Origin of the sequence: Proteiniphilum sp. UBA5463, assembly GCF_002427225.1 — a bacterium.
Classification (GTDB): domain Bacteria; phylum Bacteroidota; class Bacteroidia; order Bacteroidales; family Dysgonomonadaceae; genus Proteiniphilum; species Proteiniphilum propionicum.
In genome coordinates this window covers 1-54,137 of the sequence record NZ_DIQL01000013.1, presented here as the reverse complement: position 1 = coordinate 54,137, position 54,137 = coordinate 1, and the positions used below count along the sequence as shown (strand labels likewise).

57 protein-coding genes and 1 pseudogene are annotated in these 54,137 nt (G+C 42.0%); 3 read left to right on the top strand and 55 right to left on the bottom strand.

From position 1 onward, the window contains the following. Window positions 1-99: 99 nt before the first annotated feature. The 4 genes from B3B27_RS02910 to B3B27_RS02895 form a co-directional block, all read right to left on the bottom strand. Window positions 100-1,233 carry a glycan-binding surface protein gene (locus B3B27_RS02910; RefSeq protein WP_238867312.1) on the bottom strand — a complete coding sequence of 378 codons (1,134 nt, stop codon included), beginning with the start codon at window positions 1,231-1,233 and terminating at the stop codon, window positions 100-102. Between the two features lie 31 nt (window positions 1,234-1,264). Beyond that, window positions 1,265-2,971, bottom strand: coding sequence for a RagB/SusD family nutrient uptake outer membrane protein (locus B3B27_RS02905; RefSeq protein ID WP_238867313.1), 1,707 nt, complete (start codon window positions 2,969-2,971; stop codon window positions 1,265-1,267). Between the two features lie 11 nt (window positions 2,972-2,982). Next, window positions 2,983-6,225 carry a SusC/RagA family TonB-linked outer membrane protein gene (locus tag B3B27_RS02900; protein WP_286846797.1) on the bottom strand — a complete coding sequence of 1,081 codons (3,243 nt, stop codon included), beginning with the start codon at window positions 6,223-6,225 and terminating at the stop codon, window positions 2,983-2,985. A 109-nt stretch (window positions 6,226-6,334) separates the two neighbouring features. Continuing rightward, the gene (locus B3B27_RS02895; protein WP_238867315.1) at window positions 6,335-8,527 is read right to left on the bottom strand and encodes a DUF4434 domain-containing protein; all 2,193 of its coding nucleotides are present in this window, start codon (window positions 8,525-8,527) and stop codon (window positions 6,335-6,337) included. Window positions 8,528-9,309: 782 nt separating this feature from the next. Between B3B27_RS02895 and B3B27_RS02890 the strand changes: the two genes are divergently transcribed. Beyond that, a complete protein-coding gene (locus B3B27_RS02890; RefSeq protein ID WP_286846795.1) occupies window positions 9,310-10,329 on the top strand; it encodes a LacI family DNA-binding transcriptional regulator in 1,020 nt (339 codons plus the stop codon). 212 nt (window positions 10,330-10,541) lie between these two features. Here B3B27_RS02890 and ilvC read toward each other — a convergent pair whose 3' ends face one another. The 17 genes from ilvC to B3B27_RS02805 all read right to left on the bottom strand — a co-directional run bounded on the left by ilvC (window position 10,542) and on the right by B3B27_RS02805 (window position 31,777). Beyond that, window positions 10,542-11,588 (bottom strand): ketol-acid reductoisomerase, encoded by a 1,047-nt coding sequence (gene ilvC, locus B3B27_RS02885; RefSeq protein WP_238867320.1) that lies wholly within the window; start codon window positions 11,586-11,588, stop codon window positions 10,542-10,544. A gap of 269 nt (window positions 11,589-11,857) precedes the next feature. Then, on the bottom strand, window positions 11,858-12,424 hold the full coding sequence (ilvN, locus tag B3B27_RS02880) for an acetolactate synthase small subunit (RefSeq protein WP_238867322.1): 567 nt from the start codon (window positions 12,422-12,424) through the stop codon (window positions 11,858-11,860). Between the two features lie 33 nt (window positions 12,425-12,457). Next, the gene (ilvB, locus tag B3B27_RS02875) at window positions 12,458-14,209 is read right to left on the bottom strand and encodes a biosynthetic-type acetolactate synthase large subunit (protein WP_407681771.1); all 1,752 of its coding nucleotides are present in this window, start codon (window positions 14,207-14,209) and stop codon (window positions 12,458-12,460) included. 113 nt (window positions 14,210-14,322) lie between these two features. After that, the gene (gene ilvD / locus B3B27_RS02870) at window positions 14,323-16,161 is read right to left on the bottom strand and encodes a dihydroxy-acid dehydratase (RefSeq protein WP_238869497.1); all 1,839 of its coding nucleotides are present in this window, start codon (window positions 16,159-16,161) and stop codon (window positions 14,323-14,325) included. Window positions 16,162-16,193: 32 nt separating this feature from the next. Then, the gene (gene leuB / locus B3B27_RS02865) at window positions 16,194-17,267 is read right to left on the bottom strand and encodes a 3-isopropylmalate dehydrogenase (protein WP_286845939.1); all 1,074 of its coding nucleotides are present in this window, start codon (window positions 17,265-17,267) and stop codon (window positions 16,194-16,196) included. Window positions 17,268-17,342: 75 nt separating this feature from the next. After that, on the bottom strand, window positions 17,343-18,875 hold the full coding sequence (locus tag B3B27_RS02860) for an alpha-isopropylmalate synthase regulatory domain-containing protein (protein WP_238869498.1): 1,533 nt from the start codon (window positions 18,873-18,875) through the stop codon (window positions 17,343-17,345). Between the two features lie 114 nt (window positions 18,876-18,989). Beyond that, entirely contained in the window at window positions 18,990-19,586 is a 597-nt protein-coding gene (gene leuD, locus B3B27_RS02855) for a 3-isopropylmalate dehydratase small subunit (protein WP_238867327.1), read from the bottom strand. Window positions 19,587-19,648: 62 nt separating this feature from the next. Next, window positions 19,649-21,031 (bottom strand): 3-isopropylmalate dehydratase large subunit, encoded by a 1,383-nt coding sequence (gene leuC, locus B3B27_RS02850; protein WP_238867329.1) that lies wholly within the window; start codon window positions 21,029-21,031, stop codon window positions 19,649-19,651. 373 nt (window positions 21,032-21,404) lie between these two features. After that, window positions 21,405-22,892, bottom strand: a complete 1,488-nt coding sequence (locus tag B3B27_RS02845) for a 2-isopropylmalate synthase (RefSeq protein ID WP_238867331.1) — start codon at window positions 22,890-22,892, stop codon at window positions 21,405-21,407. 663 nt (window positions 22,893-23,555) lie between these two features. Beyond that, a complete protein-coding gene (gene nqrF, locus B3B27_RS02840; protein WP_238867333.1) occupies window positions 23,556-24,830 on the bottom strand; it encodes an NADH:ubiquinone reductase (Na(+)-transporting) subunit F in 1,275 nt (424 codons plus the stop codon). Window positions 24,831-24,878: 48 nt separating this feature from the next. Further along, window positions 24,879-25,493 (bottom strand): NADH:ubiquinone reductase (Na(+)-transporting) subunit E, encoded by a 615-nt coding sequence (gene nqrE / locus B3B27_RS02835; protein WP_238867334.1) that lies wholly within the window; start codon window positions 25,491-25,493, stop codon window positions 24,879-24,881. Between the two features lie 31 nt (window positions 25,494-25,524). Then, window positions 25,525-26,157, bottom strand: coding sequence for an NADH:ubiquinone reductase (Na(+)-transporting) subunit D (gene nqrD, locus B3B27_RS02830; RefSeq protein WP_238867336.1), 633 nt, complete (start codon window positions 26,155-26,157; stop codon window positions 25,525-25,527). Between the two features lie 27 nt (window positions 26,158-26,184). Beyond that, window positions 26,185-26,895: an NADH:ubiquinone reductase (Na(+)-transporting) subunit C gene (gene nqrC / locus B3B27_RS02825; protein ID WP_286833367.1), complete on the bottom strand. Its 711-nt coding sequence runs from the start codon at window positions 26,893-26,895 to the stop codon at window positions 26,185-26,187. A 15-nt stretch (window positions 26,896-26,910) separates the two neighbouring features. Beyond that, window positions 26,911-28,134: an NADH:ubiquinone reductase (Na(+)-transporting) subunit B gene (locus B3B27_RS02820; RefSeq protein WP_238867340.1), complete on the bottom strand. Its 1,224-nt coding sequence runs from the start codon at window positions 28,132-28,134 to the stop codon at window positions 26,911-26,913. Window positions 28,135-28,178: 44 nt separating this feature from the next. Beyond that, window positions 28,179-29,525 carry a Na(+)-translocating NADH-quinone reductase subunit A gene (locus B3B27_RS02815; RefSeq protein WP_238867342.1) on the bottom strand — a complete coding sequence of 449 codons (1,347 nt, stop codon included), beginning with the start codon at window positions 29,523-29,525 and terminating at the stop codon, window positions 28,179-28,181. A 228-nt stretch (window positions 29,526-29,753) separates the two neighbouring features. After that, entirely contained in the window at window positions 29,754-30,521 is a 768-nt protein-coding gene (locus tag B3B27_RS02810) for a zinc ribbon domain-containing protein (protein WP_238867344.1), read from the bottom strand. Window positions 30,522-30,682: 161 nt separating this feature from the next. Then, entirely contained in the window at window positions 30,683-31,777 is a 1,095-nt protein-coding gene (locus B3B27_RS02805; RefSeq protein WP_238867347.1) for a Nif3-like dinuclear metal center hexameric protein, read from the bottom strand. A 95-nt stretch (window positions 31,778-31,872) separates the two neighbouring features. On the opposite strand from B3B27_RS02805, the gene B3B27_RS02800 reads away from it, so the two are divergent. Next, window positions 31,873-33,099, top strand: a complete 1,227-nt coding sequence (locus B3B27_RS02800; RefSeq protein ID WP_238867349.1) for a PNGase F N-terminal domain-containing protein — start codon at window positions 31,873-31,875, stop codon at window positions 33,097-33,099. A 78-nt stretch (window positions 33,100-33,177) separates the two neighbouring features. Here B3B27_RS02800 and B3B27_RS02795 read toward each other — a convergent pair whose 3' ends face one another. The 34 genes and pseudogenes from B3B27_RS02795 to rpsL form a co-directional block, all read right to left on the bottom strand. Further along, complete coding sequence (locus tag B3B27_RS02795) at window positions 33,178-34,416, bottom strand: NAD(P)/FAD-dependent oxidoreductase (protein ID WP_238867351.1); 1,239 nt, start codon at window positions 34,414-34,416, stop codon at window positions 33,178-33,180. A gap of 503 nt (window positions 34,417-34,919) precedes the next feature. Further along, window positions 34,920-35,393 (bottom strand): annotated as a pseudogene (rplQ, locus tag B3B27_RS11790) (50S ribosomal protein L17); the annotation flags it as partial. Window positions 35,394-35,401: 8 nt separating this feature from the next. After that, window positions 35,402-36,403 (bottom strand): DNA-directed RNA polymerase subunit alpha, encoded by a 1,002-nt coding sequence (locus B3B27_RS02785; RefSeq protein ID WP_238867355.1) that lies wholly within the window; start codon window positions 36,401-36,403, stop codon window positions 35,402-35,404. A gap of 4 nt (window positions 36,404-36,407) precedes the next feature. Next, window positions 36,408-37,016 (bottom strand): 30S ribosomal protein S4, encoded by a 609-nt coding sequence (rpsD, locus tag B3B27_RS02780; protein ID WP_238867357.1) that lies wholly within the window; start codon window positions 37,014-37,016, stop codon window positions 36,408-36,410. Between the two features lie 119 nt (window positions 37,017-37,135). Then, window positions 37,136-37,525 (bottom strand): 30S ribosomal protein S11, encoded by a 390-nt coding sequence (gene rpsK, locus B3B27_RS02775; protein ID WP_238867359.1) that lies wholly within the window; start codon window positions 37,523-37,525, stop codon window positions 37,136-37,138. Between the two features lie 12 nt (window positions 37,526-37,537). Then, window positions 37,538-37,918 carry a 30S ribosomal protein S13 gene (gene rpsM, locus B3B27_RS02770; protein WP_238867361.1) on the bottom strand — a complete coding sequence of 127 codons (381 nt, stop codon included), beginning with the start codon at window positions 37,916-37,918 and terminating at the stop codon, window positions 37,538-37,540. A gap of 39 nt (window positions 37,919-37,957) precedes the next feature. Further along, complete coding sequence (gene ykgO / locus B3B27_RS02765) at window positions 37,958-38,074, bottom strand: type B 50S ribosomal protein L36 (RefSeq protein WP_076929107.1); 117 nt, start codon at window positions 38,072-38,074, stop codon at window positions 37,958-37,960. 68 nt (window positions 38,075-38,142) lie between these two features. Then, entirely contained in the window at window positions 38,143-38,361 is a 219-nt protein-coding gene (gene infA / locus B3B27_RS02760) for a translation initiation factor IF-1 (RefSeq protein WP_019541318.1), read from the bottom strand. Window positions 38,362-38,471: 110 nt separating this feature from the next. Then, on the bottom strand, window positions 38,472-39,227 hold the full coding sequence (gene map, locus B3B27_RS02755) for a type I methionyl aminopeptidase (protein WP_238869499.1): 756 nt from the start codon (window positions 39,225-39,227) through the stop codon (window positions 38,472-38,474). A 27-nt stretch (window positions 39,228-39,254) separates the two neighbouring features. Continuing rightward, the gene (gene secY, locus B3B27_RS02750) at window positions 39,255-40,577 is read right to left on the bottom strand and encodes a preprotein translocase subunit SecY (RefSeq protein ID WP_238867362.1); all 1,323 of its coding nucleotides are present in this window, start codon (window positions 40,575-40,577) and stop codon (window positions 39,255-39,257) included. A 4-nt stretch (window positions 40,578-40,581) separates the two neighbouring features. After that, on the bottom strand, window positions 40,582-41,028 hold the full coding sequence (rplO, locus tag B3B27_RS02745; protein WP_238867364.1) for a 50S ribosomal protein L15: 447 nt from the start codon (window positions 41,026-41,028) through the stop codon (window positions 40,582-40,584). A 33-nt stretch (window positions 41,029-41,061) separates the two neighbouring features. Beyond that, window positions 41,062-41,238 (bottom strand): 50S ribosomal protein L30, encoded by a 177-nt coding sequence (gene rpmD / locus B3B27_RS02740; RefSeq protein WP_238867366.1) that lies wholly within the window; start codon window positions 41,236-41,238, stop codon window positions 41,062-41,064. A gap of 17 nt (window positions 41,239-41,255) precedes the next feature. Further along, on the bottom strand, window positions 41,256-41,774 hold the full coding sequence (gene rpsE / locus B3B27_RS02735; RefSeq protein ID WP_238867368.1) for a 30S ribosomal protein S5: 519 nt from the start codon (window positions 41,772-41,774) through the stop codon (window positions 41,256-41,258). A 5-nt stretch (window positions 41,775-41,779) separates the two neighbouring features. Then, complete coding sequence (gene rplR / locus B3B27_RS02730; RefSeq protein ID WP_286846791.1) at window positions 41,780-42,124, bottom strand: 50S ribosomal protein L18; 345 nt, start codon at window positions 42,122-42,124, stop codon at window positions 41,780-41,782. Between the two features lie 21 nt (window positions 42,125-42,145). Beyond that, a complete protein-coding gene (gene rplF / locus B3B27_RS02725) occupies window positions 42,146-42,700 on the bottom strand; it encodes a 50S ribosomal protein L6 (protein ID WP_238867373.1) in 555 nt (184 codons plus the stop codon). An 18-nt stretch (window positions 42,701-42,718) separates the two neighbouring features. Then, a complete protein-coding gene (rpsH, locus tag B3B27_RS02720) occupies window positions 42,719-43,114 on the bottom strand; it encodes a 30S ribosomal protein S8 (protein WP_238867375.1) in 396 nt (131 codons plus the stop codon). Between the two features lie 124 nt (window positions 43,115-43,238). After that, entirely contained in the window at window positions 43,239-43,508 is a 270-nt protein-coding gene (rpsN, locus tag B3B27_RS02715; protein ID WP_238867377.1) for a 30S ribosomal protein S14, read from the bottom strand. Between the two features lie 166 nt (window positions 43,509-43,674). Then, window positions 43,675-44,241 (bottom strand): 50S ribosomal protein L5, encoded by a 567-nt coding sequence (rplE, locus tag B3B27_RS02710; protein ID WP_238867379.1) that lies wholly within the window; start codon window positions 44,239-44,241, stop codon window positions 43,675-43,677. Further along, on the bottom strand, window positions 44,241-44,558 hold the full coding sequence (gene rplX / locus B3B27_RS02705) for a 50S ribosomal protein L24 (RefSeq protein ID WP_238867382.1): 318 nt from the start codon (window positions 44,556-44,558) through the stop codon (window positions 44,241-44,243). The genes rplE and rplX overlap by 1 nt, the downstream gene beginning before the upstream one ends. A 21-nt stretch (window positions 44,559-44,579) precedes the next feature. Then, complete coding sequence (gene rplN / locus B3B27_RS02700) at window positions 44,580-44,945, bottom strand: 50S ribosomal protein L14 (protein ID WP_238869501.1); 366 nt, start codon at window positions 44,943-44,945, stop codon at window positions 44,580-44,582. Between the two features lies 1 nt (window position 44,946). After that, a complete protein-coding gene (gene rpsQ / locus B3B27_RS02695) occupies window positions 44,947-45,204 on the bottom strand; it encodes a 30S ribosomal protein S17 (RefSeq protein ID WP_238867384.1) in 258 nt (85 codons plus the stop codon). A 7-nt stretch (window positions 45,205-45,211) separates the two neighbouring features. Further along, a complete protein-coding gene (rpmC, locus tag B3B27_RS02690; protein ID WP_238867386.1) occupies window positions 45,212-45,415 on the bottom strand; it encodes a 50S ribosomal protein L29 in 204 nt (67 codons plus the stop codon). A gap of 6 nt (window positions 45,416-45,421) precedes the next feature. Further along, the gene (gene rplP / locus B3B27_RS02685) at window positions 45,422-45,853 is read right to left on the bottom strand and encodes a 50S ribosomal protein L16 (RefSeq protein ID WP_238867388.1); all 432 of its coding nucleotides are present in this window, start codon (window positions 45,851-45,853) and stop codon (window positions 45,422-45,424) included. Between the two features lie 11 nt (window positions 45,854-45,864). After that, the gene (rpsC, locus tag B3B27_RS02680; RefSeq protein ID WP_238867390.1) at window positions 45,865-46,617 is read right to left on the bottom strand and encodes a 30S ribosomal protein S3; all 753 of its coding nucleotides are present in this window, start codon (window positions 46,615-46,617) and stop codon (window positions 45,865-45,867) included. Between the two features lie 4 nt (window positions 46,618-46,621). Further along, window positions 46,622-47,035, bottom strand: a complete 414-nt coding sequence (gene rplV / locus B3B27_RS02675; RefSeq protein WP_238867392.1) for a 50S ribosomal protein L22 — start codon at window positions 47,033-47,035, stop codon at window positions 46,622-46,624. Between the two features lie 40 nt (window positions 47,036-47,075). Beyond that, entirely contained in the window at window positions 47,076-47,345 is a 270-nt protein-coding gene (rpsS, locus tag B3B27_RS02670) for a 30S ribosomal protein S19 (protein ID WP_238867394.1), read from the bottom strand. 21 nt (window positions 47,346-47,366) lie between these two features. Beyond that, window positions 47,367-48,194 carry a 50S ribosomal protein L2 gene (gene rplB / locus B3B27_RS02665; protein ID WP_238867395.1) on the bottom strand — a complete coding sequence of 276 codons (828 nt, stop codon included), beginning with the start codon at window positions 48,192-48,194 and terminating at the stop codon, window positions 47,367-47,369. 5 nt (window positions 48,195-48,199) lie between these two features. Continuing rightward, on the bottom strand, window positions 48,200-48,493 hold the full coding sequence (gene rplW, locus B3B27_RS02660; RefSeq protein WP_238867397.1) for a 50S ribosomal protein L23: 294 nt from the start codon (window positions 48,491-48,493) through the stop codon (window positions 48,200-48,202). Window positions 48,494-48,506: 13 nt separating this feature from the next. Next, window positions 48,507-49,136, bottom strand: a complete 630-nt coding sequence (gene rplD / locus B3B27_RS02655; protein ID WP_238867399.1) for a 50S ribosomal protein L4 — start codon at window positions 49,134-49,136, stop codon at window positions 48,507-48,509. A gap of 1 nt (window position 49,137) precedes the next feature. After that, window positions 49,138-49,755: a 50S ribosomal protein L3 gene (rplC, locus tag B3B27_RS02650; protein WP_238867401.1), complete on the bottom strand. Its 618-nt coding sequence runs from the start codon at window positions 49,753-49,755 to the stop codon at window positions 49,138-49,140. 18 nt (window positions 49,756-49,773) lie between these two features. Then, window positions 49,774-50,079 (bottom strand): 30S ribosomal protein S10, encoded by a 306-nt coding sequence (gene rpsJ / locus B3B27_RS02645; RefSeq protein WP_019541341.1) that lies wholly within the window; start codon window positions 50,077-50,079, stop codon window positions 49,774-49,776. A gap of 10 nt (window positions 50,080-50,089) precedes the next feature. Further along, window positions 50,090-52,219, bottom strand: coding sequence for an elongation factor G (fusA, locus tag B3B27_RS02640; protein ID WP_238867403.1), 2,130 nt, complete (start codon window positions 52,217-52,219; stop codon window positions 50,090-50,092). A gap of 21 nt (window positions 52,220-52,240) precedes the next feature. Next, window positions 52,241-52,717, bottom strand: a complete 477-nt coding sequence (rpsG, locus tag B3B27_RS02635; RefSeq protein ID WP_238867404.1) for a 30S ribosomal protein S7 — start codon at window positions 52,715-52,717, stop codon at window positions 52,241-52,243. 157 nt (window positions 52,718-52,874) lie between these two features. Beyond that, a complete protein-coding gene (gene rpsL / locus B3B27_RS02630) occupies window positions 52,875-53,279 on the bottom strand; it encodes a 30S ribosomal protein S12 (RefSeq protein ID WP_238867405.1) in 405 nt (134 codons plus the stop codon). Between the two features lie 441 nt (window positions 53,280-53,720). On the opposite strand from rpsL, the gene B3B27_RS02625 reads away from it, so the two are divergent. Next, on the top strand, window positions 53,721-54,137 hold a 417-nt coding region (locus B3B27_RS02625), incomplete at its 3' end, for an RNA polymerase sigma factor (RefSeq protein ID WP_286846789.1).

The window sequence follows — 54,137 nt, the reverse complement described above, 5'->3', positions numbered from 1 at the left end:
CGTGAATAGATTGTCATAGGATATCTGTTAATTATTTAACTTTCAAATGTATTGTAATAACAACTAAATCTTGAGACCACAAACAAATTAAGAATAAAATTAATCACCCTTTTTAAATACGCGAATATTATCAAAAGAAAAATTACGAGCAATATTCGGATCAATCTCTAGACGCATATTAAAAGAATGGTAGTAATAGTTGTCCTTGTATGTACTCGACCGGTTTACAACAAAAGGTAAGGTAATGGTTTCCCATCTATTGAAGTTTTGAATAGTGAAATCTGTAGGCTTCCATTCCATTGGAGCTGCGTCCCAGAACAGATAGCTGAGAATTCTGATTCTACCTTCAATAAACTGGTTAGCTGTTCTGAATTCACATTTTATCACATAATTCTGATAATTGTCAAGCATATCATCAGTGTAAGGTACACCACCCTTCTCTGCAATATACCACCAGCCCGAGTATGCTGAAGTATGGTCAATGCGCAGAAAATTTCCACTCAAACGTTGTTTATCTGCCGGATCAGTAACAACATTAACTGGATTGCTTGGCATTAATTCATCAAAATCCATTATCATACACTCCCTGTCATAATAACGTCCCGGGCAAACAGCCTCAACATTATACTTCAGACCTTTAACTTTTACTTTAATGTTCTTATCCACATCTTTAGGTACCTGAGCTGTTAAATAATTATTGGCTGAAGAAATTACCTTACTTGTTTTTCCATTAAAATCCACAACAGCGTTTATTGAATTAATCTCATACAAAGAGAAGAAATCACCGTAAATCATAATTGTATCACCAGGCTTTGTATATTCATTGAACATACGGTCTAGTTTAAGATCAGGCGCAAGTGCCTGAAACGGAATCTCCTGAATACCCAACTTATTGTAGACATAGATTTTATTTGTTTCAATTACAGGAAGTTTTACCGGAATTTTCATATAAAGTATGTCATTTTCAGTATATACTTCCAGCATATCTACTCTCACGTCATTAATCAAAATTGAATCAATGTTATCTATGTCAAGGCCTGTACCATGAATCGCAATAAAATCGCCTAATGCAGCCTTTGTGATAGTAGTACTTAAATCTTTTATCGTGGTTATCTTTGATAATGAAATTAAATCTACTTTTTCGCTATCAACTGAGCAAGAGGCAATTGTTAAAACAGATAATAATGCTCCAATTAACCATGATAAACTCTTGGCGTAAATATTTTTTTTCATAACTATTCGCTTTTGTCGTTAATAAATATAATCACCATCCCGGATTATTGGTTTCGATATAAGGATTTGCGTTTACCTCATTTGGTGGTAACGGAATCAACAGATGTTTCTGTTCACGCCTCTTGATAACTCCATTTTCGTCGGTTGTTCCAATAGCATTCATAACCTGCAAGTAGATACCCCAACGTATAAGGTCTGTTCTGCGATGGCCTTCGGCAGCTAACTCCTTTGCCCGTTCTTCCAGTATATAGGAACGAAAAGATTCCAGAGTAAATGGTTGTTTTTTATTCCTGTCGATAACTGTTGAACTATTATTACGTGTGTTTAATTGACTTATTATATTCAAAGCCTCTGCAGAAGGACCGTTATTTACTTCATTATCTGCTTCGGCAAAGATTAGCAATGTTTCAGCGTAACGCATATATGGCCAGTTGAAATCTGTTCTATTACCATCGATAGGGGTAGTTACAGCCGTAAACTTCCTCAGTTTTGATCCATACAGATGTGCATCGTACCGCACAATATCGGTAGGGCTATATCCTTTTTCACCTTTTTTTACGTACACGCTATCTCGCTCAGGATAAAAGCAATATGTCATTTTCCCGGTCTCCTGGTTATATGAAAGAGGGACACGGTGCATGATTCCCCAGTTTATACGGTCATCATCCCAGTCATCAAAAGTTTGCAACCAATGATCTCTCTGAATATAATATCCACTACTCCAAACATTATTTTCATTTGCTCTCGGGTATCCCCAATAATCTGATGTTATGTAATTATAATAGAGTGTCCCTTCTTTAATAGTTTGCAGACAGAATTGAAATTCAGGGCCATTTTTATATTCAGGACTCCATAATTGACTTTGTGAAACTGCCAGCTGGAACTCATTATCGTTAATAACTTCCAATGCTTTCTCTCTCGCCAAACGATAATACTCTTTTGAGTCAAAAACTTCATATCCTGAAACCAGGTCTTTCTTGTGTGTAATAGCTTGTGGCATAAGACGAGACTTAGTTCCATCAGGATTGGTTACTGAACCAGGCCCTCCTTTCACAATAATATTACCGCTTTTCATTGAAGCAGAACCTATGGTTGCATAAACTTTGGCTAATAATGCTTTAGCTGTACCGCGACACACATGTCCTTTTTTATATTCAGAATCAGTGCGAGGGATCAAAAGAGTCTCAGCCTCTTTTAAAGTTTCGATAATGTGTTCATAAACCTCTTTAACCGAAGACCTGGGTAGTTCAGGTACATTACCTTCTCCAATAGATGTTTTAAACAGTGGTATTGGCCCATAAAACTGAACCAGTTGAAATTGTGACCATGCCTTTAAAAAACGGAGCTCACCCAAAGCATTGTTTTTTGTTTTTTCAGGAATGCCATTTATAAGGCTTACCAAATAATAATGATAATTAGCTCGGTGAATAGATTGACTGTAGTATTTGAAAAAATTATTGGCAGAGCCTGAATCATAAAAGTTCCCGGCACCAATCTCACCAAATGCCCAAGTAGGGCCTGTTTGGTAATCACAATCAAAGTTAACCAAATTATGGTAATTACCCCATTCGAAAGGAAAGTCCAAAGTGAGGTAAGCTCCCGCAACCAATTGATCATAGCTACGTGCAGCTGCAACATCTTCACCTGAAACAAAAGTAAAGGTCTTTTCATCTAAGGAACACGCCCCTAATATAAATAAACTTATAGCATATACAGCTAATAATTTTGAGAGTTTCATATTTTTACTTTTTAAAATGCTAATTGAATACCAAAATTAAATGTGCGTGCACTTGGGTAGGATGCCAGGTCCACTCCTCTGCGTGACGCATCACTGCCGAAAGTGTTAACATCAGGATCATACCAATCATATGAACTGATAGTAAACAAATTTGTTACACTGGAAACAAAGTTAATGGATTCAATATATTTGAAGGGAGGCGTCCACCTGTAACTTAGGCTGACATTCTTACACCTCAAGTAAGAACCGTCTACCACATAGCGGTCAGAAGGCTTCATTGATCGCGTATAGGTTCCGTCTGAACGTGGCCACAAAGCATTTGCTCTGTTATCTGCTGTCCAGCGATTATCCCAAACAAACTTCGGCATATTATTACTGCCTGCCATCTCAAAACTCTTTAAATTAACATTAAGGATATCATTCCCATGTGTCCCTTGTAAAAAGAAGCTAAAAGTAAAATCTTTATAAATTAAAGTATTGGTTATACCGTATTGGTAGTCAGGATTGGTGTTTCCAATAATTGTCTTATCACGATCATCGATAACGGGATCATCATCCATGTTTTTGTATTTGACCTGTCCAACCATACTTTTAACTTTCGATGCACTTTCATTAGTATAATATCTGTCGGCTCTCACTTCTGCTTCATTATCATAGAAGCCATCTTCAACATAACCATACAGTGTTCCAATAGGATATCCATTCCTTCTTAAAAACATGCTTTCAATACCCCAGGCAACATCAGAGAACTGATCTGCATTTAATCCCTCTACCCTATTTTTGTTAAAAGAGATATTTGCATCAAATCTCCAAATAAAATCTTTTGTTTTTACCGGAATGAAATTTCCGCTTATTTCCAACCCTTTATTAATTACTGAACCGTAGTTGGAAGCAATTTCCGCGAATCCTGAACTCATTGGGATCAACTTGTACTGTAACAGATCCGAAGTCTTTTTGTAATAAACATCAAAGACCAGATTTACACGGTTATTAAAAAAAGCAGCGTCTAAACCTAAATCATACTGTATTGTCGTCTCCCACTTCAAATCGGGTGCAGCAGGGCCTCCCCAGCGATCTTCAGCCATGCCGCTTGTAAAAGTGCCATCAAATGGATAGTTAGAGGATACGAATCGAGAACGGGTTGCATATGCGTTTACGCCCTGATTACCGGTCTGTCCCGCACTAAACCGTAATTTCAAGTTATCAAAAAAGTTCAGTGATTTAATGAGCTCTTCGTCCGACAAACGCCATGCAATGGCCCCAGAATAGAAGTTGTTCCAGCGATTTAGTGAAGAAAGTCGGCTGGAGCCGTCACGACGCATTGAAAATGTCAACAAATACCGATCCATGAGATTATAATTTGTACGGAACAGATAAGACATCAACTGAGATTGTCCTTTTCCACTACTGATCTCTTTTGCTCCGATAGCTGCATTAATGTCGTTATCTTCAGTATCATCAGAAGGAAAGTTCTTAGCATTCATAGATTTATTTTTCCACATAACTTTTTCATAAGTCAAACCTAAAACAGCATTTACAGCATGAATACCAAATTTTTTGTCGTAATTAAGTAAAGATTCGGTCGTTAAACTTTCGTATGCATTATCTGATTTAACTCCATAGCCGTTTGTTGGATATTGTCCCGAACCTGTCCAGCGATTATAGTACTGATTACGTTCATTAAAGCTATAACTATAACCAAAATTTTGACGGAACTTCAACCAATCAGTAAATGTAAGCTCACCAAATCCTGAAGTAAAAGCAGAAACAGATTCCAGTAAGTTCTTTTCGGTATGGACAGTAAGGTACGGATTAGCCAATCCCGACGAGAAATCTTCAGAAAATCCGGAGTCCTTGCTTGGGTCAAATACCGGACGTGTTGGATTGAAAGATATTGCAGAAGCAATTACACCATAATTCTCACTGTTTGTTCGTGCCAACCTGTTATCGGAACTTGTGAAACTAATGTTAGCTCCAATTTCCAGTAAATCGTTGACCTTACGAGTATTATTTGCACGTACTGAATAACGCTTGTAATATGAATTTACAATAACGCCCTGATTGTCCAAGTATCCACCTGAATACATGTAAGAGCCGTTTTTGTCACCTCCGGATACAGTAAGATTGTACTCTTTACTTATAGCTGTATGGAATATTTCATCTTGCCAGTTGGTCCCGTAAAACATCTGATCGTTAAGCAGAAAACCTGTTCTGAAATCATCAGGACTTGGTAAATATTCTCTTTTAACAACCACTTCTTCTCCCGTTACGGGATCTTTCTCTATTGTTTCACTCCAGCGGCCAGGAAGAGGATAAGGCAACTGAGAGGGATCCACGTACTCTTTTCCATCATACATATATCCATTAGTTACCAGCTCATTACGAAACTCAGCATATTCTGCCGCACTTAAAACGTCAATTGTTTTAACCGGATTAGATATACTTAAGTTTGAACTGAACTGTACTCTTGCTTTCCCCTCTTTCCCTGATTTGGTAGTAATAATAACTACTCCATTTGCTGCACGTGAACCATAAATGGCTGTGGCTGATGCATCTTTTAAGACCTCAATAGATTGTATATCCTGTGGGCTGATCATGCTTAAAGGGTTGTTTTTCTGTTTCGTACCATAGTCAGTTGCCGGTGCTTCCCCAACAGAGAATGGCATTCCGTCAATAATATACAACGGCTCCGTGCTTGTTGTAAATGAGTTAGCTCCGCGAATTTGAATATTGATCCCTGCTCCCGGTGCTCCATCAGCCTGAGAAACATTGACACCGGCCAGCTTTCCCTGTAAACCCTGATTAACACTTACCGGATTGGTTTTTAACAGGGCATCACCTGCCAGAGAAGATACAGCACCAGTCAAGTCCCTCTTTCTAACACTGCCATATCCAATTACGACCATCTCCTCAAGCAATTGAGTGTCTTCCTGCATAATAACATTAATAATGCTTCTATTTCTTACTAAAATCTCTTGAGTTCTGTAACCAACAAAAGAAAAAACCAAAGTAGCGTTCTCATTCGCGTTAATTGAGTAATGCCCCTTGACATCTGTAACAGTACCCAAATTCATGTTTTTCACACGTACTGTTACACCGGTCATAGGCTCGCCCAATTCATCCATTACAATTCCTTCGATTCTGCCAGACTGAAACTGCTCCATATTTTCAGCCAGCAAATTATTAGGAATAGTCATTGATACTATTAGCAGTATCATTACGACTCCTGACAAATAATTACACAATCTTTTCATAAATTAATTTTTCAATAGATATATTTAAATATTTTACTCGCAAAAACAGATCCCTATCAATGCCGTAACAGTCAGAAATCTTTTCCAGACTGCACTTTACTCCGATTTTTTACTTCAACTCTGCTTTCGTTTTCTCAGACTCCTCACCCATAACGTTGTAAGCTGAAATTTCATACACATTATTTACACTACCGTCCTTATCTGAAAAATTTGTTTGAAATTTACCATTACGCAACTGAAGCTTATATATAAGTATTCCATCTTTATATATATTATATCCGTCTGTTGCAGCAAAACCCTGAGGTGCCCATTTAATTTCAGTTCCAGTCGGGGATTTGGTGATGCTTGCATTTATAACCTTTTTAGGAAGAGGTATCTTAGGTAACTCTCCTGTTTTACAGTACTGCAAATAGAGATCATGATATTCTTTATTTACTACAAAAGGACTATTATAATGACTATACGCAAAACAGATAATATTGCCTACATATCCGTTTACAATCTCCAATTGTTTTTGGACACGAGCCATAGGAGCGCTTGTCCAAAAACGCTGATCAAACGTTTCAACATTTCCCCAGAATTTTAATCCAGGTTTGCTGTTGACAGCCTGTTTCAACTTTGAAAACCATTCTCGTAAATTATCCAAAGTAAGCCCTCCTGCACCAATACAATCTTGAGGAGCAAAAATATCTCCTATTCTGAAATGAGTTTGGGCAAAAACATTCTCCCACATTACGGCATATTCCTGAGCATTTCCCCCGACCCGATAATTCATGAACGGAGACATCATAAATGGCATGTCAGGAGTAATTTCAGTTAGGTGATCAAGGTTAATATTCAATGCCTTGGCAAGAGCATCCTGACATTCGGATGTCATACAGTTCAGGTTATCAACCTCCCAAACCCAATACCAGCCATACATGGTTCTGTTATATTTCTCTTTGTACAAAGCAACTAATTCATCTGCAACTTTATTGCCGGCCTCCATCTGATTAAACAGCCATTCAGAGTCATAATCGGTTTTCCACCATCTTTCATTAAAATTAATCCCGATGAATACTTTTATACCATACTTTTGAGCACTACGTAAACATCTCTCAATCCTGTCTTTTTGCGCATTTTTCTTTACTAAAGGAGAAGGATAGTAAGCGGTTGCTCTTCCTTTCTCGTTTGTCAAAAGAGCTGGTGCATATATTAAATATGTGATGCCCGCTTCATTCAGCATTGCCATTTCCTGATCCCAACGTTCGTCATTCCACCCGGCAACTAAGAACTCTTGAATAAAAGTCCCGTTGAAACGAGGCGTATTGGAACCTTTATTCTTCTGTTCAAACTTATAATGGAAATAAGTTCCATTTAAATCTCTTGTATAGGTGTCAAAACCAGCCTCATCTTCATATAAATTAATTATACGCACACCTCTGTCAAGTGTTTCGTTGTAGGCGGAAGGATATCCCGTTTTACGACCGTAAGCAAGGGCTATATTGCCATCCAGATCAATCATGTAATCGTTATTATGATCATGCCCTGCAAAAACACCTATAACATCTCTTTTTTCAATGAACGATGAAAAAAGGCCCGTATTCAACCCGGGAGCGCAAACTCCTTCCTGCCTCTCACCGAATTCACGGCACACCCATCTTGCCGTTTCATATTCGGGCAAAGGAATATGAAAGAATGCCAGCGAAGGTAATTTTCGTTTATTATGAGCAGTAAAATAATCACTGCTATTCCTGTACCAATCAATTTGATCATGTTTAATCCAATCGTAATAACCAAAAGAGCGATCGTCAGTTATATTATGAGAGTCAAATAAATACAAAATCCATTTTTCTGTTGTCCCGTCTGAGGATAAAACAGGGAGAGTACAGTTTCCAACACCTGGCAGGGTGCCTTTCCGGGCATCATAAGTAAGGTTATACGGGTTAGTTCGCAAATATTCCAGAATTTCGGTTTTACTAACATCTGTCTCCCCATCATGGTTACCAAAAGCAACAGCAAATGGCGTTTTTTCTTCAGAGAACAGCCCAGACAGTTTTTCCCACCCAGAAAGGGCTGGAATTCCAACTACAATATCACCTGTAAGTACAACCAGGTCGGGATGCTCTATATGAATCATTTCACGAATCAAATTATAAGTACTATCATTCGCTGATTTATAGCGCTCACCCTCTATCCAATGGGTATCGGTTATTTGCAAAATTTTAAACTCACCACCACTGAATCTTAAATTTTCCACCTGTGATAAAGAGCATAAAGAGACAATCAAACAGAATAAAAGTATTAAGAAGTATCTTTTCATGTGATTATTTTTTTGAACATATTTGAAAAAGTCATTTTCCTACGAAACAGCTATTGATATGAGTATATTAAGCATCCAAAAACTCTGATTTCAGACATTTTTAAATGGGATTCATGAATTTAAATTTAAATTATAGTCAATAACCCAAAAATCCCATTCAACTTTTTAACAGCTGGTGAAAATTATTCTTATTCAACTTCAATAATTTAAAAAACCTTCGCTATATTGCACCTTGCTGTTAACATTCGTTTCCGGCAGTTCCAACATATTTGGCCAATAGAAAAAATAATCTTTTGTTGAGATTTTGTTTCCATCAACATATTTATAAATATTATTCATTAATACAATTATTAAATATGTTTTACATCAATAAACTGTAAATGTAGATAAACACTACAAAAGCACAATCGTTTGCGCGTTTTATTATTGTTAAACTTTGTTACTTTTTTAAAATTGGTTTCTTTTAAGTCTCGTTTGTAATAGCTTTGTTTTAACTTTATATTGAACTTATGTATGTATCAATTCGATTCGTATAAACTAAATATAAGATGCTTCGATGTTTCACGGGGTAACTGTTGCAAGCGAAGGGCGTTAAAAGAAAGGGACATGTTTAAACTTTTGCATTAAACAATGGCATTGTAAATTATTTTGCTATGCCGGCTGGAGGAAAAACATTTTGCTTTTACAAATGCAATAATTCTTTTAGCTTTGCTGTTTATGACCGGTAATTCTAATTGCTAACATAGGAAATAGTTTCATTGAAAAAAAATAGCTTATATAGTATGATACAAAAGATTAATATTGCCGATATTGCAAGAATAACAGGCTACTCAACCTCAACCGTTTCCAGAGTATTAAACGGAAAAGCAGATAACTATAGAATTTCAAAAGCTACACAAGAGAAAATTAAATCAACTGCCGATGAATATAACTACACGCCAAATGAATTTGCAAGAAATCTCAGAAAAGGATCAGGTCGGACAATTGCCTTAATCGTACCCTCATTAAAAAATCCTTTTTTCGCGGAAATGGCGAGCGCTATAAACTTAGAAGCAAGCAAGGCAAATTATATAACACTTATTGGCGACAGCGATGATAATATTACAATAGAACTGGAAACTGTTAAACAATTGACATCAAGGAGTATAGACGGAATGATTATTGTGCCTTGCAGTAATGTTTCAGACCATCTGTTGCAATTAAAAAAAAGGGGGATGCCACTCATTTGTATCGACAGGTATTTTGAAAATCAGGATTTGAGTTTTGTAACCTCCGATAATTATAACGGCGCATATTTGGCCGCAAAATATCTAATTGAACTCGGTCACACCAACATAGCCTGTATTCAAGGCGTAAAAGACTCTACACCAAATACACAGCGTGTAAAAGGTTTTAAAGATGCCATGTCGGACCATGGCATTAATACATACTCGGTAACCGGTGATTCTTTCAGTGAACAAAACGGATATCTGGAAACCAAACTGTTGCTCCAAACAGAAAACAGGCCTACTGCAATATTTGCCTTCAGCAATACAATAGCAATGGGTTCTTTGAAAGCTATAAGAGAAGAAGAATTAAAAATACCAGATGAGATTTCCCTTATTACATTTGACAATAATCCATATCTTGATTATATTGATCCACCTTTAACATGTGTTTCACAACCAATTGAAGAGATTTGCAAGATGGCTATAAGAATTTTATTTACAAAAATAAACGATAAAGAGAATACAACGAAACGTGTTTTTCTAAAAACCAGATTAATGATTAAAGAATCAGCGAAAAGTATCATACAAAAATAAGACATTGTTAATACACGGCGATTAAAATTCAGTATGTAATAATTGAGCTGGAATTTTCACCTGGTTAATTGCATTGCACAGCGCATCAAAAAAGAGACTCGGGTTTTTAAGCCTGTGTCTCTTTTATAAATGTAAATGCTGTATCGGTTTTTTATTTGATCTTTCAGTCAATGAAAAACATTGTTTACAAACAACAAACCAATTAAAAGAGTTCAATTGTTCTCAGGACGCAGTTTCCTGACTACTGCTCCGGCCTGCCACATCTCGCTTTCACGAAGGGCTTTAAGTTCAACCTCCAGCTTTTGGCGATAATCGGGTTGCGAGTTACTGTCAATAGAGCGCTGTGCTTCGTTGCCGCTTGCCACCTCCTTATATAGTTTTTCGAAAACAGGTTTGGTAGCATCATGGAACGGCCCCATCCAGTCCAAAGCGCCACGTTGAGCTGTAGTGGAGCAGTTAGCATACATCCAGTCCATCCCGTTTTCCGCAAATAAAGGCATAAGCGACTGGGTAAGCTCTTCCACTGTTTCGTTAAATGCTTCAGAAGGGGTATGCCCGTTCTCGCGCAACACTTCATATTGAGCCAGCAACAGTCCCTGGATAGCACCCATAAGCGTACCACGCTCGCCTGTAAGGTCGGAATATACCTCACGCTTGAAGTCGGTTTCAAACAGGTATCCTGATCCCACGCCAATACCGAGAGCTACCACGCGCTCATAAGCTTTTCCAGTGGCATCCTGAAAGATAGCATAGCTTGAGTTCAGTCCCCTGCCTTCAAGAAACATTTTTCGAAGGCTTGTACCCGAGCCTTTAGGTGCTACCAGTATTACATCAACATCGGGAGGAGGGACAATGCCAGTACGCTCTTTATAGGTAATGCCAAAACCATGTGAAAAATAGAGTGCTTTACCGGGTGTAAGATGCTTTTTTACTGTGCTCCAAAGCGTAATCTGTGCCGCATCTGACAAGAGGTACTGGATAATTGTGCCGCGTTTGCATGCCTCCTCTATCTCAAAAAGGGTTTCTCCCGGAACCCATCCGTCGGCCACAGCCTTATCCCAGGTCTTGCTGTTCTTCCGTTGACCCACAATCACGTTAAACCCGTTATCACGCAGGTTGAGAGACTGTCCCGGCCCTTGTACTCCGTAACCGATTACTGCTATTGTTTCATTCTTCAACACTTCCTGAGCTTTGCTCAATGGAAACTCGTCGCGGGTAACTACATTTTCCTCTACCCTACCAAAATTCATTTTTGCCATATTTTTTTGACTATTTGAGTCAAGAGTCACAACTTAAACATTATATATGAGCAGTCTTTCAGATATCAAAAATCTTGATCACTGAGCTTTGTGACTGATTAAAATGTGAGGTGTGTACTCATCGACCATTATTATAATATAATTAATTTATCCTTTTATAAATCTCCTGCTAAAATTCTCTTTTACTGCAGAGGGACCAAAATACATAGTGATATTCAATGTATTAAAATAATCATTTTTGATATTCATGGTTCCCGGAGCAGTCTCATTTATTCATTCTCAACAATCCCGTTGAGTACTTGTTCATGCTTTGCCAGCATATCGCTCAGCCGCTCCAATTTAGATTTCGTGATTGCAATCCTGCCGGAACGGACAAACTGCAAAACACCTATAGTTGAGGCCAGCTCATCAAAAAGCCCCTGTGTCTCGGCATAATGACCTGCTTTAAGAAACACAACACAATCTTTGGACACCTCCAGTATGCGGATGTTGTACTTCCTCACCAGATACTCTATGGAACCGTGTTCCAGCACCTTCTCGGTTGAGAGTTTGTAAAGCGCCAGCTCCTGGTGCACAAGATCTTCGTTGGTATTATAATAAGCCTTCAGAATATCCACACGTTTATCAATAAGCCGCACCAACTTCTTCATCACCTCCTCATCATCGGAAAAGGTGGTTATGGTAAACTTGTGAATCCCTTTTATTGCCGATGGCGAAACAGACAGTGTTTCTATATTCAACTGCCGACGGGTGAAAATAGTAGTGATCTGATTGAGTACGCCTACAGTATTTTCTGAAAATACTGTGATGGTATATAATGTTTTATTCTCATTCATAGTTCAGTTTTTATTAATTGTTTTCACTCACTTTTAAAGCTTGTGCCCGTTTCCGAGTAAAATGTCGGTAACGGTACCACCGGCGGGCACCATGGGATAAACCATCCCCTTTGTTTCCACTTTCACCTCCAGCAGATATGCCCCGTTATGCTCCAGCATCTCATTAATGGCTTCATCCAGCTCTTCACGCTTTGTCACCTTACGTCCTTTGATGTTGTAGGCATCAGCAATCTTGACGAAGTCCGGGTTTTTCAAGTGTGTTTCGGAATATCGCTCATCAAAAAACAATTCCTGCCATTGGCGCACCATCCCCAGATAACTATTGTTCAGAAGAATGATCTTTACATTCAAATTATATTCCATAATGGTTCCAAACTCCTGAATGGTCATCTGCAACCCTCCATCGCCCACAAAGATACAAACTGTTCTGTCAGGTGCACCGTATTTGGCACCAATTCCGGCAGGCAACCCGAAACCCATCGTCCCCAGCCCGCCTGATGTGACTATGCTACGGGTTTTATTAAATCTGAAATAACGCGTTGCCATCATCTGATGTTGTCCCACATCGGTCACACATATAGCATTATTATGTGTCGCCTCGGTGATTTTGTTAACCACCTCGCCCATTTTTATTTCTCCATTTTCTGGATACAGTTCATTTCTGATAATGCAATCATACTCTTTCTGTTCATAGGGTTGAAACTCAGCCAGCCACTTTGTATGCGATCGATTTTCCAGCAGGGCGGTAACTAAAGGAAGTGTTTTTTTTGCATCACCACGAACTTTGGCAGATGTCTTTACATTCTTATCTAGTTCAGCGGGATCGATATCGAAATGTATTACCTTTGCCTGTCTGGCATATGTCTTCAGATTTCCCGTCACACGATCGTCGAACCTCATCCCTATAGCGATCAACACATCACAACTGTTGGTCATCATGTTAGGCGCCACATTCCCATGCATCCCCAGCATTCCATGATTCAAATGGTGACCGGAGGGCATGGCTGACAATCCCAGTATGGTGGAACCGAACGGAATATCTCCTTTTTCCAGGAATGCACGCAACTCCTCCTCCGCATTTCCCAGAATAACACCCTGCCCTACCAGCGCAAAAGGTTTTTGGGCACTGTTTATAATGGCTGCCGCCTTCCGTATCTGATCAGTATCAGGCTCAGGAAAGGGTATATAACTCCGTAGGAAGGTAGTCTTCTGATAGAAATATTCGCATCTGTTTGTCTGCGCATCTTTGGCTATATCAAGCACTACAGGTCCGGGACGACCGCTAGATGCAATGTAAAATGCCCTGGAAACGGCCCATGCAATATCTTCCGTTCGCCTTATCTGGTAAGCCCATTTAGTTATGGGCTGTGTTACTCCAATTACATCGGCTTCCTGAAAAGCATCCGAGCCCAGCAAACCTGAAGCTACCTGTCCTGAGATGACTACCAGGGGAGTGCTATCCATCATTGCATCAGTGATACCGGTGATGGTGTTAGTTGCTCCGGGGCCCGACGTAACAAGTGCTACACCCACTTTTTCAGATACACGTGCATAACCCTGCGCAGCATGTACAGCACCCTGTTCGTGGCGCACCAGAATATGTTTTATCTTATCTTTATGATCGTACAAAGCATCGAACACGGGCATAATAGCTCCACCCGGGTACCCGAACATAGTATCCACTCCTTCCGCGATAAGCGAACGGATAAGGATCTCACTGCCCTGAATAGTCCCGGCTTCTTCCGAAGGGGACATCACTGTTTGGGTCTGTTTCTCTCTATTCATAATATTCATTGTTGATTGTTATAAAAAAGTACCGTTACGGGTAACTTTACACAATTAATTATGGACCTTATAACCCTAATCTATAAAACTTAAGTGCTGAATTTAAAAAATATCTAAATGATTCTCACTGCACCCAGATCGGCAGAACTGACAAAAGCAGCATAAGCCCTCAAAGCTTTGGACACTTTCCTTTCCCGTATGGGACGGAAAGCCTCTTCTCCCCTGGCCTCCTCCGTCCGTCTTCTTTCGGCAAGCTCTTCGTCACTGACTTTCAAATTAATGGATCGCCCGGGAATATCTATCTCAATAATATCTCCGTCACGTACCAGCCCTATATTACCACCGGCAGCAGCTTCAGGTGAGATGTGCCCTATGGAGAGTCCCGAGGTACCACCGGAGAAACGCCCGTCAGTAATAAGGGCACACTCTTTTCCCAGATGTTTTGCTTTGATGTAGGATGTGGGATATAGCATCTCCTGCATTCCCGGTCCCCCTTTAGGGCCTTCATAGATAATAACAACCACATCTCCTGCCCTGACATCTCCATTAAGGATAGCGCTACAAGCGTCTTCCTGTGAGTGATACACTTTAGCTTTTCCATTAAACTTCCAGACACCCTCGTCCACGCCCGCTGTCTTCACCACACAGCCGTTGCGGGCAATATTACCCTTCAGGATAGCCAGTCCCCCATCTTTTGTATAAGCATGCTCCACACTACGGATGCAGCCATTTGCCCTGTCTGTATCGAGCTCTTTGAACCTCGCATTCTGCGATCCCATTACAATATTATACCGGTTCCCGGGTGCGGACGAAAAGATTGTTACAGCCTCTTCCGAAGAATTGCCTGAAGTTATATCATATTTTCCAATGGCTTCCCCCAAAGTAAGGCCATCAGCACGGTGTACCGAGGTATTAACCAGTCCCGCCTTTGCCAGTTCGTTCATTATGCCCATAATTCCCCCAGCACGGTTCACATCCTGGATATGGTACTTTTTTGTGTTGGGTGCCACCTTGCAGATACATGGGACGCGCCTCGAAAGCGCATCTATATCTTCGAGTGTGAAGTCGATCTCCCCTTCATGTGCGATAGCGAGCGTATGGAGTATTGTATTGGTAGAACCTCCCATGGCAATATCAAGCGTCATGGCGTTCAGGAACGCTTCACGGGTAGCGATATTTCTGGGAAGTACCGTTTCGTCGCCATCAAAATAGTATCGGTAAGCATTCTCCACTATCTGCCGTGCAGCTTTCACAAACAGTTCTTTCCTGTTGACATGAGTAGCCAGAACGGTTCCATTGCCTGGCAGTGCTAGTCCTATTGCCTCATTGAGACAGTTCATGGAGTTTGCGGTAAACATCCCGGAACAGGAGCCACAGGTGGGACAGGCCAGCTGTTCCAATTGAGCTACACGTTCGCTGGAAACAGCCTCATCAGCCGACTCAATCATCGCGTCGATAAGGTCGATCTGTTCATCACCAATTATTCCTGCTTCCATCGGCCCTCCCGAAACAAAAATAGCAGGTATATTCAACCGCATTGCAGCTATAAGCATCCCCGGAGTAATCTTGTCACAATTGCTTATGCAGACCATAGCATCTGCCTTATGGGCATTGACCATATATTCCACCGAATCGGCAATCAGGTCTCTCGACGGCAGGGAATACAACATACCGTCATGCCCCATGGCAATGCCGTCGTCAATGGCGATAGTGTTAAACTCAGCTGCGAAACAGCCCAGCTTCTCAACCTCTTTTTTCACCAGCTGTCCTATTTCGTGCAGATGCACATGCCCCGGTACAAACTGAGTGAAGGAGTTAACTATAGCTATAATGGGTTTGCCCAACTGTTCGCGTGTCATACCATTGGCATGCCAGAGGGCCCTTGCCCCTGCCATACGGCGACCCCTGGTGCTCGTCGCACTACGTAGGCTACCCTTGCCTTCCGCAGTCATTTTTACGACTTCTTTATTATTGCCTATGTCCATTATTTCTTTTCCTTTATATATCCAGCAATCCATTCTCCAACCTCACAGGTCTTATATGCTTTTCCTCCGTCTGCAATATCTTCTGTAACGACACCTGCTTCGAGGCTCGCATTTACAGCTTCTCTAATAATAGCTCCCTCGTCCATTAGGTTAAAGCCATACTCGAACATAAGTGCAGCAGAAAGAATCATCGCAATTGGATTAGCAATATTTTTACCTGCAGCCTGTGGATAGGATCCATGAATAGGCTCAAACAATGATGTATGCAGTCCGATGGACGCCGAAGGCAGCAGTCCCAGAGAGCCGGTAATCACAGAGGCCTCATCGGTTAGAATATCTCCGAACAGGTTCTCGGTAACCAGCACATCAAAACTTTTGGGCCATTGGATAATACGCATAGCCGCATTGTCGACGAAGAGATAGTTGGTCTCAATATCGGGGTACTGAAGAGAAAGCTCCCGTGCAATCTGCCGCCACAACCGCGAAGTAGCAAGCACATTAGCTTTGTCCACTACCGTCACCTTTTTACGTCTCTGCCCGGCAAACCTGTATGCAAGATGCAAAACACGCTCCACCTCTTCACGGGTATATTGACATGTGTCGTACGCTGTATTGCCATCCTCGCTCCTACCCTGCGGGCGACCGAAATACATACCTCCGGTGAGCTCCCTAATGCATACAAAGTCGGTCCCTTCAACCAGTTCTGCGCGCAGCGGCGACTTATGAACAAGAGAGGGAAAGGTTACCACGGGACGGATATTCCCATACAGCCCCAGTTGTTTTCGCATTCTTAGCAATCCCTGTTCGGGGCGCACACTGGCATTAGGATTATTGTCATACTCCGGATCGCCAATGGCGCCAAAAAGTACTGCGTCACTCTTCATGCAAAGATTGTGTGTTTCAGCAGGATAAGGATCTCCCACGGCATCAATGGCGCATGCTCCCACAATACCTACACTGTAGGTTAATACATGTTCGAATTTTTCACAAACGGCTTTCGTAACTTCCAGCGCTTGAGTCATAATCTCCGGGCCTATTCCATCACCCGGCAATACAGCTATATTCAGTTTCATTTTTTTTCTGATAATACTTTATACTTATACTTGGCACCTATTCCATATTAAAGGTTCTGAAATCTGATGCTACCGTTACGGTAACTGCAGATAATTTATATTGGGAATACTCCCGCTTTCAATCATGTTCAACATCTTCATTGTAGCCTTGATAGCCGCGACGGTCTGGTCTATGTCGAGTGCACGGGTTTTAAACACCTTGCCCTCATACTTCCATGTAATTACTGTCTGCACATATGCGTTTGTTTTCCCTCCCGGAGGGATAACCACCTCATAGTCGATCAACTCAGGTACAGGTTTGTTGAGCCTCCTGTAAATTTTGTACATCGCCTTTGAGAATGCGTGATACTGCCCCTCTCCTGCTGCCGTCTCCTGGTATACTTCTCCTTTAATCGATATCTTCACCGTAGCCGTTGGCCGAAGCCCATCGGTGAGCGTAAGTGAATAGTTAAGCATCAGGATATCCTTGTTATCAAGACCATTTTTCAACACATCGGAGACAATGTAAGGAAGCTCATCGAGATTTACGATCTCTTTTTTATCGCCCAACTCAATAATGCGGGCTGTCACTTTCCTCGTTGCTTCGTCGTCAAGCTGAATACCTAGAGCCTCCAGATTCTTGGTAATATTGGACCGACCTGAATTTTTCCCCAATGCATATTCACGATAGCGGCCGAAACGTTCAGGCATCAAATCGTTGAAATAGAGATTTTTCTTTTTGTCCCCATCAGCATGAATGCCTGCCACCTGTGTAAATACATTGTCGCCTATGATAGGTTTATTTTTGGGAATACGTATCCCCGAATAGCTTTCAACAACCTTGCTCACATTATAAAGATTAGACTCGTCAACATTGGTCCGCAGGCCCATATGGTCGTGTATCAGCGCAATCACGCTTGTGAGTGGAGCATTGCCCGCACGCTCTCCAAGCCCGTTCACGGTTACATGCACCCCCTGGGCACCTGCTTTTACAGCTTCATAAACATTGGCAACTGCCAGATCATAGTCGTTATGTGCATGAAAATCGAAATGAATTCCAGGATAACGTCCAATCATTTCGGAACAGAATTGTCTGGTTTCATCGGGGTTGAGCACTCCAAGCGTATCAGGAAGCATAAAACGCTTAACAGGCTCATCTTTAAGTCCGTCCATCATATGGAACACATAATCTTTAGAATTGCGCATCCCGTTGGACCAATCCTCAAGGTATATATTGACAGTCAATCCCATCTCCTTTGCCGTAGAAATACTTTTCCTCACATCAGCCAGATGCTCTCCGGGGGTCTTGCTAAGCTGATAGGTGCAGTGCTCCAACGAACCTTTAATAAGCAGGTTTATCACCTTGCACCCGGTATTGGCTATCCATTCCAGCGAAGAGGTTCCGTCAACAAATCCCAGCACCTCCAACCTTTCGATATAACCATGTGCTTGTGCCCATTGGGCTATCTTCTGAACTGAACGGAATTCACCCTCTGATACCCGGGCGGAGGCGATCTCCACCCTGTCTACTTTCAGCTCTTCCAGCAAAAGGCTCACAATACTCACCTTCTCCTGAGCCGCAAAGGATACCCCTGATGTCTGTTCACCATCACGCAGAGTAGTATCCATGATCTCTATCTTTCTTACTTCTCCCAAAACAATCTATATTTACCGGTTTAGTTTGAAATGATCGTATAAGTAAATTGCCTTCAGCAGATGACCTTGCGGCAATTACACAAACAATTAATATACATAAGTACGACGTTTCTCATATTCTTCTATCTTCTCTCTGTTCGACAGCAGAAAATCAATATCATCCAATCCTTTCAGCAGGCACTCTTTCTTATATGGATTGATTTCAAACGATTCAATTTTACCCGTTTCATTATTAGATATTGTTTGCTCCTCTAAGTTTACCGTAACGGTAGCCTTCGCATTGCTGTCTGATGCTGCAAACAGTCCACTTAGAAACTCTTCGCTTACAACAACCGGCAGGATACCGTTGTTGAGTGCATTATTGCGAAAGATATCGGCAAAAAAGCTCGACACCACCACCTTGAATCCATACCCTGCAATTGCCCAGGCAGCATGTTCCCGGCTACTTCCGCTCCCGAAATTCTTACCTGCCACTAATACCTGGCCTGTGTAGGCGGGATTATTGAGCACGAAACCGCTTCTTGGCCTGCCCTCCTTGTCATATCGCCAGTCGGCAAAAAGGTTGTTGCCAAATCCTTCCCGGGTGGTTGCTTTCAGAAAACGGGCCGGTATAATCTGGTCGGTATCCACATTTTCAATGGGAAGCGGAACATATGTTGATGTGATTGTTTGAAATTTTTCCATTTTTTATTTTTTCTATCATTTACTATTTTTGTCGAATATCCGGGGACATTAGCCGCCTGAAGTTAGGGTTGGGTTATTTTTCCGTTTACAGCCGCCGCAGCCGCCACCAGCGGACCCGCCAATATGGTCCTTGAACCGGGACCCTGGCGACCTTCGAAGTTGCGGTTAGATGTAGATACAGCATACTTCCCTGTAGGAACCTTATCATCGTTCATAGCCAGACATGCAGAGCACCCTGGCTGCCGGAGTTCAAAACCTGCCTCTTTGAGGATCATGTCCAACCCTTCCGCCTCAATCTGCTTGCGTACCTGCCAGCTGCCGGGTACCAACCAGGCCGTTACATTATCGGCTTTCTTTTTCCCTTTAACATAGTTGGCGAACACCCTGAAGTCCTCAATACGCCCGTTGGTACAACTACCAAGAAAGACATAATCTATCTGTTTCCCTTCAAGTTTCTCTCCTGGAACAAATCCCATGTAATTCAGTGATTTTTTGAATGATATTTTTCCTGTCTCATCAATATCTTCCAATAGCGGTATGTTGCCATCGACGGGCATTCCCATTCCCGGATTGGTTCCATAGGTAATCATCGGACGAATCTGTGATACATCAATCGTAATCTCTTTATCGAAAATAGCTCCTTCATCAGTCTTCAACGTTTTCCAATAATCCACTGCCTTGTTCCATTTCTCTCCCTTTGGAGCAAACTTGCGTCCCTTAACATAACTAAACGTTATTTCATCGGGAGCGATAAGCCCTCCTCGTGCACCCATTTCAATACTCATGTTACAAAGTGTCATCCGTTGCTCCATTGTTAAATGGCGAACAGCCTCGCCGGCATATTCTACAAAATATCCCGTGGCACCTCCGGTTGTTAGCTGTGAGATCATATAAAGCGCCATATCTTTGGCACTCACATTATCATTCAACTTACCTTCAAAATTGATGCGCATGGTCCCGGGCCGTGACTGCAGGATACATTGAGACGCCAGCACCATTTCTACCTCGCTGGTACCAATACCAAAAGCGATGGCTCCAAAGGCTCCGTGTGTAGAGGTGTGACTGTCTCCGCACACGATGGTCATTCCCGGCTGAGTATAACCATTTTCCGGGCCTATAACATGTACAATACCGTTCCCGGGATCGTTGAGCCCATAATAGGTCAATCCGAAATCCCTGGCGTTTTTTGCGAGGGTGTCTACCTGAAAACGTGAAATCTGATCACGGATTGGCTTATCCTGCCCGATGGTAGGAATGTTGTGATCAGCCGTAAGGGTGGTCTGGTCAGGCCGGAATACTTGCAGCCCTCGTGCACGAAGGCCTGCAAATGCTTGGGGACTTGTCACCTCGTGACATAAATGTCTGTCTATATACAATTGAGTGGGGCCATCTTTCACTGTGGTAACCACGTGAGCATCCCATATCTTGTCAAAAAGAGTTTTCATTATTTAATTCATTCTAAAAATTTAATTCTTATTTAAGATCTCCCCGCACCACTGAATATAAATTCTTTTTTTTGTTTTCAACTTTGAGTCGCCTGCTAAAAGTCTCCTTAATTGCAATCGGACCAAAATACATATTAATATTTAACATATTATAGTGCTTCGTTAAATCTTCATTTATAACACTAACAGCCAATAAGTTATGCTAGATCCTCAAAGATGCCATACTCTGTTGATATTCAGCAAATTAAAAAAATCCACCGAAGTATTGTTACAAACAATCTTTTTAGATATTCAGCGCTTTCGGAACAGATTTGACTATCAAGCTGACTTAAATTCTATTTAATCACCAGGAGTAATTAGCAGCTTTTCTCTTCTATTCAACAAACTTATTCACCGCATCGATAAACGCTTCTACCGAGGCTGCCACGATATCGGTATTTGCAGCGAAGCCGTAATACAACATATCGTTGTGTTCAACCTGCATATGAACTTTGCCAACGTCATCACTACCATGATCGATTGCCTGGATGAGAAACTCCTGAATTCTTATTTTTCTTCGAATAATATTTTTGACTGCCCTGATAGCTGCATCAACCGGGCCATTACCGGTTGCAGTAGCCTCGAAACGTTCGCCGGCAATATTCAAGCCGATACTTGCCACATCGCGGACTCCTATTCCGCATACTACCTGCAGATATTCCACTTTTATCCTGTGCAAACGTGCCTCTTTACCCACAAGCATAAGTATATCATCGTCGTTCACACTCTTTTTCCTGTCTGCCAGCTCCAGAAAGTTCTGGTAGACCTTATCCAGTTCTTCGCCATCGAGCTTTACTCCAAGGAGCGACAAACGGTTTTTCAGTGCGGCACGTCCGCTGCGGGCGGTCAGCACAATAGCATTATCATCGATACCAACATCCCTGGGATTAATTATCTCATAAGTTTCTACATTTTTCAATACCCCATCCTGATGTATTCCGGAAGAGTGTGCAAACGCGTTTCTTCCCACGATCGCCTTGTTGGGCTGTACCGGCATATTCATCAAGCTTGACACCAGACGGCTTGTAGAGTAGATATGATGTGTATTGATATTGGTTTCGAATCCCCTGTCTTTATGGCTTTTGAGTGCCATCACCACCTCTTCGAGAGAGGTATTGCCGGCCCTCTCGCCAATACCGTTAACCGTTACCTCTATCTGCCTAGCTCCGTTGATAACCCCGGCAATTGTATTGGCGGTAGCCATTCCCAGATCCTGGTGACAGTGTGTTGATAATATCGCGTTTTTTAAATCAACGTTCTCAACAAGGTATCTTATTTTCGCTCCAAACTCATCGGGGAAACAATAACCGGTAGTATCGGGGATATTTACAACAGTAGCACCCGCATTCACCACTGCCTGTACTACGCGGGCAAGGTACTCATTGCATGTACGGCCCGCATCCTCGGCATAGAACTCAACATCGTCGACAAAACGCCGGGCATACTTCACCGCACTCACCGCCCGCTCAATGATATCTTCCCTATTAGAATTGAATTTGTGCCTAATGTGATAATCTGAAGTACCGATCCCTGTGTGAATACGTTTGCGTTTTGCATATTTCAGGGCTTCGGCAGCTACTTCTATGTCTTTCTCCACGGCACGGGTAAGTGCACAAATAACCGGCCAGGTCACAGCCTTGGCGATCTCAACTACCGAGTTGAAATCGCCGGGACTTGAGACCGGGAAACCGGCTTCAATCACGTCTACCCCCAACAGTTCGAGAGCCTGGGCAATCTGAATCTTCTCTATTGTGTTCAACTGGCAGCCGGGGACCTGTTCGCCATCTCTCAACGTTGTGTCAAATACATAAATTCGCTCCATGTTGTAAACTAAATATTTCTCTGTTTATATAATAAAAAAAAACCTTTCCCACGTGGTGAGAAAAGTTATCTTTATTTTTACTGTCTTTGTAAATGTATCGATATGCCAGTCTCACCCTCCGAAGTTTTCCAGAAGTAGAATAGAAATGACTAGAATATCTATTTGATTATACACTTTACTTACAGTTTGAATGATTTTCTTGCTTAATGGTTGCAAAGTAAAAGCAAAAATCTATATCTGCAAAATTTTTTCACAATTTTCTTTGAAAAAAATTGATCTTGTACAATAAAAAATATTTTTTTCACCATTTAACCACGTCTTCCTTGCACAGCACAAGTAAAAAATATTATCGTGAAACAGTAAATCATATTTCAGCAAACACCTTTAAAACATAGTAAAAATGGTATTTAAAAGAATTTGTCCGGGTCAATTTTTAAAGCATTAAACCCGGACAAATATATTCTTAGCTTAGAAAAAGATTGGAGATTCCCTCTTCTTTAATTTTAAAACAGTTCGTTAGAAAAGTCTCAATATATTTGAATGCCAATATTGTCAACGGAATAAATCTCATCGAGATTCTATATCCATACAAGCTACTATCTGTGGTTAAATTGGATATCTACCGGATAATTGATAATAAAACATCCGGAATAAATTGACCAATTAGCCAAAATCATCGAACATAATCATTTCGAGCGGAACACCCAGGCTGTCGAGCATTCGTTTAACTGCATTTGCCATAGGACCAGGGCCGCACATGTAATACTCAATATCCTCCGGGGCCTCGTGATCTTTCAGATAGGTGTCAAAAATTACCTGATGTACAAAGCCGGGAGTATACTTCACGCCTGCGGCATCAGCTGCCGGATCGGGCCTGTCGAGTGCCAGATGGAATGAGAAATTTGAAAATTCGCGCTCCAGTTCGTAGAAATCTTCAAGATAGAATGCCTCAACCAAGGCTCTTGCTCCATAGAAATACGACATCTTGCGATCGGTTGTTTTCAATGTCTTGGTCATATGCATAATTTGCGAGCGCAGAGGAGCCATACCGGCACCACCGCCTACCCAGAGCATTTCGCGTTTACTGTCTAAAACGGGATGGAAATCTCCGAACGGGCCTGACATCATCACCTTGTCTCCTGGTTGCAGATTGAATATATATGATGATACTACACCTGGATTCACATTCATCCAGGTACCCTTGGCTCTGTCGAAAGGAGGTGTTGCCACACGTACGTTAAGTGTGATGATATTACCTTCGGCAGGATAGTTGGCCATTGAATAGGCACGTACAGTATCTTCTTCGTTGGTGGCTGCAAGGTCCCACATTTTAAGCTTGTCCCACTCACCTTTGTACTTATCGTCAATATGAAAATCGGAATATTTTATCTTGTCAAATTTAGGGACCCTGATCTGGCTGTATGAACCCGGTTTAAAATCGAGCTTTTCTCCTTCGGGCAACTTAACAACAAACTCCTTGATAAACGATGCCACGTTACGGTTTGAAATCACCTCGCACTCCCATTCTTTAATTCCAAATACCTCCTCAGGAATAATAATGGACATATCTTCCTTCACTTTCACCTGACAGCTCAAACGCCAGTTATTCAACTGCTCTTTACGGTTGAAATGCCCCTTTTCAGTAGGCAGGATATCACCGCCACCATCTACAACTCGGCAACGGCACTGGCCACATGTACCCCCGCCGCCGCAGGCAGATGAAAGGAAAATATTCTGCGACTGCAATGTGTTCAACAACGTGCTTCCCATCGGCACGCTCAGTTCTTTCTCATCGTTTACAGTAATTTTCACATTGCCTGACGGCATCAATTTCGCTTTAGCTATAAGAATGATTAAAACAAGGATAAGAATGATAAGCAGGAACACAATAACACTCGTCCATATCGTTAATCCGGCCACGCTCAATAATACGCTCATACTTATGTGCTTAAATAATTATATTGTATATTTAAAAGTCTTATTCAATTAAATGTTGATTCCTGAGAAACTCATGAAACCGATAGCCATTAATGCAGTAATAATAAATGTGATACCTAATCCCTTCAGAGCTTTAGGCACGTTGGAGTATTCCAGCTTTTCCCTAATAGCAGCCATACCTACTATAGCCAGCAACCAGCCGATACCTGAACCGAATGCATAAGAGGTAGCCAAGCCTAAATTGGCGAATTCACGTTGTTGCATGAACAAAGAACCTCCAAGAATAGCACAGTTTACGGCTATGAGGGGAAGAAAAATACCAAGTGAATTATAAAGTGCGGGGCTGAATCGTTCAATAATCATCTCCACCAACTGTGTAAAGGATGCGATTACCGCGATGAATATAAGCAAACTGAAAACACTTAAATCTACATCTGCAAATTCTTCACCCAGCCATACTAATGCCCCCGCTTTGAGAACATAGTTTTCAAGCAGATAATTAAGAGGGAGTGTAATAACAAGCACGAAGGTTACGGCAATGCCCAGTCCCAGTGCTGTTTTTACATTTTTCGATACCGCCAGGAATGAGCACATCCCCAAGAAGTAAGCGAAAATCATATTATCAACAAAGATCGATCGTACAATTAAATTAATTGCGTCCATATACTATATATTGTAATAAACTATTTTTTTATCAATTGGTCTCTTCCTGCAGTTCCTTGTTCTTCGACCGGTGAATCCAAATAATACAAGCTACCAGTAATATTGCCATCGGGGCAAGCATCATAAGCCCGTTGTTTTCGTAACCTGCGTTGTAGAACGACTGTGGAATGACATGGTAACCATAGAGAGTGCCTGAGCCCAGAAGTTCTCGGAAGAAACCCACAACTACCAGTATCCACCCGTACCCCAGACCATTCCCTATGCCATCGAGAAAAGAAGGCCAGGGCCCGTTGCCCAGTGCAAATGCTTCCAGGCGGCCCATAAGGATACAGTTGGTAACAATCAAACCGACAAAAACTGACAGCTGTTTATTAACATCATACGCGAAAGCTTTCAACACCTCGCTAACAATTGTCACCAATGCGGCTACAACAACAAGTTGCACGATTATACGAATACGGTTGGGAATGGTTTTGCGCAACAAAGATATTATTACATTGCCGAAAGCTGTTACAATTGTTACGGCTATAGCCATCACAATAGCGGGCTCAAGTTTTGATGTTACTGCCAGAGCTGAGCAGATACCCAGAACCTGAACAATAATGGGGTTATTTTTATTCAGCGGTCCTAATAAAACCGCCTTTGTTTTACTTGATAATGCCATTTTATTTCTGTTTTAATTAAACTGTCCTTAATTGGCAGCATTCAAATTCATTAAAAAACTCTTATATTTTCCAACACTGGTTAGCAACATGTGATCAACACCCTTACTAGTAATGGTACCACCTGATATGCCATCAACATAATCTCTACCAGCTACAGATTGACCGGGTTTTACCACTGCAATGGACATGAACACTCCGCTTTTTAACAATTCTCTCCCTTTAAACTGGTTACGGAATGCTGGACTCACTATCTCGGCTCCCAGCCCGGGAGTCTCTCCAGCATGCCCGAATTCGGAACCGTAAACAGTACTTCCGTCCGCCTCTACTGAAAGATATCCCCATATTGGTCCCCAAAGTCCGGCGCCACTCATTGGAATAATATATCTGACTGCTCCGTCAATTTCTGCTTCGTAAACTGGCAAACCCTCTGCATTCTCATCGCTCAGTTCGGCAGTGAAAGCAGGATCGAAAGGAGAAGTACCCTCCGTACCTTCCACTTTAACACCTTCAATGTTTATGAGATAGGCATTTTTCACCAGATCATTGTATTTCTCCTCTGCTTCGGCAGGTTTTGCATCGATGTTGAGCGAACGCAAGATCTGCTGCATTTTATCGATGTTCACGTTTGCTGTCTGCCGGTCGCTAAGTACCTGGTGTGTAAAGGCCAGTCCAAGAGCAACAATAATTACCATTACCGATGCATATATGATTGTATATCCACTATTTTCTCTGTTCATAGCTCTTCTCTATTTTTATTGTTGTACCCTCTTTGCAGTTACTGTTGCTCTTTTCATCCGCCGTTTAACATTCGCATCAACTACATAGAAATCGATAAGCGGTGCAAACGCATTCATAAACAGTATTGCGAGCATCATACCTTCAGGATACCCTGGATTAAACACGCGAATAGCAATCGCAAGCAAACCTATTAGAAAACCGTAAATCCATTTTCCTTTTTCTGTTCTGGAAGAGGTCACCGGATCGGTTGCCATAAATACTGCACCGAAAGCAAATCCTCCCAGTAAGAAGTGATAATATGCCGGCATTTCCATAATGGCATTATTTGCAAACAAGTTCACCAGCAACACACCTGTCAAGCCTCCGATAAATACTGATAGCATTGTCTTCCAACTCCCTACACCAGTCGCAATCAACAGAATAGCCCCCAATAAAATTGCAAATGTAGATACCTCTCCGACCGATCCGGGGATAAATCCAAAAAACATATCACTTATTGAGAGGGGCTGCCCTGTAATACCCTGGAAAGTGAACTCTCCGAAACCAACTGCATCGGTTGTCGACAACTGTCCCAGCGGAGTTGCTCCGGAAAAACCGTCAACGACTGTCCCCTGTCCCATTCCGAAAGTATTTCCGGTACGCACCCAAACCTGGTCGCCCGACATTTTAGAGGGATAAGAGAAAAACAGGAAAGCACGTGTAATCAATGCCACGTTGAAAATATTATATCCGGTGCCACCAAACACCTCTTTGGCAAAAATCACCGCAAAGGCGGTCGCCACAGCGATCATCCATAATGGTGTATCTACCGGCACAATCATCGGGATAAGGATACCAGTTACCAGAAATCCTTCGGCAACCTCCTCTTTCTTAACCTGTGCTGCGGCAAACTCGATACCCAATCCAACCACATATGAAACAACAAGCTGAGGCAGAACGGCCAGAAATCCGAATATAAACTTTGTGAGAAATGATACATCCTGCCCGATTGCCATATAATGTTGCAGGCCCACGTTATACATACCTGCAAGAAATGCAGGTATAAGTGCAATAATCACAATGACCATCGTACGTTTAGAGTCACGCGCATCATGAATGTGCACCCCCGATTTCGATGTAGTACCAGGTACAAAAAGGAATGTCTCAAATGCATCGTATGTTGAATGAAGCCAATGCAGTTTACCACCTTCCTCGAAATTAGGTTTTATCTTATCAAGATACTTTCTTAACGCTTTCAAAGTCCTATATTTTATATATTTGTTATTACTATTTATTTATACGGCTACTCCATCTCCTTGCGAAGCAGGTCAAGCCCCGTGCGGACAATATGCTGCAGTTCAAGTTTGGAAGTGTCTACAAATTCGCAAAGTGCAAAATCTTCAGGAGCCACCTCGTATATGCCGAGTTGCTCCATCTTGTCTATATTGAATGCAATAATAGCTTTTATGAGCTGCTCAGGATAAATATCCATCGGAAACACCTTATCATATTCGTTGGAGACGATAATTGCCCTGGGCCCACCCATCAGGCGAGCATCAAGACGGTATTTTTTGTTATATTTTGGATATGTACCACCTGAACTGTAGCGTCCGGGAGAAAAAGATGCCCAGCCAAAAGCCTCGTGCACATCGTCACCCTCGGGAATAACAGTCACCTGTGAATCGTATGCCCTTAGCACACCCTCCTTCTCTATCTTGCGCCCGGTAAGCGGGTTACCGCTGATATATCTTAATGAAGCACCTTCTGTTACGTTGTTCTCGAATAGTGACTTTAACTCAGTACCTATGAGCATCTTGTAATACCCTGTCTGCTTTATTTCTGATCCAGTGAGTGCTATTGTACGTGTAAGATCTGTAACACCTTTATTGAACAGGCGGCCTATTACAGCTACATCCAGCGCGTTCAGTGTCCAAACCACTTCACCACGGTTCACCGGTTTAAGCCGGTTAATATGCACACCAACGTTTCCTGCCGGGTGTGGTCCATCAAACTCAGTGACAATAACATTTTTTGCTTCACGCAATGACTTGCTTGTTGTCTTTGTACTAATTGAAAGATAAACATCCCCTTCTGTCAGCTTTGCCAGCGCATCCAGTCCTGTCTGCAGATCTTCTTCATGGCCGTTCAAGAGAAAGTCGTAGGAGGGCGCCAGGGGGGCCGAATCGAAGCCAGTGACAAAAATATCACGTGGTTGTTTATCCGGCATCGCAACGATATCATAAGGCCTTTGTTTTATCAAGAACCAGATCCCAGCATCGAGAATAGACTGTCTTATCTCTTCAGGGGAGAGTGGAGTGATCTCTTTCTTACCGAAGACTTTATACTCTACAGTACTATCAGCCTTCACAACTATGTTAAGAATACGGCGTTTTTCACCGCGCTCAATCTCTGTAACAATACCGCTTGCAGGTGAAGCAAAAAGCATCTCCGGATGATTCTTTTCGTAGAAAAGTGCTGATCCGGCTTTCACAGCATCATTCACCCTGACGGCTAACTTGGGAGTGACACCTTGAAAATCTTCCGGACAAATTTTCACAAATTCGCTCGTCACCGTACCTCTTAGTGTCTCTTCCGATTCACCAATCAACGGAATCTGCAAGCCTTTCTTAATTTTGATTCGATTAGCCATATATGTTATAATAAGTAATCTTGCTTGAAATCATTTTGATCAACCATTATAATCAAAAGGTTTTTTTTAGTAAGAAGTGTATGAAAAACGAAGTATCTTTCTCTGAGAGCGCAAAGATACACCTTTTCCATCCAAAAAAAGAAAATTTTAAAACAAAATAGAGAAATAATTCTCTATTTAAATTCTGACCGGTATTCTTTTTTTTGTTATTCCTAACAGATAATAATGTTATTTCTCGGTGATACCTGCCATCTCAGGATCTATCATTATCCGGCCGCAATACTCGCACACAATGATTTTCTTTCCAAGTTTGATATCCATCTGTTTCTGAGGTGGTATTTTGTTAAAACATCCGCCACAGGCACCACGTTGAATGGGTACTACTCCCAAGCCGTTCCTGGCATTTTTACGAATACGTTTAAAAGCCGCCAGCAGGCGCGGGTCAATGGAGGTCTCGGTTTTTTTAGCCTTTTCACGAATTTTCTCTTCCTGTGCTTTCGTTTCAGAGACTATATCGTCAAGCTCCCTTTTTTTGTGTTCCAGGTCGGAAGTTTTTTCCTCCAACAATTCACCGGCTGCTTTAATCTGCTCTTTAATCATCGCAGACTCCTGCGCGTACTCTCGGATATGTTTTTCGGAAAGCTCTATCTCCAGTGTTTCAAACTCTATCTCCTTGGAAAGATGGTCATACTCCTTACTGTTGCGTACGTTGTCAAGCTGCTTTGTATACTTCTCTATCTTCACCTTGCTGGTCTCTATCTTTCCCTTCTGCAACTTCGTGTTATCATCTAACTGTTTCAGCTCAAGTTCAAAATTGTTAATACGGGTACCTAACCCTGCAATCTCATCATCGAGGTCTGCAACCTCAAGGGGAAGCTCCCCACGCAGGGTTTTTATGCGGTCTATTTCCGACAGATAGGATTGAAGCTTGAAAAGAGATTTCAATTTATCTTCAACCGATACTTCCAGTTCTACATTTTTTTTTCTAGTTGCCATGATGTTATATGTTTATTGATTTATATTTTATTTCAGAAATGAACCACACGTACCTGTTAGAAGGGATCTGTTCTCAACAAAAAATGCAGTAATCAAACGAAAATATAATCGTTTCATTACCACATTTTTCCGTAACTGCGGGAACAAGTCGGACCGCTCTTTTACAGATATTTCACGGGATTCGAATCGAACGCCGATTTATACAGTGCAAAGGTAGGAAATTTTCTCGAAATCAGATCAAAAAAAATCTCTTTTGTGCAAATTTCCGATTCATAATGTCCCACTACTGCAAGCAACAAACGTCCCTCAACATCATAGAAGTCGTTATATTTCGCCTCTCCCGTCACAAAAGCATCGGCGCCATAAGCAATGGCTCTGGGAATGAGAAAGGCTCCTGCCCCTCCGCACACTGCCACATCCCTGATCTCCTTCCTCTCAATTTTTGAATGTCGTATAGTGGGCAGGTTAAAAATATCCTTCAGCATATATAGAAACTCCTGTCCCGGCATAGTTTCGGGGAGTACACCCACTATCCCGCCTCCGTTCTGCTCCCATTCGTTGTTTATAGGGTAAAGGTCGAACACAGGCTCTTCATACGGATGAACCGCCAATAATGCACGCAACACCTCTTCTTTTTTCATGACAGGTATCACTGTTTCTATTCTTACTTCCGGTTCAAAATGCAGTTGATTAATTTCTCCGATATTGGGATTGGCTCCCGGCCTTGCTCTGAATGTACCTTCACCAGATAAGTTGTAGCTGCAGCTGTCATAGTTTCCTATGTGCCCTGCCCCGGCATTAAACAGCGCGTTTCTCACGCTTTCTGCATGCTGCACCGGAACAGTTGTAACAACTTTAAGCAATGCGTGCTCCATCGGATTCAGCACCTTCACATTTTGAAGTTCCAGCATCTCGGCCAGTTTAAAGTTAACTCCGCCCTGTGCGTTATCAAGATTGGTATGAGCTGCATAGATCACGATATCGTTTTTAATCGCCTGCACGATACATCGTTCCACATAGTTTTTTCCTGTAATCGATTTAAATGGCCTAAAAGCCAATGGGTGATGCGAAATAATAAGATTACATTCCAGCGCCACAGCTTCGTCAATCACATTTTCTGTCACATCTATAGCCAGAAGAGCTCCTGATGCCTCCCTGCCGGGATCACCAACCTGCAACCCGCTGTTATCATACTCTTCCTGTAACGGCAGAGGGGCAAGATTTTCTATTGCCTGGATGATATCTTTTATACGCATATAATAATCATGTTTATCGTGTTGTCTCCACAAATATAATAGATTTTTGTATATTTACGCAAAATATACATAACAAACAAAAGTTAAGCGAAATTATGAAAAAACTAACATTCATACTGATCTTTTTTGTCGTCGCATGCACACTTTCGGCACAACGCACAAAAAAAGCCGTGACCATAAATATGTTCCGGGACACTCCAATACTCTTCAACCCTTCCGACTATCCCGACGGAGTAATTGAAAAAGATGGACTCATATACCTTGGTAACGGACGTATTGTGCTGAAAAAGTTAACTGTCCCGAAATTTAAACATTATACGAAAGCTGAAATAAAAATCACACTGGTTTCCAATGGCGACCCATGGGATAAATCGGGTTCCTGCTTTGTTATTCCACAAAATTCAAAAATATCGATGCTGGACATTGCGTCCGGCAGAGCCTCTTACCCTCAGCAAGACACAACCCGGTTTGAGGACCTAACAGGCATAGTACAAGGTAAAGATTATCTGCCTACTGTAGAGTTGATGCGTTTTATGACACCATTCGGAGTGGGCTATTTCAGCAGTAATGAAGACTCTGTCTCTTCACGCCGCCGCCCTGTATACGTTGATGGCTGGGCAAAGGAGGTATCATGGACCCAGGATATCACCGATCTGCTTCCACTGCTTGAAGGTGAAGCATATGCAGGGATTTATATCGATACATGGACAAAAGAGGGCTATAAAGTAAATGCAGAACTCTCCCTTACCGAGAGCAATATTAAAGGCGACAAGAAACCAAACATTCATGTTGAGCCACTTATAAACACAAACTACTATGTAGGTCAGAAGCATCCCGACATCTTTTCCCGGCGTAATGTGGAGATACCCTTCACCCTCCCGGCTCATGTGAAGAATGTACGGCTGAAGTATATCGCCACCGGCCATGGCGGCCACTCAGGGGGAGACGAGTTTCATCCGCAGGAAAACATCCTAACGATCGACGGCAACGAGGTGCTCCGCTTCACGCCCTGGCGTACCGACTGCGCTTCGTTCAGACGCTTCAGCCCCACCTCGGGTGTGTGGCTTCAAAAACGATCAATGGCTTACATCAGTCACGACGGCAAGCGCGCAGAAAAAGAGATCGAGGAGCCACTGGCCTCGTCTGACCTTTCACGCAGTAACTGGTGTCCCGGGAGTGACGTACCTCCGGTTGAGGTGAACTTACCCTGCCTCAAAGGCGGGAGCCATATCCTTTCCATCAGCATCCCCGAGTCCACCGCCATTTCCGATAACAAACTCAATCACTGGTTGGTGTCCGCCTACCTTGTATGGGAGGAGTAGTTTGCTCCCTTGATCACGAGGTACCTTGCAATAGCAACCTTATTTTACGACGGGATGGAACGGTGGGACTATACAGCCTTAATCGCTATCTTTGAGGATAAGCCTCAGCGAATTATTCCTGGTAAAATAATTCCACGCCCAGTTTATAAAAACAATGAGTTTATTGCGGACGCTGAGGATAAGCATAAGGTGGAAAAACATCCAAACGAACCAGGCAAAACGACCTTTGAACCTCACGAACGGGAGGTCCACCACCGCTTTGTTACGACCTACAGTAGCCATGGTGCCCAGGTTGCGGTACTCATATTGCCTCAGCGGCTTTATTCTATTTTCCATCCTTTGCAGGTTACGTGCCAGATTCTTACCCTGCCCGATAGCCACGTTAGCAAGTTGCGGATGTCCTCGCGGATAACGTTCAGTCTCCATATATGACACATCACCGATAGCGAAGACATTGTGCATCCCCTCTACCATATTTATGCGGTTTACCTTAATTCGCCCGTTTTGCAATACCGCACCTTCCGGAATACCCCCAATGGCATTTCCCTTAACACCGGCCGACCAGATTACGTTTCTGGCAGGAATAACCTCTCCACTCTGAAGTGTGAGCACCTCTCCATCGTAATTTTGAACAATGGCGCCTGTCTTCACTATCACACCCATTGAACGTAGATAACTTTCGGAGTATTTCTGGGCAAAAGGGCTCATGGCAGCAAGAGTATGCTTCCCTCCTTCAAGCAGATATACGTTAACTTTTCCGGGATCAATGTTTGGATAGTCTTTTGGAAGTATATCCTTCGTCATTTCGGCAAAAGCACCGGCAAGTTCAACACCTGTGGCACCACCTCCCACAATGATTATATTGTACAATCCCTCTTTATTCACAGCATAGAGCAATTTTTCGAAATTGTTAAGAATAACATTTCTTACATTGATTGACTGATAGGTGGATTTTAGCACCAATGCATTATTCTCTATCTGTCCGTTACCATAAAAATTAGTGGTACTACCGGTAGCAATAACAAGGTAATCGTAACCGAACCTACCGATTGAGGTATCAATATATTTCTCAGAATCATTTACCGAATAGACCTGTGCCAGACGAATACGTACGTCTCTTCTCTTTTGAAATATTTTTCTGATGGGAAACGAAATGGTGGACGGTTCAATCTGCGATGCTGCTACCTGATAAAAAAGCGGGGGAAACTGATGATGGTTTATCTTATCAATGATTAATATATCGAATAGCCCCTTATCCAAATGCCGGACAAGTTGTAATCCACCAAAACCGCATCCTGCAACAACAATCTTCTTCATAATTCTCTTTTTTACTCAATAAAATCAGCATTATTAAGCAGGGAGCTATTGATCCAGTTATAAGAAAGTGAATATTTCCATACTTTAACCTGACTTATTTCAGGTATAACATTTAAAATTACCAAAAGTTGCAGAAAATAAGGAAGCGCTACGAATCACTCGCGGCGCTTCCTTTAATGTTTAACATTTTAAAAATCACAGCTTCACTGCAAATACACCATCGACTGAGGTTTTAGATCTCCGTCATGATGACGATGCACCCACAGTTTTTATCATAAAAACTAAACGCTTGTTTCCGAAGATGAATCACTTGTTTCCCCTTCGTCCTTAACGTCAGGCTCAATATCTTTGGCAGCTTCTTTTTCAGAAACATCTTCTTTTACTTCATCCACTTTATCAGCTACTTCAGCAGGCTGAACATTTTCAACCTTTTTTGTTTCTTTTACAGCTGCCTCTTTGGCTTTTTCAGTTTTTTCTGCTTTTTTGTCTTTAGCTTCCTTAGCATCATCCTTCACTTTTGGAGTTTCCGCAACGGTTGTTGTAGTGCCCTCTCCTGCTGATTTTCTGCGTGAGCGGCGTGTTCTTGTCTTCTTGGCTTTGCCGTCGCCCAACATATTTTCGTTGAAATCAACAAGTTCAATAAAGCACATGGCTGCATTATCACCCAAACGGTAACCTGTTTTAATAATGCGTGTATAGCCACCGGGACGATCAGCTACTTTTTGCGATACAGTCTGAAAAAGTTCCGTAACGGCATATTTGCTACGCAGCTTGCTGAAAACCTCACGTCTGGAATTAGTGGTATCCTCCTTGCTCTTTGTAATGATAGGCTCCACGAATTTTCTCAATTCTTTTGCCTTGGGAACAGTTGTAAAGATGCGTTTATGCATGATGAGCGAGGTAGCCATATTGGATAACATCGCTCCCCTATGCGCTGTTTTACGCCCTAAATGATTATTTTTCTTATTATGTCTCATTGCAGTTGTTAGTCTTTATCTAATTTATATTTCGATGTATCCATACCAAACGTCAGATTCAGCCCTTCAAGGAGCTCTTCAAGTTCGGTAAGAGATTTCTTTCCAAAGTTACGAAATTTAAGAAGATCATTCTTATTGTGTACAACCAGCTGTCCAAGCGTCTCTACATCTGCGGCTTTCAAGCAGTTGAGTGCCCTTACCGACAGGTTAAGATCAGACAGCTTGCGTTTAAGAAGCTGACGCATATGAAGCACCTCTTCATCAAACTCCTCAATACTTTCGGAATCGGATGTCTCAAGCATGATTTTATTATCGTCAGAGAAAAGTACAAAGTGCTGAATAAGTATTTTAGCTGCCTCTTTCAACGCCTCCTTTGGATGAATGGATCCATCAGTAGTAATCTCAATAACCAGTTTTTCGTAGTCCGTCTTTTGCTCAATGCGATAGTCTTCTATCTCATATCTTACATTTCGGATCGGAGTGTAAATGGAGTCAATTGCAATGGTCTGCACATCGTCTGTTGAAATTAGTTCACGATTTTCATCGGCAGGTACATAACCGCGCCCCTTGTTAATTGTGAGCTCAAGGCGTAATTCTGCCTTCTTATTCATTCGACAAATCTCCTGTTCTGGGTTTAAGACTTCGAAACCGGTCAGTAATTTACCAATATCTCCGGCTTTAAACACATCCGTTCCCGAAATAGCGATGCTTACTTTTTCCGTCTCAAACTCTTCAACTATCCTTTTGAACCGTATCTTCTTCAGATTAAGAATAATACCTGTTACATCTTCAATAACACCCGGGATAGAAGCAAACTCATGCTCCACACCCTCTATCTTAACCGATGTAATAGCGAATCCTTCCAGTGAGGATAGCAGTATACGGCGCAAGGCATTGCCTATAGTAATGCCGTATCCGGGTTCCAGCGGGCGGAATTCGAATTTACCGGAGAAAGTGTTCTCCTGTAACATGATTACTTTATCGGGTTTTTGGAATGCTAATATTGCCATGAAATTATTGTTTAGAATATAATTCTACGATGAGTTGTTCTTTAATATTTTCTGGAATGTCTGCTCTCTCCGGAATATGCAGGAGTTTACCGCTCATAGTAGCCTTATCCCACTCCAGCCAGGGGTATTTGCTATGATTAAAACCGGATAGGGCGTTCACAATCACCTCCATTGATTTTGATTTTTCTCTTACACCGATAACTTCACCCGGTTTTACAGTGTAGGAAGGGATGTTCACAACCTGTCCGTTCACTACAATATGACGGTGAGTTACAAGCTGACGTGCTGCAGCCCTTGTAGGTGCAATACCCAGACGATAAACTACATTATCCAAACGCGATTCCAGCAACTGTAACAATACCTCACCGGTAATTCCGCGGCTACGTACAGCTCTGTCAAATGTAAGGCGAAACTGTTTTTCGAGAACTCCGTACGTATATTTAGCACGTTGTTTCTCACGCAGCTGAATACCATATTCCGATGTTTTTCTCCTGCGAGAATTTCCGTGTTGTCCCGGGGGATAGTTCTTTTTGGAAAGGACCTTGTCGGGGCCGAAAATAGGTTCGCCGAATTTACGGGCGATTTTTGTTTTTGGACCAGTATATCTTGCCATTTTACAAATTAAACTTTTTTACTGAAGCCTAAACTGTGCAGCCGCGATTACAGAGAAGTTATATTGTAATCAATCACAGCTCAAGTTTCAAGTGGAATGAAACTTAAATGAATTATTGATTAAACTTTTCTTGCTTTAGGCGGGCGGCAACCATTGTGAGGTAGAGGAGTAACGTCTACTATCTCCGTTACTTCGATACCCGATCCATGAATGGTTCTGATAGCTGACTCACGACCGTTTCCGGGACCTTTAACGTAAGCCTTCACCTTACGCAATCCCAGGTCATATGCTACCTTTGCACAATCCTGAGCAACCATTTGCGCCGCATAGGGAGTATTTTTTTTGGAACTTCTAAATCCCATTTTCCCGGCGGAGGACCAGCTGATCACTTCTCCGTCTTCATTGGTTAACGAAACGATGATGTTGTTAAATGATGATGAGATGTGTGCCTGTCCGACAGCGCTCACTTTTACATTTCTCTTTTTTGCTGCAACTGTTCTTTTTGCCATGTTACCTGTCTATTATTTAGTAGCTTTTTTCTTGTTAGCAACGGTTTTCTTTCTTCCCTTACGCGTACGTGCATTATTTTTTGTACTTTGTCCGCGCACGGGTAATCCTATACGGTGACGGATGCCACGGTAGCAACCGATATCCATCAATCGTTTTATATTCAATTGTACTTCTGAACGAAGATCCCCCTCTACTTTGTATTCGTTGGAGATGATCTCACGAATACGGGCTGCCTGATCGTCAGTCCAGTCTTTTACTTTTACATCTCTATCAACTTCAGCTTTTGTTAAAATAGAGTTAGCTGCACTGCGACCGATGCCGTAGATATATGTGAGCGCCACTTCGCCTCTCTTGTTCTGCGGTAAATCAACACCTACAATTCTTATAGCCATATATGTTTATTTATTTTTTGATTACAATAAATACTTATGCTATCCCTGACGTTGTTTAAACTTGGGATTCTTTTTATTGATAATGTACAAACGCCCTTTTCTTCTTACTATTTTGCAGTCGGCCGTACGTTTTTTTAAAGATGCTCTTACTTTCATATGATAGTATATTTTTTATCTGATATCTGCCAGTTTTTGACACTGACATCTATAAGTCGTTAATTAAATTATTTGTATCTGAACGAAATTCTTCCTTTTGAAAGATCGTAAGGCGACATTTCCACTCTCACTCTGTCCCCGGGTAAGATACGTATATAGTGCATACGCATCTTTCCGGAAATATGGGCGGTTATCTCATGTCCGTTTTCAAGTTCTACACGAAACATTGCATTGGATAATGCTTCTATAATAGTTCCATCTTGTTCTATTGCTGCTTGTTTAGCCATTAATAGTTACTCCTTTTTTAGTTGTTGTTTTCAGTAACTTTTACAATTTCCAGCAACAACATGGTTCAAGCAAGCTTGTCTTCTGATTATTGCTGCATGTAATGTGGTTACTAAATAAATTCAAATGTTGATAAAATATCAGCGCTTCCGTTACGGATAGCAATTGTGTGCTCAAAATGAGCCGATGGCTTTCGATCTTTGGTTCTAACTGTCCATCCGTCTTTTTCGAAAACAACATTTTTGCTACCCATATTTATCATCGGTTCAATTGCAATACACATGCCATTCTTAATTAGCTGGCCTGTACCCCGCCTGCCGTAGTTCGGCACTTCCGGAGGTTCGTGCATCTGTCTGCCAATACCATGTCCTACCAGCTCGCGAACTACAGAATATCCATTAGATTCGCAGTATGCCTGTATTGTTGAACCGATATCACCAATTCTATTGCCTTCCTTTGCCTGTTCAATGCCTTTGTAGAGAGCATCAATGGTAACATTCAACAGTCTCTTCACGCTCTCGTTAACCTCTCCTACGCAAAAAGTGTAGGCCGAGTCACCGCAAAAACCTCCCTTTTTGGTACCGCAATCAATTGAGATCACATCACCTTCAAACAGTGGTTTGTTGTTGGGAATGCCGTGTACCACATTTTCGTTCACCGAAGTACAGATAGAATTTGGGAAACCGCCGTATCCTAAAAAAGTGGGAACTGCACCGTGATCCCTGATAAACTCTTCTGCGATCTTATCAAGCTGCAAGGTTGTTATTCCCGGCCTGATGTGCTTTGAAAGTTCTCCTAGCGTCATACCCACCAAGCGGTTAGCTTCACGCATGAACTCGATCTCTTCGTCTGTTTTCAGTATTATCACTCTGCTATTCATCTATTCACCAAAACTTTAGTAAGCAGCTATTGAGCCTGTTCTGCCTTTAATCTTAGCTCCCGATTTTAGGAAACCGTCATAATGGCGCATTAACAAGTGGCTTTCAATCTGTTGCAACGTATCCAACACCACTCCTACGAGTATCAAAAGCGAAGTACCACCAAAAAAATGTGCAAACTGAGAGTTTATTCCCATTAATCCTGCAAAAGCAGGTAATATAGCGACTATTGCCAGAAAGAACGAACCCGGCAAAGTTATTCTAGACATAATTGTGTCAATATACTCAGCCGTTCTCTTTCCAGGTTTCACACCAGGAATAAAACCGTTGTTACGTTTCAAATCTTCAGCCATCTGCACCGGGTTTACAGTAATTGCAGTGTAAAAATAGGTAAAGGCGATTATAAGTAATGCAAAGACCAGATTATACCAGAAGCTGGTATAACTCATCAGTGACGCCCAGAAACCCCCTCCCTCTTTTGCTGAAAACTGTGCAATAGTGATGGGGATAAACATAATTGCCTGTGCAAAGATTATCGGCATCACGTTAGCAGCGTTAACTTTCAGCGGGATATACTGTCTTACACCACCATACTGTCTGTTTCCAACAATACGTTTTGCATATTGTACAGGTACCTTTCTCACACCCTGAACAAGCATAATTGCAGCAGCTGTAACAGCTACCAGGAACAACAACTCTATCAACAAAAGAATAAGCCCTCCAGGAGCATCGATCAACCGGTCGTACTCTGCAACCAGTGAGCGTGGCAAACGGGCAATGATACCTATAAGTATAATAAACGAAATACCGTTACCAATTCCTTTATCTGTGATTCGCTCTCCAAGCCACAACACAAACATACTTCCACCTGCAAGAATGATTGTTGATGGCAATATCCAATCCCAAAAACCTCCAGGAATAGCTCTACCTACGGCTCCGTAGAGATAGGCAGGCCCTTGTATCAGTAGAATTGCCACTGTAAGATAGCGGGTATACTGATTAATTTTTGTCCTGCCGCTTTCACCCTCATGCTGCATCTTCTGAAAAGCGGGAACGGCGATTCCCAACAACTGCATAACGATGGAAGCCGATATGTAAGGCATAATACCTAGTGCGAAAATTGATGCGTTGGCAAATGCTCCTCCCGAAAACATATCGAGAAGGCTAAGAAGGCCTGTACTGGCATTTGACTGCAACGCTACAAGCTGTTCCGGATTTATCCCCGGCAAAACAACAAATGATCCGAACCGGTAAATTGCAACAAAACCTACGGTGATAATAAGTCTTTTTCTAAGATCTTCTATCTTCCATATATTTTTTAATGTCTGTACAAATCCCATTTCTTCAGATTTTTACGGCTGTTCCACCTGCAGCGATTATAGCTTCTTCAGCTGTCTTGGAAAAAGCGTGAGCTTCAACCTCAAGTTTGGCTGTTAATGTGCCTCTGCCAAGAATTTTCACCAAGTGTTTACGGGCAATAAGGCCTGCATCCATCAGCACTTCAGGATTAATTTTAGTATACCCCTGTGATTCTACCAGTTCCTGCAATGTCTCCAAATTAATGGCTTTATATTCAACTCTTTTCAGTGGCTTAAATCCGAATTTGGGGACACGACGCTGCAAAGGCATCTGTCCTCCTTCAAAACCGACCTTCTTTGAATAGCCTGATCTTGATTTCTGTCCCTTATGTCCTCTTGTGGAAGTGCCTCCTTTTCCCGATCCGGGTCCTCGCCCGATTCTTTTCCGGGTTTTGGTTGAACCTTCAGCCGGTTTTAAATTCGATAAATCCATATTTGTATCTTTTTTTATCGTTTATTATTCTTTTTAATCCACAACCGTTACCAGATGGTTCACTTTGCGAATAAGGCCTCTCACTGAAGGCGTATCCTTGTGTTCCACCACACGGTTCATTTTTGTAAGTCCAAGAGCGTCCAACGTCTTTTTCTGATCTTTAGGAGCTCCGATTCTACTTTTTGTCTGTTTAATTTTTATTGTAGCCATGTCAGATTTCATCCTTTTTATCCGTTAAACACTTTTTCTATACTTACACCTCTGTTTTGCGCTACCGTAAAGGGGTCTCTCAGTTCAGTCAAAGCCTCGATAGTTGCTTTTACAAGGTTATGCGGGTTGGAAGATCCTTTCGATTTAGCCAGCACGTCGGTAATCCCCACGCTCTCAAGCACGGCACGCATAGCACCTCCTGCCTTTACACCTGTTCCGGTAAAAGCTGGTTTAAGAAACACCTCGGCTCCGCCGTAACGGGCAACCTGCTCGTGCGGAATGGTCCCCTTGTAAACGGGAACCTTGATTAGATTCTTCTTAGCGGCTTCCACACCTTTGGCAATGGCGGTTGTAACTTCACCTGCTTTTCCTAAGCCCCATCCAATGATACCATCTTCGTTTCCAACAACAACCATTGCAGCGAATGTGAAAGTACGGCCTCCCTTGGTAACTTTGGTTGTACGATTAATAGCCACTAAACGGTCTTTTAATTCGATATCGTTTGTTGATTTTACCTTGTTATTTTTTACTGCCATAATCGTTAAAATTTAAGCCCTCCTTTACGGGCGGCATCAGCCAGTTCTTTAATACGTCCATGATACAAGTAACCGTTTCTGTCGAACGTTACCTTTTCTACTCCTGCTTCTTTGGCATTTTCTGCGATAAGCTGTCCCACCATAGCGGCAATCTCTTTTTTAGGAAGTTTATCTTCCAGTTTCAGAGATGATGCAGATGCCAGCGTGGTACCGCTATTATCATCAATTACCTGGGCATATATCTGTTTATTGCTCCTGAATACGGAAAGACGGGGGCACTCGGCAGTGCCGTGAACTTTACCGCGTACACGAGTTTTGATTTTTAATCTTCTTTCGTTCTTTGTTAACATTGCGATTTCAGTTTACGTAGATTATTTACCTGCTGTTTTACCCGACTTGCGACGTACCTGTTCACCTACGAAGCGAATACCTTTACCTTTGTAAGGCTCCGGCTTGCGGAACGAACGGATTTTAGCACATACCTGTCCGAGTAGTTGTTTATCACAAGATTCCAGAATAATAAGAGGATTCTTGTTTCTCTCCATTTTGGTCTCCACCTTTATCTCTTTGGGTAATTCCATAAAAATACTGTGTGTATAACCAAGAGATAATTCCAGAATTTGCCCGTTGTTGGTCACACGATAACCAACACCAACAAGTTCCATTTCTTTACGGAAACCTTCTGAAACGCCAATAACCATATTGTGCAGCAATGAACGATAAAGCCCGTGCAGAGAGCGGCTCTCTTTATCATCATCGGAGCGTTCAATGGAAAGCACACCATCGCTAACCTCCACCTTCATATCAAGGCCAATCTGCTGATTTAGCTCCCCTTTAGGGCCTTTCATTGTGATCACATTATCTTCTCCTACTGTCACTGCAACACCTGCAGGCAGCGTAATGGGTAATTTTCCTATTCTTGACATATTTTTCTCTCCTTCAGATTAATAAACGAAACACAATACTTCTCCGCCAACTTTATGTTCACGGGCTTCTTTATCTGTCATTACTCCATTTGAAGTAGATAATATGGCAATACCCAGGCCATTGAGTACGCGCGGCATATCTTTGTAACCTACATACTGGCGTAAACCGGGCGTTGATACACGCTTCAATTTCTTAATCGCGTTTACTTTGTTTACAGGATCGTACTTCAGGGCAATCATTATTGTGCCCTGGGGACCATCCTCTACAAACTTATAATTAAGTATGTAGCCTTTTTCAAAAAGAATCTTAGTGATGTCTTTTTTTAGATTCGATGCGGGTATCTCCACCACACGATGCTTCGCCTGGATGGCATTTCGTAGCCGCGTCAAATAATCTGCTATTGGATCTGTCATATACTAAAAATTTAAATTGATCCCGACCGCCGGGACAATATTTAATAAAACGTCATTTCTTTAAAGTCGCCGGTAATTGATCAAACCTTTTCCCAGTTTTTTCACTTTTCGGTTTATCCATCTATTACCAGCTAGCCTTCTTCACACCGGGAATCAGGCCTTTAGATGCCATTTCCCGGAACTGGATACGAGAGATGCCGAACTGGCGCATATATCCTTTGGGGCGTCCGGTAATTTTACAACGGTTGTGCAATCGTACCGGGGAAGCGTTCTTGGGAATGGATTGAAGTGCTTCGTAATCACCCTCTGCCAGATACTTTGCTCTTTTCTCGGCATAACGGGCAACCATCCTGGCTCTCTTCACCTCTCGGGCTTTCATTGATTCTTTTGCCATTATATATTAATTTTTTTTGTTCATTAAAATTATTCATTGAACTATATTCTACTATTTCTCTCTGCAACATAATGCAATAAAACTTGCTTGTGACTGCATTTATTAAAGAAATAGTTTGCCAGCCAGCAGCATAACTCAAACGTAGCCTGACTTATGCCAACACAGCTTAATGCGAATGTTCTGTCTTAAACGGTAAACCGAACTCTCTAAGAAGAGCATAACCTTCCTCGTCGGTAGGAGCAGTAGTAACGAAAGTAATATTCATTCCCAGCAAACGTGTTATTGTATCAATGTTGATCTCCGGGAAAATAATCTGTTCCTCAATACCCAACGTGTAGTTGCCTCTTCCATCAAGCTTGGCCCCTATACCCTTGAAGTCACGTATACGAGGCAGAGCCACACGTACTAATCTTTCAAGGAATTCATACATTTTATCATGACGAAGTGTAACTCTCACGCCTACAGGCATTTTTTTACGCAATTTAAAATTTGATATATCTTTGCGTGAAACGGTTGCCACTGCTCTTTGTCCAGTGATAGCAGTAAGTTCGTTGATCGCTGTCTCGATGATTTTTTTGTCTGCCACAGCAATGCCCAAACCCTGATTAATTACTATCTTCTCGAGTCTGGGTGCCTGCATTACCGATTTGTAATTGAATTCTTTCATCAAAGCAGGAACAATACGCTCTTTATAATCCTTCTTTAAACTAACTTGGTATGTTGTAGTACTCATTAAATTTCCTCCCCAGATTTTTTAGCGTAACGTACTAATTTGCCTTTACTGTTTTCCTTACGCCCAATGCGAGTGGGTTTACCTGTTTTAGGATCAACCGGGTTTAAATTGGAGATGTGAACTGAAGCCTCTTTCTTTTCAATACCTCCATTTGGATTTTGAGCATTGGGTTTTGTATGTTTTGACACTATGTTTACGCCTTCCACTACTGCACGGTTCTTTTTAACTAGAACCGTTAGTACACGTCCGGTTTTACCTTTATCTTCACCGGAATTCACGTAAACAATGTCGCCTTTCTTTATGTGTAATTTACTCATTGCCTGTGATTGCTTAATAGATTATAATACTTCTGGTGCTAATGAAACAATCTTCATGTTCGTGGTACGCAGTTCACGGGCAACGGGACCGAAGATACGACTTCCTCTCAATTCACCGGCATTGTTCAGCAGAACGCAGGCATTGTCGTCGAAGCGTATATACGAACCGTCTGCACGGCGAATCTCTTTTTTCGTACGAACGATGATCGCTTTTGATATGGCACCTTTCTTAATATCACTCGAAGGGATTGTGCTCTTGATAGAAACAACTATGACATCCCCAACCGACGCGTAACGTCTTCTAGTTCCACCAAGCACGCGAATGCAGAGTGCTTCCTTGGCGCCGCTGTTGTCGGTAACCGTTAATCTTGATTCTTGTTGTATCATCTTACTTAGCCCTCTCAATTACTTCAACCACTCTCCATCTCTTTTTTTTGCTCAAAGGACGAGTCTCCATAATACGGACTGTATCACCAATGTTACAGTCGTTCTTTTCATCATGGGCGTGAAATTTTCTCGTTTTATTAACGAACTTCCCATATATAGGGTGTTTCTCTTTCCATTTTACAGCAACAGTGACAGTTTTATCCATTTTATTGCTGAAAACGACCCCGATTCTTTCTTTTCTTAAATTTCTCGTTTCCATTTCTCTGTTATTGTTCTTTTTTCAACTCTCTTGCACGAAGTTCTGTATTTATACGTGCAATATCCCTGCGTTTCTCTTTCAATAAGCCAGAATTGTCAAGTGGAGTTATGCTGTGATTGATACGCATCCTTGTAAGTGCTATCATTTCGGCATCTAATCTCTCTTTCAGATCTTTCCCGGACAGTTCTATTAATTCTTCTTGTTTTCTCATCTCGATTTACGATTTTTTCTCATTATCATAATCTCTTCGAACCACAAATTTAGTGGTAACCGGCAATTTCTGAGCTGCTAAGCGCAAAGCCTCTTTTGCAACTTCATAAGGTACTCCTTCAACCTCAAAAATAATTCTGCCGGGAGTAACGGGAGCAACGAATCCTTCGGGATTACCTTTACCTTTACCCATACGTACCTCTGCAGGCTTTTTTGTGATAGGCTTATCTGGGAAAATACGAACCCAAACCTGTCCCTGACGTTGCATGTAGCGCGTTACAGCGATACGGGCAGCTTCTATCTGGCTTCCGGTAATCCATTTGGATTGCAATGATTTTATGCCAAAAGAGCCAAACGCCAGTTGATTGCCGCGGCCGGCATAGCCTTTCATGCGGCCTTTCTGCTGTCTTCTGAATCTTGTTTTCTTAGGTTGTAACATATTTTCTTCAATTAAGCATTGTTTTTATTTCTTCTGCGTCTGCCCCCTCTTCCACCTTCAGGCCTGTTTCCGCCACGGCCTCCGCCACTGTGAGAACGGCTGTCCTTTGAAGTTGCAAACGAAGGTGAAAGATCTTTTTTGCCATAGATCGCACCACGGCAAATCCATACTTTGATACCTATCAGACCTACTTTTGTCAGCGCTTCACCTTGCGCGTAATCAATGTCGGCACGGAAAGTATGAAGTGGGGTCCTACCCTCCTTATACATCTCCGAACGAGCCATCTCAGCTCCGTTCAAACGACCTGACACCTGAATTTTGATTCCCTCGGCCCCCATTCTCATGGTAGAAGCAATAGCCATCTTCACGGCGCGGCGATATGCTATTTTACCTTCAATCTGGCGTGCAACGTTATTTGCTACAATAACTGCATCGAGTTCCGGTTTTTTTATCTCAAAAATATTTATCTGTATATCTTTGTCGGTGATCTTCATCAACTCTTCTTTCAACTTGTCAACTTCCTGGCCCCCTTTACCAATAATAATCCCGGGGCGAGCTGTACAAATTGTGATAGTCACCAGTTTCAATGTTCGCTCAATAACGATTCGAGATACACTTGCTTTGGCAAGACGGGCATTCAAATAGGTGCGGATCTTATTGTCTTCCAGCAAAATGTCACCATAATTATTTCCGCCGTACCAGTTAGAGTCCCATCCCTTGATGATTCCTAAACGATTTGCTATCGGATTTACTTTTTGTCCCATCTTGTTATCCTTGTTCTTGTTCTTCTTTATTCATTGTATCTACCACAATCGTCACATGATTTGAACGTTTGCGGATTCTGTATCCCCGGCCTTGCGGAGCTGGACGAAGCCTTTTAAGTGTAGTTCCTTCGTCAACAGTTATTGTTTTTATATAGAGTTCGCCTGTTTCGGCTTTACGTTCGTTTTTCTGTTCCCAGTTAGCAATAGCTGAAAGCAGCAGTTTTTCAATTTTACCGGATGCTTCTTTGTTGGAGAACTTTAAAACGCCCAACGCTCTGAACACCTCCATACCTCGAACCATGTCAGCGACATATCGCATTTTACGCGGCGAGCTGGGGACATTCCTCAATATAGCGAAAGAGACATCCTTACGCTCTTCCTTTCTTTGTTCGGCTGATATTCTTTTTCTAGCACTCATGTCTTTTTCTGTTTTACTTTATTCGTTAAGCGCCCTGATCTTATTTCTTTCTGTTGCCAGCGTGTCCGCGGAACGTACGGGTAACAGCGAATTCGCCCAGTTTATGCCCAACCATGTTCTCTGTGATATAAACGGGGATGAATTTGTTCCCGTTGTGCACAGCGATGGTGTGTCCAACAAAATCAGGAGATATCATAGAGGCTCGTGCCCATGTTTTGATCACGGATTTTTTGCCGCTCTCGTTCATGGTAATTACCTTCTCTTCTAATTTGAGATTGATATATGGACCTTTTTTTAATGACCTGCTCATAATTTTTAATAATTAATCAGATTACTTCTTTTTTCTTCTCTCTACAATGTATTTAGAAGAATGTTTTTTCGGGGCTCTTGTCTTCAAGCCCTTTGAATATAAGCCTTTGGCTGATCTTGGATGGCCTCCTGAAGCACGTCCCTCACCCCCACCCATTGGGTGATCAACAGGGTTCTTGCTAACCCCGCGAGTGCGCGGACGACGTCCTAACCATCTTGAACGGCCGGCCTTCCCTGATTGTTCCAGAGCATGGTCCGAATTACCAACACTTCCAACAGTAGCTTTACATGCCGACAGAATTTTGCGAACTTCTCCGGAAGGCATTTTTATAATTGCATATTTCTCTTCACGAGATACCAATTGTGCGAATGTTCCGGCTGATCGTGCCATCTTGGCTCCCTGACCCGGGCGTAATTCAATATTATGAATTACAGTTCCTATAGGAATTACAGACAGTGGGAGCGCGTTTCCAACTTCAGGGGCAGCACCTGGCCCCGACATCACTGTGGTTCCAACTTTTAAGCCGTTAGGAGCTAAAATATAGGCCTTTTCGCCATCTGCATAATATAATAGTGCTATGCGAGCTGAGCGGTTAGGATCATATTCTATACTTTTAACAACGGCCGGGATACCATCTTTTGTTCTCTTGAAATCGATAATTCTGAACCGCCTCTTATGTCCGCCTCCTACATTCTTAACAGTCATCTTACCCTGACTGTTGCGGCCTCCTGACGTTTTCTTACCAAGTACAAGAGATTTCTCCGGTACACTTGCAGTGACATTTTCAAATGAACCGATAATCTTGTGTCTTTGCCCCGGTGTAGTGGGCTTTAATTTACGTATTGCCATCTCTTTTAAATATTGCTAAATAAATCGATTGATTCACCTTTTCTCAAGGTTACGATTGCTTTTTTATACGATGGCGTAAGTCCTGTAACCACACCCGATTTTGTATATCGGCTTTTCAGCTTACCATCATATTTCATTGTATTTACATGCTCTACATGTACGTTGTAAAGTTCTTCAACTGCATTTTTGATATCAACTTTATTGGCAGAAGGCTCAACGATAAAACCGTAACGGTTTTCAAACTTTTCCGTTATTGCGGTTTGCTTTTCTGTGAATATGGGTTTTACAATTACACTCATCTTCTCTCTCTCCTTATGCTTTTAATAAGTTATCAATCACAGCAACCGACGACTCGGTTATTACGAGATTTGCACAGTCCATAATTTTATATGTATTTATATCAGAAGCTGTTACAACATTGACTCTGCTTAAATTTCGAGCCGACAAATATACGTTTTTATTCTGACCCGGCAAAACTAAAAGTAGCTTTTTATCAGAGAGTTGCAGATTCTTCGTAATCTCTACAATCTGTTTTGTTTTTGGTGAATCAAAAACAAAATCCTCTACTACAATAATAGCATTATTTTTTGCTTTCAGTGAAAGTGCCGACTTACGAGCCAACTCTTTCACCTTTTTGTTCACCTTGAATCCGTAATACCTTGGTTTAGGGCCAAAAACTCGCCCGCCACCGACCAAAACAGGAGATTTAATATCTCCTCGGCGTGCACCGCCACTCCCCTTCTGACGAATGAGCTTGCGTGTACTTCCGGTAATTTCGCTTCTCTCTTTTGACTTATGCGTACCCTGACGCCTGTTGGCCAGATACTGTTTTACATCTAACCAGATAACATGATTGTTAGGTTCAATCCCGAAAATGGAATCGTCGAGCGTCACCTTTTTGTCTGTTACCTCTCCTTTTATATTATAAACACTTAATTCCATCTTATTTTTCGATTGCTACAATTGAACCTTTACTTCCCGGAACAGAACCTTTTAGCAATAAAAGATTGTGCTCGGGTATTACCTTAATCACCTGCAGGTTTTGAACGGTTATACGTTTGTTACCCATCTGGCCGCCCATGCGAGTTCCCTTAAATACTTTTGCTGGATAGGAACATGCGCCGATAGATCCAGGAGCACGCAGCCTGTTGTGTTGACCGTGTGTGGACTGACCAACACCGCCAAAGCCGTGGCGTTTAACAACACCCTGAAAACCTTTTCCTTTCGATTTTCCGATCACATCAACGTAAATGGTCCCGTTAAAAATATCAACACCTATTTCGGAACCTTCTTTATATTCGTTCCCAAAACCTTTGAACTCGGCCAAGTGTCTCTTGGGTGTTACTCCGGCTTTTTTAAAGTGACCTTTTTCAGGGTTCGTGGTATGTTTTTCCTTTTTGTCTTCAAACCCGAGCTGAATTGCGTCATAACCGTCATTTTCAACGGTCTTCACCTGAGTAACTACGCAAGGACCTGCTTCGATAACAGTGCATGGAATATTTTTTCCATCAGCACTGAAAACGGATGTCATTCCGATTTTTTTTCCTAATAATCCTGGCATTTCTCTGTTGTTTTATAATTATACTTTAATCTCCACTTCTACACCGCTGGGCAATTCAAGCTTCATCAATGCATCCACTGTCTTTGCCGTAGAGCTGTAAATATCAATTAGGCGTTTGAATGAAGCGAGCTCGAACTGTTCACGCGATTTTTTGTTCACAAACGTTGAACGGTTCACGGTGAAAATGCGTTTGTGTGTAGGCAACGGAATAGGGCCACTGACTACTGCACCCGTAGCTTTTACGGTCTTTACGATTTTCTCGGCTGATTTATCAACCAGGCTGTAATCGTATGATTTCAGTTTAATTCTGATTTTTTGGCTCATATACTATAAATTATTTAATCAAATCTACACGGCCTTTTACTTCCGTTAATACTTGTTTTGCTATGGAAGAAGAAACCTCTTCAAAGTGCGAAAAAGCCATTGTTGAGGTTGCTCGTCCCGATGTAATTGTGCGCAAAGCAGTTACATATCCGAACATCTCTGAAAGCGGTGTCTTTGCTTTTACCACACGTGCTCCGGAACGGTTCGATTCCATTCCCTCTACCTGGCCGCGACGTTTGTTCAAGTCGGAGATAACATCTCCCATACTCTCTTCGGGAGTAACCACTTCAACCTTCATAATTGGCTCCAGAAGTATAGGTCCGGCTTTTTCAGATGCATTCTTGAAAGCTTGCATGGCACAAATCTCAAACGAAAGCTGATCAGAGTCTACCGGGTGGTACGAACCATCAATTACTGTCACTTTCAACTTATTCAGCGCATAGCCTGCAAGAATGCCATTTTTCATTGCACGCTGGAACCCTTTCTGAATGGAAGGTATGTACTCTTTAGGTATATTACCACCCTTCACTTCATCAATAAATTGCAGTTCGCCTTCAAAATCGCTGTCGGCAGGCTCCACGCGTACTATCATATCGGCATACTTACCACGACCTCCTGTCTGCTTCTTATATGTTTCACGCAATTCAACAGGCTTGGAGATAGCCTCCTTATAAGAAACCTGCGGCCTACCCTGATTGGCCTCAACCTTGAACTCACGTTTCAACCTTTCGATAATGATCTCAAGGTGAAGTTCACCCATCCCGGAAATAACTGTCTGCCCGGTCTCTTCATCCGTTTTAACGGTGAAAGTGGGATCTTCTTCTGCCAGTTTGGCCAATCCGTTAGAAAGTTTATCAAGATCTTTCTGCGTTTTTGGCTCAACAGCAATTCCAATAACCGGATCTGGGAAATCTATTGCCTCAAGAATAATGGGCTTGTTTTCATCACATAAAGTGTCCCCGGTACGAATATCCTTAAAACCTACTCCGGCACCGATATCTCCTGTTCCGATAAAATCTTTCGGGTTCTGTTTATTTGAATGCATCTGGAAGAGGCGCGAGATACGCTCTTTCTTCCCTGAACGTGCGTTGTAAACATATGATCCTGCATCAAGTTCGCCCGAGTAAACACGGAAGAAACAGAGACGCCCAACATACGGGTCTGTTGCAATCTTGAATGCCAGGGCACACATTGGCTCGCTGGGATCGGGATGACGGACAAGAACCTTGGTGGAGTCGCCAGGATCGGTACCTGTTATTGCATCAGTATCAAGAGGACTTGGCAGATAGGCGCAAACAGCATCCAGTAAAGTCTGCACACCTTTGTTCTTGAAAGATGATCCGCAAATCATAGGATTAATCTCCATAGACAATGTGCCTTTTCTGATAGCGCTCCTTATCTCATCCTCTGTGATTGAATTGGGATCGTCAAAGAATTTCTCCATGAGCTTATCGTCAATTTCGGCAATTGTCTCTAACATATTTTCGCGCCATTCACGGGCTTCATCAAGCAAATCGGCAGGAATGTCGGTAATATCGTAATCAGCTCCCATTGTCTCATCATGCCAATAAAGGGCTTTCATTGTAACAAGATCAACGACGCCCTTAAAATTTTCTTCAGCACCAATAGGTATTTGAATAGGGCAAGCCTTAGCGCCAAGCATCTCTTTTACCTGACGTACAACATCAAAAAAATTGGCTCCCGAACGGTCCATCTTGTTCACATAGCCTATTCGAGGAACCTTGTATTTATCTGCCTGACGCCACACGGTCTCCGACTGCGGTTCAACACCTCCTACAGCACAAAATGCGGCCACGGCACCGTCTAACACCCTAAGTGAGCGTTCAACTTCTACTGTGAAGTCAACGTGCCCCGGAGTGTCTATCAAATTTATCTTATAAGTATTGTTATCAAATTTCCAACTCGTGGTAGTAGCAGCAGATGTAATGGTTATACCACGCTCCTGCTCCTGCTCCATCCAATCCATGGTTGCTGCGCCATCGTGAACCTCTCCGATCTTATGCGTTAAACCTGTATAAAACAGAATCCGCTCAGATGTGGTGGTCTTGCCGGCGTCAATATGAGCCATGATACCAATGTTACGAGTGAAGTTTAATGTCTCTTTTGAACCCTTAGCCATCTTTTTTACCTTCTATCAATTTTAAAATCTGAAATGAGCAAAAGCACGGTTTGCTTCTGCCATTCTATGCATATCTTCTTTGCGCTTGAAAGCACCACCCTGACTGTTATAAGCATCAACAATCTCGGCTGCAAGCTTGTCAGCCATTGTTTTACCTCCTCTTTTTCGTGCATAAAGAATGAGGTTTTTCATTGAAACGGATTCTTTTCTTTCCGGTCTTATTTCCGTGGGAACCTGAAAAGTAGCACCACCAACACGGCGCGATTTAACTTCCACCTGAGGTGTTATATTATCGAGCGCGGCTTTCCATATCTCAAGAGCCGACTTCTCTTCATTGGGCATTTTAGCCTTTACATTCTCCAGAGCAGTATAGAATATATCGTAAGAGATACTTTTCTTACCATCATACATAAGGTGGTTAACAAATTTTGTTACCCTTACATCACCATAAACAGGATCCGGGAGAACCTGCCTTTTTTTGGGTTTTGTTTTTCTCATTGTTTAAAAAATTGTGTGTTGTTTGGCTGCCATTTATATGTCTTCAACAAATTCCTCCGAATTTATTTACTCAACCTGTAATAAGTAGCGTACTCCAAAAATTTCAACAGCGATAATACATTTAATTATACTTAAAATGATGCTTAGCGGGGATGGATTACTTTTTCCCTTTAACCGCAGTTTTAGCACCTGCCTTGGGACGTTTAGCCCCATATTTGGAACGTCTTTGGGTGCGGCCGCTTACTCCGGCTGTATCCAATGAACCACGCACAATGTGATAACGTACACCGGGGAGATCCTTTACACGTCCGCCACGCACAAGCACAATGGAGTGCTCCTGCAGGTTATGTCCTTCTCCGGGGATGTAGGCATTCACTTCCTTTGAGTTAGTCAAACGTACACGTGCAACCTTTCTCATCGCTGAGTTTGGCTTCTTGGGTGTAGTAGTATACACTCTCACGCACACGCCACGGCGCTGCGGACAAGAATCCAAAGCAGGCGATTTACTCTTCTCCGTAAGGGTGGTACGTCCTTTTCTTACTAGTTGTTGAATTGTAGGCATTTTCTGCTTTCTTTTTTTTGTATTTCTATATTTTTAAATAATTGCTATTTAACCACTTTTCCCACTCTGTGCGTATAATAATAGACTGATTATCATTATATAACCTTTCACTTCGAGTGAAAAACGGCACAAAATTACAAATAATCAGTAAGATATGCAAGCGTTTGCGAAGGTTTTTATGAAAAATAATTGATCATTTGTAAATGACGTGTATGATTAAGGGTAGAGAAAAAATCACAAAGAGTAATGAAACGAATAATTGAAATAATGAAATGTGACGAATAAAATATCATGAATAAAATGTTAAAATATATGGAGTAAATTCTCTCGCGTTGATCAATAAAATTGACACAGAGCTGTTTTTTCTTATTGTTTCTTACAAAAAAGAGAATAAATTTGCATTCTGATGTAACTTTTTTCTCTTTCAACCGTCATTATATAATGAGTATTGATTCGTTTCATAAAATAATTCTGCCCCTGAAGGACAAACTCTTCAGGCTCGCCTACAGTATTGTAAGAGAACAAGCTGAAGCAGAGGACATAGTGCAGGACTTACTGCTGAAACTGTGGAGCAGAAAAGAGGATTGGAACTATATAGATAACTTGGAAGCCTATTGCTTCAGGGCTACCAAGAATATGGCACTGGACAGGCTGGCCTCGCAGGCAATCAGAAAAACAGGGACACTTGACAAGGAAAAAGAGGAGCTCTATTTTGTTGAGCATCAATCTCCACACAGTGAAATGGTAAGAAAGGAACAACACTACTTGATAGAAAGATGTATTGATGAGCTCCCCGAGAATCAGCGGTTGGTGTTCCATCTGAGGGAAATTGAGGGGTTTAGTTATAAAGAGATATCC

Excerpts from the sequence above, each read along its gene's own strand:
- B3B27_RS02785 (WP_238867355.1), bottom strand. The coding sequence starts at position 36,403 with ATGGCAATATTAGCATTCCAAAAACCCGATAAAGTAATCATGTTACAG.
- rpsH (WP_238867375.1), bottom strand. The coding sequence starts at position 43,114 with ATGACAGATCCAATAGCAGATTATTTGACGCGGCTACGAAATGCCATC.
- ilvD (WP_238869497.1), bottom strand. The coding sequence starts at position 16,161 with ATGACTGCGGAAGGCAAGGGTAGCCTACGTAGTGCGACGAGCACCAGG.
- ilvN (WP_238867322.1), bottom strand. The coding sequence starts at position 12,424 with ATGAATGAGAATAAAACATTATATACCATCACAGTATTTTCAGAAAAT.
- B3B27_RS02845 (WP_238867331.1), bottom strand. The coding sequence starts at position 22,892 with ATGGAGCGAATTTATGTATTTGACACAACGTTGAGAGATGGCGAACAG.
- B3B27_RS02805 (WP_238867347.1), bottom strand. The coding sequence starts at position 31,777 with ATGCGTATAAAAGATATCATCCAGGCAATAGAAAATCTTGCCCCTCTG.
- rplC (WP_238867401.1), bottom strand. The coding sequence starts at position 49,755 with ATGCCAGGATTATTAGGAAAAAAAATCGGAATGACATCCGTTTTCAGT.
- rpsQ (WP_238867384.1), bottom strand. The coding sequence starts at position 45,204 with ATGGAAACGAGAAATTTAAGAAAAGAAAGAATCGGGGTCGTTTTCAGC.
- rplW (WP_238867397.1), bottom strand. The coding sequence starts at position 48,493 with ATGAGTGTAATTGTAAAACCCATATTCACAGAAAAGCAAACCGCAATA.
- rpmD (WP_238867366.1), bottom strand. The coding sequence starts at position 41,238 with ATGGCTACAATAAAAATTAAACAGACAAAAAGTAGAATCGGAGCTCCT.
- infA (WP_019541318.1), bottom strand. The coding sequence starts at position 38,361 with ATGGCTAAACAAGCAGCAATAGAACAAGATGGAACTATTATAGAAGCA.
- rpsL (WP_238867405.1), bottom strand. The coding sequence starts at position 53,279 with ATGCCTACAATTCAACAACTAGTAAGAAAAGGACGTACCACCCTTACG.
- rpsC (WP_238867390.1), bottom strand. The coding sequence starts at position 46,617 with ATGGGACAAAAAGTAAATCCGATAGCAAATCGTTTAGGAATCATCAAG.
- nqrE (WP_238867334.1), bottom strand. The coding sequence starts at position 25,493 with ATGGACGCAATTAATTTAATTGTACGATCGATCTTTGTTGATAATATG.
- leuD (WP_238867327.1), bottom strand. The coding sequence starts at position 19,586 with ATGGAAAAATTTCAAACAATCACATCAACATATGTTCCGCTTCCCATT.
- rplX (WP_238867382.1), bottom strand. The coding sequence starts at position 44,558 with ATGAGTAAATTACACATAAAGAAAGGCGACATTGTTTACGTGAATTCC.
- rpsM (WP_238867361.1), bottom strand. The coding sequence starts at position 37,918 with ATGGCTATAAGAATTGTAGGTGTTGATTTACCGCAGAACAAGAGAGGC.
- B3B27_RS02860 (WP_238869498.1), bottom strand. The coding sequence starts at position 18,875 with ATGGATACTACTCTGCGTGATGGTGAACAGACATCAGGGGTATCCTTT.
- rplB (WP_238867395.1), bottom strand. The coding sequence starts at position 48,194 with ATGGCAATACGTAAATTAAAGCCCACTACACCGGGGCAAAGACACAAG.
- nqrF (WP_238867333.1), bottom strand. The coding sequence starts at position 24,830 with ATGAGCGTATTATTGAGCGTGGCCGGATTAACGATATGGACGAGTGTT.
- ykgO (WP_076929107.1), bottom strand. The coding sequence starts at position 38,074 with ATGAAAGTAAGAGCATCTTTAAAAAAACGTACGGCCGACTGCAAAATA.
- B3B27_RS02900 (WP_286846797.1), bottom strand. The coding sequence starts at position 6,225 with ATGAAAAGATTGTGTAATTATTTGTCAGGAGTCGTAATGATACTGCTA.
- rplD (WP_238867399.1), bottom strand. The coding sequence starts at position 49,136 with ATGGAATTAAGTGTTTATAATATAAAAGGAGAGGTAACAGACAAAAAG.
- rplR (WP_286846791.1), bottom strand. The coding sequence starts at position 42,124 with ATGTTAACAAAGAACGAAAGAAGATTAAAAATCAAAACTCGTGTACGC.
- rpsG (WP_238867404.1), bottom strand. The coding sequence starts at position 52,717 with ATGAGAAAAACAAAACCCAAAAAAAGGCAGGTTCTCCCGGATCCTGTT.
- rplV (WP_238867392.1), bottom strand. The coding sequence starts at position 47,035 with ATGAGTGCTAGAAAAAGAATATCAGCCGAACAAAGAAAGGAAGAGCGT.
- B3B27_RS02810 (WP_238867344.1), bottom strand. The coding sequence starts at position 30,521 with ATGGCAACTAGAAAAAAAAATGTAGAACTGGAAGTATCGGTTGAAGAT.
- ilvB (WP_407681771.1), bottom strand. The coding sequence starts at position 14,209 with ATGAATAGAGAGAAACAGACCCAAACAGTGATGTCCCCTTCGGAAGAA.
- rpsK (WP_238867359.1), bottom strand. The coding sequence starts at position 37,525 with ATGGCAAAAAGAACAGTTGCAGCAAAAAAGAGAAATGTAAAAGTGAGC.
- nqrC (WP_286833367.1), bottom strand. The coding sequence starts at position 26,895 with ATGAACAGAGAAAATAGTGGATATACAATCATATATGCATCGGTAATG.
- rplF (WP_238867373.1), bottom strand. The coding sequence starts at position 42,700 with ATGTCAAGAATAGGAAAATTACCCATTACGCTGCCTGCAGGTGTTGCA.
- secY (WP_238867362.1), bottom strand. The coding sequence starts at position 40,577 with ATGGGATTTGTACAGACATTAAAAAATATATGGAAGATAGAAGATCTT.
- B3B27_RS02910 (WP_238867312.1), bottom strand. The coding sequence starts at position 1,233 with ATGAAAAAAAATATTTACGCCAAGAGTTTATCATGGTTAATTGGAGCA.
- B3B27_RS02890 (WP_286846795.1), top strand. The coding sequence starts at position 9,310 with ATGATACAAAAGATTAATATTGCCGATATTGCAAGAATAACAGGCTAC.
- rpsD (WP_238867357.1), bottom strand. The coding sequence starts at position 37,016 with ATGGCAAGATATACTGGTCCAAAAACAAAAATCGCCCGTAAATTCGGC.
- rplE (WP_238867379.1), bottom strand. The coding sequence starts at position 44,241 with ATGAGTACTACAACATACCAAGTTAGTTTAAAGAAGGATTATAAAGAG.
- rplO (WP_238867364.1), bottom strand. The coding sequence starts at position 41,028 with ATGGATTTATCGAATTTAAAACCGGCTGAAGGTTCAACCAAAACCCGG.
- rpmC (WP_238867386.1), bottom strand. The coding sequence starts at position 45,415 with ATGAGAAAACAAGAAGAATTAATAGAACTGTCCGGGAAAGATCTGAAA.
- rpsJ (WP_019541341.1), bottom strand. The coding sequence starts at position 50,079 with ATGAGCCAAAAAATCAGAATTAAACTGAAATCATACGATTACAGCCTG.
- fusA (WP_238867403.1), bottom strand. The coding sequence starts at position 52,219 with ATGGCTAAGGGTTCAAAAGAGACATTAAACTTCACTCGTAACATTGGT.
- B3B27_RS02905 (WP_238867313.1), bottom strand. The coding sequence starts at position 2,971 with ATGAAACTCTCAAAATTATTAGCTGTATATGCTATAAGTTTATTTATA.
- B3B27_RS02795 (WP_238867351.1), bottom strand. The coding sequence starts at position 34,416 with ATGAAGAAGATTGTTGTTGCAGGATGCGGTTTTGGTGGATTACAACTT.
- ilvC (WP_238867320.1), bottom strand. The coding sequence starts at position 11,588 with ATGGCAAAAATGAATTTTGGTAGGGTAGAGGAAAATGTAGTTACCCGC.
- nqrD (WP_238867336.1), bottom strand. The coding sequence starts at position 26,157 with ATGGCATTATCAAGTAAAACAAAGGCGGTTTTATTAGGACCGCTGAAT.
- rpsE (WP_238867368.1), bottom strand. The coding sequence starts at position 41,774 with ATGGCAGTAAAAAATAACAAGGTAAAATCAACAAACGATATCGAATTA.
- rplP (WP_238867388.1), bottom strand. The coding sequence starts at position 45,853 with ATGTTACAACCTAAGAAAACAAGATTCAGAAGACAGCAGAAAGGCCGC.
- rpsS (WP_238867394.1), bottom strand. The coding sequence starts at position 47,345 with ATGAGCAGGTCATTAAAAAAAGGTCCATATATCAATCTCAAATTAGAA.
- leuB (WP_286845939.1), bottom strand. The coding sequence starts at position 17,267 with ATGAAACTGAATATAGCTGTATTGCCGGGTGATGGAATAGGCCCGGAG.
- rpsN (WP_238867377.1), bottom strand. The coding sequence starts at position 43,508 with ATGGCAAAAGAATCAATGAAAGCCCGAGAGGTGAAGAGAGCCAGGATG.
- leuC (WP_238867329.1), bottom strand. The coding sequence starts at position 21,031 with ATGAAAACTCTTTTTGACAAGATATGGGATGCTCACGTGGTTACCACA.
- B3B27_RS02800 (WP_238867349.1), top strand. The coding sequence starts at position 31,873 with ATGAAAAAACTAACATTCATACTGATCTTTTTTGTCGTCGCATGCACA.
- B3B27_RS02895 (WP_238867315.1), bottom strand. The coding sequence starts at position 8,527 with ATGAAAAGATACTTCTTAATACTTTTATTCTGTTTGATTGTCTCTTTA.
- rplN (WP_238869501.1), bottom strand. The coding sequence starts at position 44,945 with ATGATACAACAAGAATCAAGATTAACGGTTACCGACAACAGCGGCGCC.
- B3B27_RS02815 (WP_238867342.1), bottom strand. The coding sequence starts at position 29,525 with ATGGCTAATCGAATCAAAATTAAGAAAGGCTTGCAGATTCCGTTGATT.